Source organism: Pseudomonas sp. SWRI179, assembly GCF_014268705.1.
GTDB classification, from domain to species: Bacteria; Pseudomonadota; Gammaproteobacteria; order Pseudomonadales; family Pseudomonadaceae; genus Aquipseudomonas; species Aquipseudomonas zanjanensis.
The window spans coordinates 1-55,888 of record NZ_JABWRA010000018.1 but is presented as its reverse complement, the minus strand read 5'-3'; the positions used below and the strand labels follow the sequence as shown (position 1 = coordinate 55,888).

Below are 55,888 nucleotides of genomic sequence, written 5' to 3'. Positions count from 1 at the left end.
GAAGATCAATACAACCCCTGTGGCGAGGGAGCTTGCTCCCGCTGGGGCGCGTAGCGGCCCTGTTTTTTTGGGGGCTGCTGCGCAGCCCAACGGGAGCAAGCTCCCTCGCCACAGAATCCGCGTCTCCCCTCTTCCGTCGGTAAGACCATCGAAACTTTCCAGCTCGCGCGGCGGTCATCAAAAGACACAGGCGGTACGAGGTCATTGGCACGGGGAGGGATACATGACGGCGATCCACATTGGTATTTCCGGCTGGCGCTACACGCCTTGGCGGGGGGATTTCTACCCCAAGGGGCTGACCCAGAAACGGGAATTGCAATTCGCCTCGCGAGCGGTCAACAGTATCGAAATCAATGGATCGTTCTACGCCCTGCAACGCCCCGAACGGTATGCCCAGTGGTATGCCGAGACCCCACCCGGCTTCGTGTTCAGCGTCAAGGCCCCGCGTTTCATCACCCACATCAAGCGCCTGCGGGACATTCGCAAGCCGTTGGCCAACTTCTTCGCCTCCGGTGTGCTGGAGCTCAAGGAAAAACTGGGGGCGATCCTCTGGCAGTTCCCGCCCAGCTTCAAATTCGACCCTGGGCTGTTCGAGGACTTTCTCAAGCAACTGCCCCACGACACCGAAGGCGCCGCCGCCCTGGCCCGAGAGCACGAGCCGCGCCTGGACGGCCACGCCAGCACCGAGACGGAAAAGAAACGCCCACTGCGCCACGCCGTGGAGATCCGCCACGAAAGCTTTATCGACCCGCACTTCGTCACGTTGCTCAAGCGCTACAACGTGGCCCTGGTGGTCGCCGACACCGCCGGTAAATGGCCCTATCGCGAAGACGTCACCAGCGATTTCGTCTACCTGCGCCTGCACGGCGCCGAAGAGCTGTACGCCAGCGGCTACACCGACGAGGCGTTGAAGCGCTGGGGCGACCGGATCGAGGCCTGGAGCCACGGCAAGCAGCCGAGCGATGCGCACCTGATCGACCCGGACAAGAAACCCCGGGCACGCAAGAGCCGGGAAGTGTTCTGCTATTTCGACAACGACATCAAAGTCCGCGCGCCCTACGACGCACGTCATCTGCTGGAGCGCTTCCATCTGGACAAGGACCTCGCCACCGCGCCCGGCGAGCGTCCGGCCGAAGGGGTGCTGCCATGAACCGTCCAGAACACAGCGAAGCGACCCATGAGCCGACCCAACAACGGCCCCACGATCTCGACCGAGTCAGCCGTTTCACCGTGCTGACGGTCAATACCCACAAGGGTTTCACGGCCCTGAACCGGCGCTTCATCCTGCCCGAGCTGCGCGAAGCGGTGCGCAGTGTCTCCGCCGACGTGGTGTTCCTGCAGGAAGTCCACGGCACCCACGAGCACCATCCCCAGCGCTACAGCAACTGGCCGAGCATGCCGCAATACGAATTCCTCGCCGACACCCTCTGGCCGCAGTTCGCTTACGGACGCAATGCGGTATACCCGGCGGGCGACCACGGTAATGCGCTGCTGTCGAAATTCCAGATCATTCGCCACGAGAATCTCGACGTGTCCATCAGCGGCCACGAAAGCCGCGGCATGCTCCACAGCGTGCTGCGCCTGCCAGGCGGCGAAGGGCAGGAGGTGCATGCCATTTGCGTGCACCTGGGGTTGCGCGAAGGCCATCGCGTCGAGCAATTGAAACTGCTTTGCCAGCGCCTGAGCGAATTGCCGTCCGACGCGCCGGTGATTGTCGCCGGCGACTTCAACGACTGGCGCGGCAAGGCCAACGACCTGCTCCAACCCTGTGGCCTGCGGGAGGTGTTCGCCGAACAGTGGGGCAAACCGGCCCGCAGTTTCCCGGCACGCCTGCCGATCCTGCGCCTGGACCGCATCTACGTGCGCAACCTCAAGGCCCATCACGCCAAGGTATTGAATGTACGCCCCTGGTCGCACCTTTCCGACCACGCACCGCTGTCGGTGGAGATCGAATTATGAGCGCGACGATGAACAAGGCGACGGTGGAAAAGATCGAGGTGCCGCCGACCGAACGCAACCCGGCGCTGGCCGACATCGAATACGGCTGGCACGGCAACAACCGCGTCATCCTGCTGGAAAATGGTGAGGAATATTTCCCACGGGTGTTCGAGGCAATTCGCCGTGCCCAGGAAGAAATCCTCCTTGAGACCTTCATTCTCTTCGAGGACAAGGTCGGCTGTGAACTGCGGGATCTGCTGGTGGATGCGGCCCGACGCGGCGTGCGGATCACCGTCAACCTCGACGGCTTCGGCTGCGGTGAGCTGACCACCGAGTTCCTGGCGTCGTTGAGCGACGCCGGGGTGCGCTTGCAGATGTTCGACCCGGCGCCCCGGCACTTGGGGATCCGCACCAACTGGTTCCGTCGCCTGCACCGCAAGATCGTGGTGGTGGACGGGGTGATTGCGTTCATCGGCGGGATCAATTTTTCCGCCGACCACCTGGGGGATTTCGGCCCCGAGGCCAAGCAGGATTATTCCGTGGAGGTCAAAGGCCCGGCGGTGGTGGATATCCATCACTTCGCGCTGTTGCAGAGCGGTCGTCCCGCGCGGGCCAAATACTGGTGGCAACGCCGCCGCAGCCGGCGCAACGAGCTGGCGTTCAGCGACCATGACGGCCAGGTGCGCCTGGTCTACCGGGACAACCACGAGCACCAGACCGACATCGAAGAGGTCTACCAACAAGTGCTGCGCAGCGCCAAACGGCGGGTGGTAATCGCCAATGCCTATTTCTTCCCCGGCTACCGGTTGCTGCGCGAGATCCGCAATGCCGCCCGGCGCGGGGTGGAGGTGCGGCTGATCCTGCAAGGGCAGCCGGACATGATGATCGCCAAGCTCGCGGCGCGGATGCTTTATGACTATCTGCTCAAGGCTGGCGTGACAATTTACGAATATTGCGAGCGGCCGCTGCACGGCAAGGTCGCCCTGGTGGATGAGGATTGGAGCACCGTCGGCTCGAGCAACCTCGACCCGTTGAGCCTGTCGCTGAACCTGGAAGCCAACGTGCTGATCCGCGACCGGGCGTTCAACCGCGAGCTGTTCGAGCGCCTCGATCACCTGAGCCGTGAACACTGCACCGCCATGCCCGAAAACCATGCACCCCGGGGCCTGCTGTGGCGCATGACCATCGGTTTCATGGTGTTCCACTTTCTGCGTCATTTCCCGGCCTGGGCCGGCTGGTTGCCGGCTCACAAACCGCGTCTGAAACCTTTTTCACCGCCAACGGCGGTCCGGAGCGAACCCCATGAACCACTCTGAAGCGCACACCGCGCCGAGGGATGCCCATGCGCCGGAGCAGGCCAAGCCCAAATCCCGCTGGAGTCGCTGGAAACGCCCGCTGACCCTGGCGTTCTTCCTGCTGCTGATCGTGCTGTTCACGGCCTTGGCCCGGCGCATCGACTGGTCCGAAGTGTTTGCCACCCTGGCCGATTTCAAGGTGCGCACCTTGATCATCGCCGCCGCGCTGACCATCACCAGTTTCATCACCTATGCCTGCTTCGACCTGATCGGCCGCACGTACATCCGCCAGAAACTCGGTTGGCGGCAGATCCTGCCGGTGGGGGTGATCAGCTACGCCTTCAACCTCAACCTCAGCGCCTGGGTCGGCGGCATCGCCATGCGCTATCGGCTGTATTCGCGGCTGGGGGTCAGCACCGGGAACATCGCCAAGATTCTCGGCCTGAGCCTGGCCACCAATTGGTTCGGCTACATGACCCTGGCCGGGGTGGTGTTCAGCAGCGGCCTGGTGACGATGCCGCCGGGCTGGAAACTCAGCAGCACGGCACTGCAAGGCGTGGGCGTGCTGTTATTGCTGGCAAGTGCCGGGTACCTGGCGGCCTGTCGGTTTTCCAAGCGTCGGGCCTGGACCGTGCGCGGCATGGAAATCAACCTGCCGTCGCCACGCATGGCGGTGCTGCAACTGGCCTTGGGCGCGCTGAACTGGTCGCTGATGGCGGCGGTGATCTTCACGTTGCTGCCCAGCAAACTGGATTACCCGGTGGTACTCGGGGTGTTACTGATCAGCAGCATTGCCGGGGTCATCACTCATATTCCGGCGGGGCTCGGGGTGTTGGAGGCGGTGTTCGTCGCCCTGCTGCAACACGAGGTGTCGCGGGGCAGCCTGCTGGCGGGGTTGATTGCCTACCGGGCGATCTACTTCATCCTGCCGTTGCTGATTACGGTGGTGATGTATTTGGTGATCGAAGCGAAGGCCAAGGCGTTGCGGGTCAAGCCTGGGCTCAAGTGATGGGTCGCCTGAATGATGAGTTGCTTGTGCGGGCCCCTTCGCGAGCAAGCCCGCTCCCACAGGGATTTGTGCTGGGTACAAATTTTTTGTTTCTCGTAGATCCAGTGTGGGAGCGGGCTTGCTCGCGAAGAGGCCCACACAGACGATACACCCCCCCGATCACCGCGCCTGAATAATGCTCAACCGCTCTCCCACCACCATTTCCGTGATCCAGTCCACCAGGATCGAGGTGTAAGCCTGTTGTGACACGGGGTCGCTCAAGGCATGGTCGGCGCCGTCGATGATCCGGTGCGTCAATGAATGGGTCTGCTGGCACGCCGCTCGATAACTCATGATCGTGGCATGGGGCACGTAGGTATCGGTCTCGGATTCCACCAGCAACACATCACCGGTGAACTGCGAACACGCCTGCAAGGCGCGATTGGTGCTGGCGTGCACCAGGGTGCTGCGGTAATCCAGCAGGTCGGTCTTGTCCAGGTCGCGCTTGGGGGTGTGCCACTGCTCGTCGCGGTACAGCGCCGGCACCCGCAGGGCGAGCCAGCGCACAGGGCGCAGCGACGTCAGGATCGAGGCCAGGTAACCGCCATAACTGGTGCCCACCACGGCAATCGCCGAAGTGTCCAAGCCCGGATGGGCGAGCAAGCGGTCGTATGCCGCCAACAGATCCCGCAGGTTGTCCTCGCGGGTGACCCGGGACAAGGGAATCCCCGCCCCGCCGGTGTGCCCGCGCAAGTCGAAGGTCAGGCACACGCAGCCGAGGCCGGCGATGCCTTTGGCCCGTTCCAGGTCCCGTTCCTGGCTGCCGCCCCAACCGTGTACAAACAACACGCCAGGGACCTTCGACTTGGGGCTGAGGAAGGTCCCGTTCATATGCTCGTCATCAATTGCAATCTGGATCGTTTCGCTTCTAGCCGTCATAGGATTGAACCGTTACGTATTTGAGTAGGAAATCACCGTTTTCCGCCGCGCCGCGATACACCTCCCTGGCACCGGTCGGCAGCGGTTGGTCGCGGTAGGTCTCCACCGAGGACACCCGCACCGCGCTGGTTTCAGGCGTTTCGACGAACACCTGCAAGGCCGCCAGCTCGGCGCTGCTGGCCCCGCCCATGCGCCAGGATTGTTCCAGCACACCGCCGCGGGGCTGGCCGGCGGCATCCAGGCCTTGGGCGATGTCGTAGTTGCGCCGCGACGCAAAAAAGCTCGGATAGGCCTGGTTGGCGGCGTCATCGAACACTTGTGCCAGGCGCACCGCCTCGCGCACATCGTCGGGCAGTTCGAGCCTGAGCAACTCTATATAACCGCCCTGCACCACCAGCAGGTCCGACCCGCCATAAACCTCCAGCCCTTGGCTGTCGTGGGTCAGGTGCTGCACGCCGCAATAGCTCATGACCTTGCCGTTGATGAAGCTCTGGCCGACGCTCTGGGTCTTGACCTCGTTGAGGTGCTGTTCCAGCACCACCCCTTCGCGAAACAGCGCCTGGGCGTCAGGATCGGCGACGATTTCATCGAACTGCGCCAGGCTCTTGATCAGCCGTTGGCCACGCCCGGCACAGGCGTGGATCGGCTTGAGGCGGATCGGCCCGGTGTAGAGCAAATGTTCGGCGGCCGGACGCGCATCCTTGAGGGAAAAGACGGTCACACCATCAAGCACCGCGCCGCGGGTGAGCTTGGCAAACAGGGGCGACCAGCCTTTGGGTGCCACGGCGTCCTTATTCAACAGACCGTGGGTAATCGCCTTGGTGCAGATAAAATCGTGCTCGACGTACCCTCCCCACACATCCTCCGGCCCCTTGATCCCCAGGCGCATCAAGGCTTCAGGGCCGATCAGGGTTTGTGTGGGCAACAGATATAGATCATGACCGGTCTGGGAATCATGACGGTCGCCGCATTCCCATCCCAGGATCTGTGCCAGCCACTGGGCCAGTGCACGGTTGGTCTCGACTTCATGACGCGGCGCTTGTGGATTGACCGAATAGGCCACGACCCGTTTGTTGCGATTGACTGATGTCATGCGGTGCCCTTTTTCCTGCGCTCGATGGCTTGAGAAAAGGGAAGGTGCAGAGATCAGGCCAACGGTGACATGAGCGATGAGTGTCAGCCAAGCGGGCGCATTGTGCGCAATTGATAGCACCTGGCCTGTTTCATTCTGCACGACCCATGGCAGGCATCCCGCAAATTGCACGATGCCAGCCTGCAGTCACAGCCTCCAACCTGTGGCGAGGGAGCTTGCTCCCGCTGGGGTGCGAAGCGCCCCCAGAAAAAGAACCTCCACCGCGGTGTGTCAGTCAGGATGGTGGGGCTGCTGCGCAGCCCAGCGGGAGCAAGCTCCCTCGCCACAAAGGGTCACGGCTGTTTTGAAGAACTCGACGGGCTCACTCCGAATCTCGCCCGGTAATCGCTCGGCGCCAATCCGGTGATTTTCCTGAACGTCGCACGAAAGGCGCTGGGGTCCTGGTAGCCGACGGTCCAAGCGATGTGGTCGATGGTGCCGTTGGTGAACTCCAGCATTTCCCGGGCCTTGCCGACCCGCAGGTGCTGGCAGTATTCGGTGGGCTTGAGCCCGGTGGCGGCACGGAAGCGGCGCAGGAAGGTGCGCTCTTCCAGTCCGGCCCGTTCGGCCATCGACCCGAGGGAAACCTCCACCGCGCCGTTGCCTTGCAACCAATGCTGGACCTTGAGAATCGCCCCGTCGCCATGGCCAAGGATGGGCGCGAAGTTACTGCCGCACTGGCTCGCGCTGTCGCTGTGTTCGATCACCAGGAACTGCGCCGTGCGCGTAGCGATGCTGGGCCCGAGCAGGCGGTCCACCAGGCGCAGCCCCAGTTCCGACCAGGCCATCAGCCCGGCGGTGGTGATCAGATCGCCGTCGTCGACGATGGGTTTGTCGGCGTTGAGCTTGATCTTCGGGTAACGGGCAGCGAAATTCTTGGCCGAGGTCCAATGAGTGGTGGCGCTGCGCCCGTCGAGCAAGCCGCTCTCGGCCAACAGGATCGAGCCGACACACACACCGCCGAGCACGGTGCCCCCCGCATGTTGTGCACGCAGCCAATCCATCAGCGCCGGCGTCGCCACGCCTTCATCGAAACCGGCGATGGATGGCGGGATCAGCAACGCAACCAACGGGCCCACCGGACCGGTTTCGCTGTCGAAGACCCGCCGCGGCGCCTCGCCATTATCGGTCTGCCAGTGACTGACCCGCAGCCGTGGCAATGGTGCACTGGACTGCTCGGCCGCGATCCGTTGGGCCACGGCGAACAGATCGGTCAAGCCATGCACCGCCGCCATTTGCGCGCCGGGGTAGATGAGCACCCCAAGCTCGGCAACTGCCCTTTGCTGCGTCATTGTCAGTTTTCCCTCGCTTATTGTCGTTGTGGCCAATCCTCGACCCGGTGGTAAACGCCAATACTGGCGCCCTACCCAACCTGATCGAGGAAGCCCTCATGTCCAAGCAAGCGCTCATCGTAGTCGATATCCAGAACGACTACTTCCCCCAGGGAAAATGGCCACTGGTCGGTGCCGACGCCGCCGCCGATAACGCCGCGCGGCTGATCGAAGCCTTTCGCCAAGCCGGAAACCGCGTGGTGCACATCCGCCACGAATTCACCTCCGACGACGCGCCGTTCTTCACCCCAGGCTCCGAAGGCGCACAGTTGCACCCCAAGGTGCTCAACCATGCCGACGAACCGGTGGTCCTCAAGCACTTCGTCAATTCGTTCCGCGAAACCGAACTGCAAGCCCTCCTCGAACAGCATGGCGTCGAGCAACTGGTGGTGGTCGGCAGCATGAGCCACATGTGCGTCGATGGCGTGGTGCGGGCGGCGGCGGACCTGGGTTACGGCGTCACGGTGATTCATGATGCCTGCGCGACCCTTGATCTGGAATTCAACGGCGTTGTGGTCCCGGCCGCCCACGTGCACGCGGCGTTCATGTCGGCGCTGGGGTTTGCTTATGCGAGTGTGGTGAGTACCGAGCAATTCCTGAGCGACAGCCAGGCGTAGGCGCAGCCATAAACAGCAAGCGAAAATGACTAGGCGTGTGCGAGTCGTTACGACGAGAATGGCCGGGTATTTTCCCAAGAGCCCGCCGCATGAAACGCAGACGCCCGCCGCGCCTGGTCGAATCGCCCTTCCCGATCGCTACCTCAGCGCCACGGCACCCGCCCACGTGGGATTGCTCAAGCGACGTGTCCAGGCCGGGATTCCTGGGGACCATGATTTACGCTGCGGGGATGTTGCTGGCCCTGCCCGTCTATTGGCTGGCAGTGTTTACCCTGATGCTGTTCAAGGTCGAAGGCCTGTCGCCGATTCACAAGCAGGTCATTATGGAACCGCTGGTTATCGCGCTCATGTTCATCAGTGCGTTCGCGGCCGTCTGCGTGATCAAATGGCTGGCATCCGGACCCGAAGTCCTTGGCTTCTGCTTCGACGAACGCCAGCAACGCCTCACCTTCACCCAGCGCCGCCCTGCCCGGCAAAGCACCGAAGAAAGCGTCCCCTACAGCGATATCCATTACATCAAGCCCTACACCTTGACCACTTTTGCCAACGTGAATCACTTTGATGTCGGCTACACCGGAGCCGATGGCAAACCGATTTCGCTTCGGTTTCGGACGGACATCACGGTGGCGGAAATGGCGTTCCATGCCACGTGGCTGACGCAGTCGATTGGCGAGAGGATGCAGGAGCTATTGGATCTGGACTTGTGAGTTCCTGGATTTGCCCTCCTGGACTGGGGAGGGCAAGACTTACCAGCGAATCAATGAAGTGGTCGATGCTCCGGAATATCGGCCAATTTCAAATCGCAGCCGCTACGGCCATTGATTCTCAAGGCTCTCGCATCCGCGCCCTTCAAGGACACCTCAAGCTGCTCCCACGCCGGACGAAAATCCCCCGTCTTGGCGATCGTCAAATCAATGAAGTCCGGGCCATATTCAAGGGTCCATTTGATAACGAGGCAGTTTCCATTTTTCCAGTCATGACTGATGCCGTCGTCTTCAAACAACACACCGCTGGAGGCGCCTGAAGGTGCAGGGAAAACCACCAGCTCGCGACGCCGATCAAGCGAGGGATCGTTAAGCTTGTGGCATTCACCGCTCGGTATCGCAGCGCCCCCTCGCACCAACAAGGGCAACCGTTCCAAAGGCGCATCCAGGACAACGTGTTGGCCGCCTTCGTACCAGTCACCGGTATGCCAGTCGCACCATCCTGTCGCATTCAGGGGTAGCCAAACCTCGCGCTCGCGTGCGCCTTCCGCCACAACGCTGGCGACGAGGATGTCTCGCCCAAGCATGAATTCGTCGTTTTCCTTGAACGTTTGAGGGTCATGCTCGTGGTCAAGAAACGTAGGCCGCAAAATCGGCTCATCGGCGTGACTGGCTTGCCACAGCAAGGTGTAGAAATAAGGCATCAACCGATATCTGAGCCTGATCGCGTCACGGACCGCATCGGTGACCGCTGGATGCATCCAGGGCTCATTGACCGTGCCATCATCGTTCCAGGAGTGAATGGTGAAGCGCGGATGCATCACACCATTCTGGACCCAACGGACAAACAGCTCGGGATCCGGTTTATTGCCGGAAAACCCACCGACGTCGTGCCCCACGTTGTACAACCCCGACAGGCTCATGCCCAGGCCCATGCGGGTGTTGTAGCGCAGTGTTTGCCAGTTGGTTCGGTTATCACCGCTCCACGTCTGAACATAACGCTGCATGCCGGCGCACCCTGAGCGTGAGATGAGGTAGGGCCGTTCCGAGGGCGAAAACCGCTGTTGTGCCTCTAGAGACGCTCTCATCATCAGCAATGCCATGACGGGCCGGATATGTTTGATCGCTATCTCGCGCCCGAAGCCTTGGCAACGTGCCTCACCGTCCCACACCTCGAATTCATTGTTGTCGTTCCAGGTGCATTCGATGCCCAGTTCCAGAAGCTGTGAGGTGACATTTGACTGCCACCAACGGACAGCGTCCGGGTTGGTGAAGTCCAGATGCGAGCCCTCATCGTCCCAGAACACCGACCGCTCCGGCGTGTCGTGTTCAGAGTCGCGGATGAACATCTTTTGCCTGGCCACCTCGGCGTAGCGCGGATGGTCCTGCAGCAGACAAGGCTTGATGTTGGCAATCAGCCTGACACCGGCATCGCGGTAGGCCTGGGCAAGCGCCTTGGGGTCCGGGACTTTTTCATGGTTCCAGTTGAACACATAGCGTTTTTCGCCAATGGAGGTGTACCCGGATGACAGTTGGAAAGAGTCACAGGGAATATCGTGCTGACGGCACAGGTCAAGAAACTCCAGCAACTGTTCCTGGGCGTTTTCAGCATCGGTGTAATGCATGGTCGAGCCGCTGTAGCCCAGGCTCCATTTAGGCAGGAACAAGGTGCGGCCGGTCAGGCGAACGAACGCCTTTGTCACATCCAGTATGCGCGGGCCTGCAAGGACCCAGTAGTCGAGGTCACCGGCATCCGCCTTGTATCGACGATAGGGTCGGTGATAGTTATCCAGCTCGTTACCCAGGTCAAACAGGCTGGTGTTCAGGTTGTCATAAAACATCCCGAAGCTGGCGTGTTCCTGGTGCGTGATAACAAAGGGAATATGCTTGTACAGCGGGTCGGTGCTCGCGGCGTCATATCCCATTGCGTCCAGGTTACGCATTTCAAAACGTTTGCCGGCGCGATTCAAATCGCCGGTTTTTTCGCCGAGCCCGTAGTAGCGATGTTCAGGCGCGCGCAGCTGGTAATGCTCCAGGCCTTCACCATGAGCGTCAAGCGCATAGGCACCGGTGGGCCGATCCGAGACCAATGGCCTCCAGCACTGGCCATCGTGGTATTCCCACTGCAACCACAGCGGACGATTTACCGTGATACGCAGTTCTTTAGTCGTCAGTACCAACCGGTCCTGGAACGCTTCGACCCGATACGCGGGCAAAGAGAAATCCGCTACCGACTCGCGGGGCCGGCCCTCCCAGGCGACGTCCTCCCGGGGCGCAATGCTCCAGGTCCGATCCAATGCCAAGGCGCCTGCGCGCATGAGCAGGACACGCGCCAAACCGTCTTCGAGGATATAGATTCTGAAGAGATGTCGGCCCTCGACCAGGAGCTCGATGTAGCCTTTTTCCTGGGCCTGCAACGTCCAGACTTTAAGTGACTTCATTGGGCACGCACCGCTTTAGGTTTGGACACTCTGTCGGCGATAAACAAAATCATGAAAAATGCACCTATAAAGTCAAAGAGCCCCATCGCAATGAACAATGGGTTGAATCCTATTTTGTCCACGCTGACACCGATGATCAGCGAGAAAATAAAGCTGGCAATCCAGGCGCATGAACCTCGCATTCCGTTCACCGTCGCCAACTCATCCCGATCAAACGTTTCGACAACCAGTGCGCTTAACATGCAGGAAATAATCTGGTGGCCAAAACCGCCGACGGAAATAAGCGCAATCGCAACATAGGGGTCTTTTACCTGAGTCATCACGGCTAACGAAAACATCAGGAACGCGCCGGTGATTGAACTGGCGACGATCGAGTTCACCCGGGTGCACTTGAAAAACCGATGGTAAGCGCGTGAGAGATAACCGCTGGCGATACTGCCCAGATCCGCCGCCAGAAACGGAACCCAGGCAAACAGTACGATTTGCTTGAGGTCCATTCCTCTTTCGTTGGCCAGATACAGCGGCACCCAAAAACTCATGACCGCCCATGCCGGTTCCGCCATGAAGGCGGGAAGCGCGATACCGTAAAATCGCTTGTCCCGGCCAATCTTTTTCAACGCTTTGAAAAATGGCATTTGCTGGCCGATTTTTTCGCCGTCTTGTTGGATGTGCTCCAACTCATTGGGCGACAAGCGCGGGTGGATATTGGGGGCGTGGTAGAGCCATCCCCAGACGGCGGCCCATATCAGGCCGATCCCCCCGGAAATCAGAAATGCGCCCTGCCAGCCCAGGCTTACATGAGCCAGATAGATGATGGGAGGGGCGAGCATCGCCCCCAGGGAAAAACCAACCCCCGCCCAACCCGCGGCGATAGGTCGTTCCTTTTTTGGAAACCAGTCCCCTATCGCCTTGGCATTGGCAGGCGTAGCCGCTGCCTCCGAAGCGCCCATGAAAAAACGCAGAATCGCCAGATGCACCCAACTCGCTGCCCCTGCATGGAGAAGGCACATCACTGACCATACGATGGCGCATATCACGAAGCCGAGCTTGAGCCCGATCGCATCGATCAGCCACCCGCAGATGGGTTGGAAAACGGTATAGGCAAGTTGAAACGAGGCGACCACCCATGAGTACTGTTCGGTCGACATGCTGAAGGTGGTTTTCAGTTCGGGCGCCAGGATGCCTAATGAATTGCGGGTTATGTAGTTGACGGTGACGCCGAGTAAAAACAGCGAGAGCATCCACCAACGCAGATGCGGGATGAACTTTAGCTTGGCCGAAAGTCGAGCATTGCGTTCGATATCGATAGTCATCAATTCTTCGCCTGTCGCCGGATTTTCCGGCGTTTTGTTTTTATTTGAGGCTTGACGCTATGGCAACTGCCCAGGACTCGTACAGAAGCAAGCCTGTATAAATTTACATTCTGCTCTTGCACTGCTTCTCAGAAACCCAAGCATGCTAGGATTGATGGCCCTTTTCTGCTATGAAAGCTTTTACATAAATTGTCTCAATGGATAAGCCGCGGTGGCGAAACTACGCATTGCTGAAATAGCGGCACAGACGGGCCTGTCCATCGCGACGGTGTCGCGGGTGCTTGCTGGCAAATCAAATACCCGCCCGGCCACGAGAGAAAAAGTGCTGGCGGCGGCTCGTCAACAGGGCGTGATGGAGGGCCTCGCCAATGGTCGTTTCCTGCTCAACGGGCTGACCATCTTCGCGCCCTCGCGGGCCTTCAACGTACGCTCGGATATTTTTTACTACAAAGTTATCCAGGGCATTACACAGGCGGTCGCGCAACATGATGTACGAGTCCGCTACTGCGAGCTTGAAGAGGTCGATAGCGACGCATTGTTGTTTTTGGAGAAGATGAATCAGAAGGACACCGGTGCGGCGATCCTGATTGGCATCGATGATCCCCACATACACCAACTGGCGGCCGATCTCAGCAAGCCGACGGTGCTGATCAACTGCATCGATCGCAGCATGCGCCTGCCCTCGATATCGCCCGACCACTTTTTAATCGGTCATTATTCGATCAATTATCTGTTTCAGATGGGGCACCGAAATGTGCTGACTCTCCAATGTCTCAGGCGGTACACGATGGATCTGCGGATACGTGGAATTCGTGAGGCATGGAAGGAGCAAAATCTCGATTTTATCGAAGCCAAACACCTATTGGTTGCCGAGGGTTTCGGCAGTGCTGAATCCGAAGCGCGGGTAGCGGCCTTTATGGAAAACTGCGCACCTGACGACCGACCGACTGCCATCCTGGCCGGGGGTGACTTCATGGCAGCTGGGGCCGTTAAAGCGCTCCAGAATGCTGGCTTGAGGGTTCCCCAGGATGTTTCAGTGATGAGCATGGACGGTTTCAACCTGGCGGACATCAACGATATACCGCTCACCACGCTTCACGTGCCCCGCGATGAATTGGGCGCAGAAGCGATAAGGGTCTTGAGGCAGCAGCTTTTCGAACCGCGATCGCCTTGTGGCAATCTTCTTCTCGGTGGGCAACTCATCACCGGCAGCTCAGTGCGGCGCATCAAGCACAGCGCCAAGCAAATGCCTGTCTATCAGAAAATTATTTATGACTGATTGATTCGCGGCTTTGCACAGGGCGAAAAAAACCCTCCAGGCTTTGCAGCGAAGAGGGTTTTTTTCGAACTTGAAGTATCAGCGAGTGAGGAGTCTCATCGACCAATACCACTGAATCCTAGGCAGATCAGAACGGAATATCGTCATCAAAGCTGTCGAAATCCGGAGCCGGCTGCGGCGCGGCCTGTTGTGGGGCCGGGCGTTCGCGTTGTGGCTGTGGCGCCGACTGCGGACGAGGTGCCTGCTGACGTGGGGCCGGAGCCGACTGCTGGTAGTTGTTGCCACCTTGCTGCTGGTCGCCCTGCGGACGGCCACCGAGCAACTGCATGGTGCCTTGCATGTCGACCACGATTTCGGTGGTGTAGCGCTTGATGCCGTCTTTTTCCCATTCGCGAGTCTGCAGCTTGCCTTCAATGTATACCTGCGAACCCTTGCGCAGGTATTCGCCGGCAATCTCGGCCACCTTGCCGAACATCGACACGCGGTGCCATTCGGTCTTCTCGACCTTCTGGCCAGTCTGCTTGTCGGTCCACTGTTCGCTGGTCGCCAGACTCAGGTTGGTCACGGCGTTGCCGTTCGGCAGGTAGCGAACTTCGGGATCCTGGCCGCAAGTACCGACCAATATGACTTTGTTAACCCCACGGGCCATAACGTTCTCCTAGGCTTCGCACGTAGTCGGGGCCGGGTTGTTCACCAGGCGCTCGAGCGTCGCGCGATCCAATAATTCGGTGTCCAGTTTGATGTATACGGCCGCCTCGTCGGCGACCACCACTGCATCGGTTACTCCAACGACGGCCTTCAGACGCTCGGTCAGGCCAGCCTCACGAATCGCCTCGGGCGATAAGGGCAAGCGCAGGCTCGTCACATAGGGAGGTTCGCGCATGGTAACAGCAAAGGCTAGCCAAAGTGCAGCCAGCGCGGCGCATCCCAGGAACACAACCGACAAACCGCCATGCTGGAACAACCAGCCGCCGAGGATCCCGCCCAACGCCGAGCCCAGGAACTGGCTGGTGGAGTAGACCCCCATCGCCGTGCCCTTGCCGCCCGCCGGTGAAACCTTGCTGATCAGCGACGGCAGCGATGCTTCCAGCAGATTGAACGCGGTGAAGAACACCACCGTGCCGATCACCAAGGCTCGCAAGCTATCGCCGAACTGCCAGAAGAATAGCTCAGTGAGCATCAGCGTCACGACGGCGCCGAGCAAAACTCGTTTCATTTTGCGTCGTTTCTCGCCATAGATGATGAAGGGAATCATGGCGAAGAACGAAATCACCAGCGCCGTCAGGTACACCCACCAGTGCTGCTCCTTGGGCAGGCCGGCCTTCTCGACCAATGCCAACGGCAAGGCGACGAAGCTGGACATCAGCATGGCGTGGAGCACGAAGATGCCCAGGTCCAAGCGCAACAGGTCCGGGTGCTTGAGCGTCGGGATCAATGCCTGGCGCGCCACCCCCGATTCGCGGTGCTGCAGCGGCCCGGTGGCGCGCGGCACCATGAACGCCACGATCAGGATTCCCACCAGGGCCATGGCGCCGGTCGCCAGGAACAGGCCCGACAAGCCAAAGGCACGGGTCAGCAAGGGGCCGACCACCATGGCCACGGCGAACGACAGACCAATGGTCATGCCGATCATGGCCATGGCCTTGGTGCGATGTTGTTCGCGGGTCAAGTCTGACAGCAGCGCCATGACGGCCGCGGAAATAGCCCCGGCGCCTTGTAGGATGCGTCCGGCGATCACGCCCCAGATCGAGTCGGCATTGGCCGCCAGCACGCTGCCGAGGGCGAAGACGATCAGCCCCAGGTAGATGACCGGGCGCCGGCCGATGCGGTCGGAAATGATCCCGAACGGGATCTGGAAGATCGCCTGGGTCAGGCCATAGGCGCCGATCGCCAGGCCGATGAGGGCCGGCGTCGCGCCCGCCAGGTCCATGCCATAGGTCGCCAGCACCGGCAACACCATGAACATGCCCAGCATACGAAAGGCGAACACCAGGGCCAGGCCGCTCGCTGCGCGGGTCTCGCCACGACTCATGCGTTCGCTGTGGGGATCTTGCATGGAAAAACCTCATGTGAACCGGCGGCGATTCTACCAGTCCCATCGATTGAGAGGGTATATGGCGACCGTTTGCCGCGCAGTCTTCATGTATGGCCGCAATCGCGTCCTCAATAGTGTGCATCCATCCAGTATTTGCCCGTATACTCCTACGTTTTCGACGCCCGCCGAGCGAGGCCACTTTGGACAAGATCCTGATTCGTGGGGCCCGTACCCACAACCTGAAGAACATCGACCTGACCCTGCCACGGGACAAGCTGATCGTCATCACCGGCCTGTCCGGATCCGGCAAGTCATCCCTGGCCTTCGACACGCTGTACGCTGAAGGCCAGCGCCGCTATGTCGAATCGCTGTCGGCCTACGCCCGGCAGTTCCTGTCGATGATGGAAAAACCCGACGTCGACACCATCGAAGGCCTGTCGCCGGCCATTTCCATCGAACAGAAGTCGACCTCCCATAACCCACGGTCGACGGTCGGCACCATCACCGAGATCTACGATTACCTGCGCCTGCTGTATGCGCGGGTCGGTATTCCCCGTTGCCCCGATCACGATATTCCCCTGGAAGCCCAGACCGTCAGCCAGATGGTCGACCTGGTGCTGGCCCAGCCGGAAGGCAGCAAGCTGATGTTGCTGGCGCCGGTGATTCGCGAGCGCAAGGGCGAACACCTGATGGTATTCGAAGAGCTGCGCGCCCAGGGCTTCGTGCGGGCCCGGGTCAACGGCAAGCTGTGCGAACTGGACGAGTTGCCGAAGCTGGATAAACAGAAGAAGCACTCGATCGATGTGGTGGTTGACCGCTTCAAGGTCCGCGCCGACTTGCAACAACGCCTGGCCGAGTCCTTCGAGACCGCGCTGAAACTGGCCGACGGCATCGCCCTGGTCGCACCGATGGACGACGAACCCGGCGAAGAGATCATTTTCTCCGCACGCTTCGCCTGCCCGATCTGCGGCCACGCCATCAGCGAGCTGGAACCCAAGCTGTTCTCCTTCAACAACCCGGCCGGCGCCTGCCCGACCTGCGACGGCCTGGGGGTCAAGCAGTTCTTCGACACCAAGCGACTGGTCAATGGCGAACTGACCCTGGCCGAAGGGGCGATTCGCGGCTGGGACAGGCGCAACGTCTATTACTTCCAGATGCTCGGTTCGCTGGCGGCCCATTACAAGTTCAGCCTGGACAAGCCGTTCAACGAATTGCCCGCCGACCAGCAGAAATTCATCCTGCACGGCAGCGGCTCGCAGAATGTCGATTTCAAATACCTCAACGACCGCGGCGATATCGTCAAGCGCTCCCACCCGTTCGAAGGCATCGTGCCGAACCTGGAGCGCCGCTACCGCGAAACCGAATCGGCCAGCGTGCGCGAAGAACTGGCCAAGTTCCTCAGCACCCAGCCCTGCCCCGATTGCCGTGGTACGCGCCTACGCCGCGAAGCGCGGCATGTGTGGGTCGGCGAGAAGACGCTGCCGGCGGTGACCAACCTGCCCATTGGCGACGCCACCGATTATTTCGGTGGACTGAAACTCACCGGCCGTCGCGGCGAAATCGCCGACAAGATCCTCAAGGAAATCCGCGAGCGCCTGCAGTTCCTGGTGAACGTCGGCCTGGACTACCTGACCCTCGACCGCAGTGCCGACACCCTGTCCGGCGGCGAAGCCCAGCGTATCCGCCTCGCCAGCCAGATCGGCGCCGGCCTGGTGGGGGTGATGTACATCCTCGACGAGCCGTCCATCGGCTTGCACCAACGAGATAACGACCGGTTGCTCGGAACCCTGAAGCACCTGCGGGACATCGGCAACACGGTGATCGTGGTCGAGCACGACGAGGACGCCATCCGTTTGGCCGACTACGTGGTGGACATCGGCCCGGGTGCAGGCGTGCATGGCGGGCACATCGTCGCCCAGGGCACCGCCGCCGAAGTCATGGCGCACCCTGACTCGTTGACGGGCAAATACCTGTCGGGCCGGGTCAAGATCAAGGTCCCGGCCAAGCGCACGCCGCGTAACAAGAAGCTGTCGCTGACCCTCAAGGGGGCTCGCGGCAACAACCTGCGCAATGTCGACCTGGAAATCCCCATCGGCTTGCTGACCTGTGTCACTGGCGTGTCTGGCTCCGGCAAGTCGACGCTGATCAACAATACCTTGTTCCCCCTCAGCGCCACGGCCCTGAACGGCGCCACCACCCTGGAAGCGGCCGCCCACGATAGCATCAAGGGCCTGGAACACCTGGACAAGGTGGTCGACATCGACCAAAGCCCGATTGGCCGCACACCGCGCTCCAACCCGGCGACCTATACCGGGCTGTTCACCCCGATCCGCGAACTGTTCGCCGGCGTGCCGGAGTCCCGCTCACGGGGCTACGGCCCGGGGCGTTTCTCGTTCAACGTCAAGGGCGGGCGCTGTGAGGCCTGCCAGGGCGATGGCCTGATCAAGGTGGAAATGCACTTCCTGCCCGACATCTACGTGCCGTGCGACGTGTGCAAGAGCAAGCGCTACAACCGCGAAACCCTGGAGATCAAATACAAGGGCAAGAACATCCACGAAACCCTCGAGATGACCATCGAAGAGGCTCGGGCGTTCTTCGACGCGGTACCGGCCCTGGCGCGCAAGCTCCAGACGTTGATGGATGTAGGGCTTTCGTACATCAAGCTCGGGCAGTCGGCGACGACCTTGTCCGGCGGTGAAGCCCAGCGGGTCAAGTTGTCCCGCGAGCTGTCCAAGCGCGATACCGGCAAGACCCTGTATATCCTCGACGAGCCGACCACCGGCCTGCACTTCGCCGATATCCAGCAATTGCTCGACGTGCTGCACCGCCTTCGCGACCACGGCAACACCGTGGTGGTGATCGAACACAACCTGGACGTTATCAAGACCGCTGACTGGCTGGTGGACCTGGGGCCGGAAGGCGGTTCCAAAGGTGGCCAGATCATCGCCGTGGGGACGCCGGAACAAGTGGCCGAGATGAAGCAGTCCCACACGGGCTACTACCTCAAGCCGCTGCTGGAGCGTGATCGGGACTGATTCCACCCGGGCACGAAAAAGCCCCTGTCATCTCATCGATGGCAGGGGCTTTTTTTTCCTGTGGGAGCGAGCTTGCTTCCACAATGAATCCATCAGAACTGCGATTGCAGGTAGTTCTCCAACCCGATCAGCTTGATCAACCCCAACTGCTTTTCCAGCCAGTAGGTGTGGTCTTCTTCGGTGTCGTTGAGCTGGACACGCAGGATTTCGCGAGTCACATAGTCGTTGTGCTTCTCGCAGAGTTCGATGCCTTTGCACAGCGCAGCGCGGACTTTGTATTCCAGGCGCAGGTCGGCGGCGAGCATGTCCGGTACGGTGGTCCCGACATCCAGGTCATCGGCACGCATGCGCGGTGTACCTTCGAGCATCAGGATGCGGCGCATCAGTGCATCGGCGTGCTGGGTCTCTTCTTCCATCTCGTGGTTGATACGTTCGTAGAGCTCGGTAAAACCCCAATCCTCGTACATCCGCGAATGGATGAAATATTGATCACGGGCTGCCAGCTCGCCGGTCAGCAACGTGTTGAGGTAATCGATTACGTCTGGGTGACCTTGCATCGCCCTACATCTCCACAAGCTTTTAAAGGTTGTAGTTTGAACCAAGCTGACCGCAAGGTCACTGCCTCAACGCAATAAAAGCGAAGAAAATCTGAGAAAACCAAGCTAAATAACGCAAAAACCGCCCTAATGAGGGCGGTTCTGCTTCTCGTTTAGACTTAGTTAAGCGCTACGCCCAACGCCTTCGCGATACCTTCTCCATAAGCAGTATCTGCTTTGTAGAAATGCTGCAGTTGACGGTCCACTACGTCCGCCGAGACACCGCCCATCGCGCCAGCGATATTGTTGATCAGCAGGGCTTTCTGCTCATCGTTCATCAAGCGGAACAGCGCACCGGCATGGCTGTAGTAGTCGGTGTCTTCGCGATGATCATAACGATCCGCCGCGCCACTGAGGGCCAGCGCCGGCTCCGCGTAACGCGGGGCCTGCTTCGGCGCCTCTACATAGCTGTTGGGCTCGTAGTTCGGTGCCGCCCCGCCATTGCTGCCAAACGCCATGGCGCCGTCGCGCTGGTAGGTGTTGACCGGACTACGTGGCGCATTCACCGGCAATTGCTGGTGATTGGTGCCCACACGGTAGCGGTGGGCATCGGCGTAGGCGAAGACACGGCCCTGCAGCATGCGATCCGGCGAGAGGCCAACCCCTGGCACCATGTTGCTCGGGCCAAATGCCGCCTGCTCGACTTCAGCGAAGTAGTTCAGCGGGTTGCGGTTGAGTTCGAGTTCGCCGACTTCGATCAACGGGAATTCTTTCTGCGACCAGGTCTTGGTCACGTCGAACGGGTTCTCGTAATGCGCCGCGGCCTGGCCCTCGCTCATGATCTGGATGCAAACGCGCCATTTCGGGAAGTCACCGCGCTCGATGGCCTCGAACAGGTCACGCTGGGCGTAATCCGGGTCGGTGCCCGCCAGGCGTGCCGCTTCTGCCGGCGCGAGGTTCTTGATGCCTTGCAAGGTCTTGTAGTGCCACTTCACCCAGTGCCGCTCACCTTGTGCATTGATCAGGCTGTAGGTATGGCTGCCGAAGCCGTGCATGTGACGGTAGCCATCCGGAATGCCGCGGTCGGAAAACAGGATGGTGACCTGGTGCAGCGCCTCAGGCGAATGCGACCAGAAATCCCACATCGCCTGGGCACTTTTCAGGTTGCTTTGCGGCAGACGCTTCTGGGTGTGGATGAAATCTGGAAACTTCAATGGATCACGGATGAAGAATACCGGCGTGTTGTTGCCGACGATGTCCCAGTTGCCTTCCTCGGTATAGAACTTCAAGGCGAAACCGCGCGGATCGCGTTCAGTGTCGGCCGAACCACGCTCGCCACCCACGGTGGAAAACCGCAGGAAGGTGGGCGTCTGCTTGCCGATCGACTCGAACAGCTTGGCGCTGGTGTATTGGGTGATGTCCTGGGTGACGGTAAAGGTGCCGTAGGCGCCCGACCCTTTGGCATGCACACGACGCTCGGGGATGTTCTCGCGGTTGAAGTGAGCAAGCTTCTCGATCAAGTGAAAGTCGTCGAGCAGCAGCGGGCCGCGCGGACCGGCGGAGCGAGAGTTCTGGTTATCGGCGACTGGAGCGCCGCTGGCGGTCGTAAGCGTTTTGATCTGGCTCATGCTCAATCTTCCTAGGTCGGTCTTCGAACTGCCGGCTAATCGGCTGGAAAGGAGTATCGAGTATGTTAGTGACAGTATCCAAATTCATTAAATCATGGACATCGATAGTCATTATCTAAGAGTGACCACTTGCCGATAGCCAAGCCAGGCGAAACGGCCCACCGGCTTTTCTTCGGACAACAAAAAACCGGGCACAAGGCCCGGTTTTTTGTATGTTGCCGACTTACTCAGCGGATACAGCTTCACCGCTGGTAGCACGATCAACCAACTCGACGTACGCCATAGGCGCGTTGTCGCCAGCGCGGAAACCGCACTTGAGGATGCGCAGGTAGCCACCCTCACGGGTAGCGTAACGCTTGCCCAGGTCGTTGAAGAGCTTACCAACGATAGCTTTCGAACGAGTACGGTCGAAAGCCAGACGGCGGTTAGCCAGGCTATCTGTCTTGGCCAGAGTGATCAGCGGCTCAGCAACGCGGCGCAGTTCTTTGGCTTTCGGCAGTGTAGTTTTGATCAGCTCGTGCTCGAACAGCGACACCGCCATGTTTTGGAACATGGCCTTGCGGTGCGAGCTGGTGCGGCTCAGGTGACGACCACTTTTACGATGACGCATGGTTCATTCCTTACCAAACACAACGTTCGGTGATTACGACGATCAGGCAGTCGCCTTGTCGTCCTTCTTAAGACTTGCAGGCGGCCAGTTGTCGAGGCGCATGCCGAGGGACAGACCGCGGGAGGCCAGAACGTCCTTGATTTCAGTCAAGGATTTCTTGCCAAGGTTCGGAGTCTTCAACAGCTCTACTTCGGTACGCTGAATCAGGTCACCGATGTAGTAGATGTTTTCCGCCTTAAGGCAGTTAGCCGAACGTACAGTCAGTTCCAGATCGTCAACCGGGCGAAGCAGGATCGGATCGATCTCGTCTTCCTGCTCGACAACCACTGGCTCACTGTCACCCTTGAGGTCGACGAACGCAGCCAACTGCTGTTGCAGGATGGTTGCAGCGCGGCGGATAGCCTCTTCAGGATCCAGGGTACCGTTGGTTTCCAGATCAATAACCAGCTTGTCCAGGTTGGTACGCTGTTCGACACGGGCGTTTTCCACCACGTATGCGATACGGCGAACCGGGCTGAACGAAGAGTCAAGCTGCAAGCGACCGATGCTGCGGCTTTCGTCTTCATCGCTCTGACGCGAGTCTGCCGGTTCATAACCACGACCACGAGCTACGGTGAGCTTCATGTTCAGGGCGCCGTTAGACGCCAGGTTAGCGATTACGTGATCGGGGTTAACGATCTCGACATCATGATCCAGCTGAATATCGGCAGCGGTAACCACCCCCGAACCCTTCTTCGACAAGGTCAGCGTAACTTCGTCACGACCGTGCAGCTTGATAGCCAGACCTTTAAGGTTCAACAGGATTTCAATTACGTCTTCCTGTACACCTTCGATGGCGCTGTACTCGTGGAGCACACCGTCAATCTCGGCCTCGACTACTGCACAGCCGGGCATTGAGGACAACAGGATGCGGCGCAGCGCGTTGCCCAGGGTGTGGCCGAAACCACGCTCGAGAGGCTCGAGCGTGATCTTGGCGCGGGTTGGACTGACAACCTGCACATCAATATGGCGGGGTGTCAGGAACTCATTTACCGAAATCTGCATGGATGCACCTATTTTCTAGCCCTTACTTGGAGTAGAGCTCGACAATCAGGCTTTCGTTGATGTCGGCGGACAGATCACTGCGAGCAGGAACGTTCTTGAAAACGCCCGACTTCTTCTCAGTGTCTACTTCTACCCATTCTACGCGGCCACGTTGGGCACACAGATCGAGAGCTTGGACAATGCGAAGTTGGTTCTTTGCTTTCTCGCGAACAGCAACCACGTCACCAGCACGAACCTGGTAGGACGGAACGTTTACGGTCTGACCGTTAACGCTGATCGACTTGTGCGATACCAGCTGACGGGATTCGGCACGAGTAGAACCGAAACCCATACGGTATACAACGTTGTCCAGACGGCATTCGAGCAGTTGCAACAGGTTTTCGCCGGTTGCGCCTTTCTTGCCAGCTGCTTCTTTGTAGTAGCCGCTGAATTGACGCTCGAGAACGCCGTAGATACGACGGACCTTCTGCTTTTCACGCAGTTGGGTGCCGTAGTCGGACTGGCGACCGCGGCGTTGGCCGTGGATACCAGGTGCTGCTTCAATGTTGCACTTCGATTCGATCGCGCGCACGCCGCTCTTCAGAAAAAGATCGGTGCCTTCGCGACGAGCGAGTTTGCATTTTGGACCAATGTAACGAGCCATTCTTTACAATCTCCTGGATTACACGCGGCGCTTCTTCGGCGGACGGCACCCGTTGTGCGGGATTGGCGTCACGTCGGTGATGCTGGCGATCTTGTAGCCACAGCCGTTCAAAGCGCGGACTGCGGATTCACGACCTGGACCTGGACCCTTGACGTTGACGTCGAGGTTTTTCAGGCCGTATTCCAGCGCAGCTTGACCAGCACGCTCAGCAGCTACTTGAGCAGCGAACGGGGTGGACTTGCGGGAACCGCGGAAACCCGAACCACCGGAGGTAGCCCAGGAAAGAGCGTTACCTTGACGGTCGGTAATGGTCACGATGGTGTTGTTAAAAGAAGCATGGATGTGGGCGATGCCATCAACCACTGTCTTTTTAACTTTTTTACGAGGACGAGCAGCAGGTTTTGCCATGATTAAATTCCTGTCGATTCGCTGGGGCGATTACTTGCGGATCGGCTTACGCGGACCTTTACGGGTACGCGCGTTGGTCTTGGTACGCTGACCGCGTACTGGCAGACCACGACGATGACGCAGACCGCGATAGCAACCGAGGTCCATCAAGCGCTTGATTTTCATGTTGATTTCGCGACGCAGGTCACCTTCAGTGGTGAACTTCGCCACTTCGCCACGCAGCTGTTCGATCTGCTCGTCGCTCAGATCTTTGATCTTTGCCGCTGGGTTGACCCCAGCCACTGCACAAATTTTCTGCGCAGTAGTGCGACCAACACCATAGATGTAGGTCAGCGAGATAACAGTATGCTTGTTATCTGGAATGTTGACGCCTGCAATACGGGCCATTCAGTGGGACTCCAATTGACAGCTACCTACGCCCCGGAAGCCAAGAAATAGGGCGCGAGATAATATCGCTGTAATAACAAATAATCAACCCGGCAGCGCACTAGCTGCCGGGCTTAAAGCACAATCACACTCAGCCTTGGCGCTGTTTGTGACGCGGTTCCGCGCTGCAAATTACCCGAACAACACCTTCGCGGCGAATAATCTTGCAGTTACGGCACAGCTTTTTCACCGATGCACGAACTTTCATCACCAACTCCTCGAACCTTATGGACGCTACTCAGCGCAACATGCCGCTGCCGTAGCCCTTCAGGTTGGCTTTCTTCATCAGGGATTCGTACTGGTGCGAAACGAGGTGCGATTGTACTTGGGACATGAAGTCCATCACAACCACGACCACGATCAGCAACGAGGTCCCGCCAAGGTAGAACGGTACGTTTGCCGCAACCACCAGGAACTGGGGAAGCAAGCAGACGGCCGTCATGTAAAGAGCACCGAACAAGGTCAAACGAGTCAGAACGCCATCAATGTAGCGCGCCGACTGCTCACCTGGACGGATGCCCGGAATAAAGGCACCGGACTTCTTCAGGTTTTCCGCTACGTCTTTCGGATTGAACATCAACGCCGTATAGAAGAAGCAGAAGAAAATAATCCCTGCACTAAACAGCAGAATATTCAACGGCTGACCAGGAGCGATCGACTGCGAGATGTCCTGCAACCAGCCCATACCTTCAGACTGGCCGAACCAGGCACCCAACGAAGCCGGGAACAGCAAGATGCTGCTCGCGAAAATAGCCGGGATAACGCCGGCCATGTTCACCTTCAACGGCAAGTGGCTGGTCTGCGCAGCAAACACCTTGCGGCCCTGCTGACGCTTGGCGTAGTGAACAGCAATACGACGCTGGCCACGCTCAATGAACACCACGAAACCGATAATCGCTACTGCCAGCAAACCGATGGCAACCAGGGCGAAGATGTTGATATCACCCTGACGCGCAGACTCGAAAGACTGCCCGATCGCTCTCGGAAGACCGGCGACGATACCTGCGAAGATCAACATCGAGATACCGTTGCCAACACCACGCTCAGTAATCTGCTCACCCAGCCACATCATGAACATCGCGCCCGCCACAAAAGTGGTTACCGCAACGAAATGGAAGCCAAAGTCACCAGTGAACGCTACGCCCTGCCCCGCCAAGCCGATGGACATGCCAACGGCCTGGACGAGAGCGAGGACGACAGTGAGGTAGCGGGTGTACTGGCTGATCTTGCGACGGCCAGCTTCACCTTCCTTCTTCAACTGCTCCAGCTGCGGGCTGACAGCGGACATCAGCTGCATGATGATCGATGCCGAAATGTACGGCATGATCCCCAGTGCAAAGATGCTCATCCGCTCCAGCGCGCCGCCGGAAAACATGTTGAACAAGCTAAGAATGGTCCCCTCATTCTGTCGAAACAGGTCCGCGAGTCGGTCCGGGTTGATACCTGGAACCGGGATGTGTGCGCCTATTCGGTAGACGATAATCGCCAGGAACAGAAAACGCAGACGAGCCCAGAGTTCAGACATACCGCCTTTGCCGAGCGCAGAGAGAGCACCTTGCTTAGCCATTTATTCCTCGAACTTGCCGCCAGCTGCTTCGATAGCCGCACGCGCACCTTTGGTGGCGCCGATTCCCTTTCCGATGGTGACAGCACGAGCAACTTCGCCCGACAGCATGATTTTCACACGCTGAACGTTCTGGTTGATCACGTTGGCATCCTTCAGGGACTGCACGGTGACGATGTCGCCGTCCACTTTGGCCAGCTCGGACAGACGCACTTCTGCGCGGTCCATGGCTTTCAGGGAAACGAAACCGAACTTCGGCAGACGACGATGCAGCGGCTGTTGACCGCCTTCAAAGCCTGGAGCAATGGTGCCACCGGAGCGGGAGGTCTGACCTTTGTGGCCACGGCCACCGGTCTTGCCCAAACCACTACCGATACCACGGCCCGGACGATGCTTTTCGCGACGGGAACCCGGCGCTGGACTCAGATCATTGAGTTTCATCGATTAACCCTCGACACGCAGCATGTAGTAAGCCTTGTTGATCATCCCGCGATTCTCGGGAGTATCCAGGACTTCTACAGTGTGACCGATGCGACGCAGACCCAAACCCTTAACACACAGTCTGTGGTTAGGGATGCGGCCGGTCATGCTTTTGATCAGCGTAACTTTTACGGTAGCCATGATCAGAAGATCTCCTTGACGCTTTTGCCACGCTTGGCGGCAATGGATTCAGGAGACTGCATTGCTTTCAAACCCTTGAAAGTGGCGTGAACCACGTTTACCGGGTTAGTCGAGCCGTAGCACTTGGCCAGAACGTTCTGAACGCCAGCAACCTCGAGGACAGCACGCATAGCGCCGCCAGCGATGATACCGGTACCTTCAGAAGCAGGCTGCATGTACACCTTCGAAGCGCCATGGGCGGACTTCATTGCGTACTGCAGAGTGGTGCCGTTCAGATCAACCTGGATCATGTTGCGGCGAGCAGCTTCCATTGCCTTCTGGATCGCAGCAGGCACTTCACGCGACTTGCCACGGCCGAAGCCAACACGGCCTTTACCATCACCCACTACGGTCAACGCAGTGAAAGTGAAGATACGGCCGCCTTTAACGGTTTTGGCTACGCGGTTAACTTGAACCAGCTTCTCGATGTAGCCTTCGTCGCGCTTTTGGTCGTTATTTGACATAACTTAGAACTCCAGCCCAGCTTCACGAGCAGCATCAGCCAGCGCCTTGACGCGGCCGTGGTACTTGAAGCCAGAGCGGTCGAAAGCCACCTGCGAGACGCCAGCGGCTTTAGCACGCGTAGCGACCAGCTGGCCAACCTTAGTGGCCGCGTCGATGTTGCCAGTGGCGCCATCACGCAGTTCTTTATCCAAAGTCGAGGCACTTGCCAGGACTTTGTTGCCGTCGGCCGAAATGACCTGGGCGTAGATGTGCTGCGACGAGCGGAACACGCAGAGACGCACGACTTCGAGTTCGTGCATTTTCAGGCGTGCTTTGCGAGCGCGACGCAGTCGAGTAACTTTTTTGTCGGTCATTTGCTATGCCCTACTTCTTCTTGGCTTCTTTACGACGGACGACTTCGTCCGCGTAGCGCACACCTTTGCCTTTGTACGGCTCTGGTGGACGGAAGTCGCGGATCTCGGCGGCCACTTGACCTACCAGCTGCTTGTCGATGCCCTTGATCAGGATATCGGTCTGGCTAGGAGTCTCAGCGGTGATGCCTTCCGGCAGTTCATAATCCACTGGGTGCGAGAAGCCAAGAGCCAGGTTCAGCACTGTGCCTTTTGCTTGCGCTTTGTAACCAACACCGACCAGCTGGAGCTTGCGCTCGAAGCCTTGGCTTACGCCTTGGACCATGTTGTTTACCAACGCACGAGTGGTACCAGCCATTGCGCGAGTCTGTTGATCGCCATTGCGAGCAGCGAAACGCAGCTCACCAGCTTCTTCAACGATCTCGACGGACGAATGGATGTTCAGTTGCAGAGTGCCCTTGGCACCCTTCACCGAAAGCTGTTGGCCTGCGAATTTGACTTCGACACCGGCTGGCAGCTTAACGGGGTTCTTAGCGACGCGTGACATGCTTATCCCCCCTTAGAACACAGTGCAAAGAACTTCGCCGCCGACACCGGCAGCGCGCGCAGCACGATCCGTCATCACACCCTTGTTGGTGGAGACGATAGACACACCGAGACCGCCACGAACTTTTGGCAGATCATCGACGGACTTGTACTGACGCAGGCCTGGACGGCTAACGCGCTTCACTTCCTCGATGACCGGACGGCCTTCGAAGTACTTCAGCTCGATGGACAGCAGAGGCTTGATTTCGCTGCTGATCTGATAACCCGCAATGTAACCTTCGTCCTTCAGGACTTTGGCAACAGCTACCTTCAACGTGGAAGATGGCATGCTTACGACGGACTTTTCAGCCATCTGGGCATTACGGATACGAGTTAGCATGTCCGCTAACGGGTCCTGCATACTCATGGGCTAGACGCTCCTAATACACAAAAAATTAGCCTTTCGGCTAGTACGTGTCGCCGAGCGCATCCGTGCAATAAAAACACGGGCTCAGGCGAGCCGGGTATTCTAGACACACCCCACAAATGAATCAAGCCCCAATAGGGGCTTGATTCAAGTTCAAGGTCACCGGCGGTCAGGATCTTGCGACCTCGAACGCCGTGACTTTGACAGTGCTTACCAGCTGGCTTTAACCAGACCTGGAACGTCACCACGCATTGCAGCTTGACGCAACATGTTACGGCCAAGGCCGAACTTGCGGTACACGCCGTGCGGACGACCAGTCAGGCGGCAGCGGTTACGCATGCGCGAGGCGCTTGCGTCACGTGGCTGCTTCTGCAGGGCTACGGTAGCTTCCCAACGCGCTTCTGGACTTGCGTTCAGATCAACGATGATAGCTTTCAGCGCTGCACGCTTGGTGGCGTACTTGGCAACGGTGAGCTGACGCTTCAGCTCACGGTTCTTCATGCTCTTCTTGGCCATTTTCCTACTCCAATCAGTTGCGGAACGGGAATTTGAAAGCGCGCAGCAGTGCGCGACCTTCATCATCCGTCCGAGCAGTGGTGGTCAGGGTAATGTCCAGACCGCGGAGAGCGTCGATCTTGTCGTAATCGATTTCCGGGAAAATGATCTGCTCTTTAACGCCCATGCTGTAGTTACCACGACCATCGAAGGACTTGGCATTCAGGCCGCGGAAGTCGCGAACCCGAGGCAGGGAGATCGACAGCAGACGATCCAGGAACTCGTACATACGCTCACGGCGCAGGGTCACTTTGACGCCGATCGGCCAACCTTCACGGACTTTAAAGCCAGCGATGGATTTCCGAGCGTAAGTCACGACGACTTTCTGACCGGTGATCTTTTCCAGGTCAGCAACAGCGTGCTCGATGACTTTTTTGTCGCCGATCGCTTCGCCCAGACCCATGTTCAGGGTGATTTTGGTAACGCGCGGAACTTCCATCACGTTCGAAAGCTTAAGTTCTTCCTTAAGTTTCGGTGCGATTTCCTTCCGGTAAATCTCTTTTAGTCGTGCCATGGTCTTCTACCTAGCAGTGTTCAAGCATCAACCGCTTTTTGGGTCGACTTGAAGACACGAATTTTCTTACCGTCTTCTACTTTGAAACCAACGCGGTCAGCCTTGTTGGTTTCGCCGTTGAAGATGGCGACGTTGGAAGCGTGCAGTGGCGCTTCTTTCTCGACGATACCGCCCTGTACGCCCGACATCGGGTTAGGCTTGGTATGACGCTTGACCAGGTTCAGACCACCCACAACCAAACGGTTGTCAGCAAGAACCTTCAGCACCTTACCGCGCTTACCTTTGTCTTTGCCGGCGATCACGATGATCTCGTCGTCACGACGAATCTTTTGCATGTCGGATCTCCTTACAGCACTTCTGGGGCGAGCGAGACGATCTTCATGAACTTCTCAGTACGAAGTTCACGGGTCACTGGCCCAAAGATACGGGTGCCGATCGGCTCTTGCTTGTTGTTCAACAGAACAGCAGCGTTGCCATCAAAGCGGATGATGGAGCCGTCAGCACGACGAACGCCATGGCGAGTGCGGACTACAACAGCAGTCATCACTTGGCCTTTTTTCACCTTACCGCGAGGAATTGCTTCCTTGACGGTAACTTTGATGATGTCACCGATACCAGCGTAACGACGATGGGAGCCACCCAGCACCTTGATGCACATAACACGGCGAGCGCCGCTGTTATCGGCCACATCGAGCATGGATTGAGTCTGAATCATATAATTTCTCCGACCCCTAGTCCTTAGACTTCCACAGCGCGTTCGAGAACATCAACCAGCGCCCAAGACTTGGTCTTGGCCAAAGGACGAGTTTCACGAATAGTGACTTTGTCGCCGATGTGGCACTGATTGGTTTCGTCGTGCGCGTGCAGCTTAGTCGAACGCTTAACGTATTTACCGTAGATCGGGTGCTTAACGCGACGCTCGATCAGAACGGTGATGGTTTTGTCCATCTTGTCGCTGACAACACGGCCAGTCAGCGTACGGACAGTTTTTTCGGCTTCAGCCATGATTACTTACCTGCCTGCTGGTTGAGCACAGTTTTCACGCGAGCGATGTCACGCTTAACTTGCGAGAGCAGATGAGACTGCCCCAACTGGCCAGTTGCTTTCTGCATACGCAGATTGAACTGGTCGCGCAGCAGGCCGAGCAGTTGCTCGTTCAGCTGCTGTGCTGATTTTTCACGAAGTTCATTCGCTTTCATCACATCACCGTCCGTTTAACAAAGGAGGTGGCGAGCGGCAGCTTTGCAGCAGCCAGGGCGAAAGCCTCACGCGCCAGCTCTTCAGAAACACCCTCGATTTCATACAGGACTTTGCCTGGCTGAATCTGGGCAACCCAGTACTCCACGTTACCCTTACCTTTACCCATCCGAACTTCGAGTGGCTTCTTGGTGACAGGCTTGTCCGGGAATACACGGATCCAGATCTTGCCGCCACGTTTTACGTGACGGGTCAGAGCACGACGCGCTGACTCGATCTGACGAGCGGTGAGACGACCACGAGCAACAGACTTCAGCGCGAACTCGCCGAAGCTGACTTTGCTACCGCGCAATGCCAGGCCACGGTTGTGACCGGTCATCTGCTTGCGGAACTTCGTACGCTTTGGTTGCAACATTTGGCGTACCCCTTACTTAGCAGCTTTTTTACGAGGCGCTGGTGCTTGTGGTTTCAGTTCTTCTTGGCGACCACCAATTACTTCGCCTTTGAAGATCCAAACCTTTACACCGATCACACCGTAAGTGGTGTGAGCTTCGTAGTTGGCATAGTCGATGTCGGCACGCAGGGTGTGCAGTGGCACACGACCTTCGCGATACCATTCAGTACGTGCGATTTCAGCACCGCCGAGACGACCGCTCACTTGGATTTTGATGCCTTTGGCACCAATGCGCATTGCGTTCTGTACAGCGCGCTTCATAGCGCGACGGAACATGACGCGACGCTCCAGCTGCTGAGCTACGCTCTGCGCAACCAGCATACCGTCGAGCTCCGGCTTGCGGATCTCTTCGATATTGATGTGCACAGGCACACCCATTTGCTTGGTCAGGTCCTGACGCAGTTTCTCAACATCTTCACCTTTCTTCCCGATAACGATACCTGGACGAGCGGTGTGGATGGTGATACGTGCAGTCTGCGCCGGACGATGGATATCGATACGGCTTACGGACGCGCTTTTTAGTTTGTCTTGGAGATACTCACGCACCTTCAGATCAGCGAACAAGTAGTCCGCATAAGTCCGACCGTCTGCGTACCAGACGGAGGTGTGCTCCTTGACGATTCCCAGGCGAATGCCAATGGGATGTACTTTCTGACCCATCTCTTCGACTCCGTTACTTGTCAGCAACCTTGACAGTGATATGGCAAGACCGCTTGACGATGCGATCAGCACGGCCTTTGGCACGTGGCATGATGCGCTTCAGCGAACGCCCTTCGTTGACGAAAACGGTGCTGACCTTCAGGTCATCAACGTCTGCGCCTTCGTTATGCTCGGCGTTGGCTACGGCCGACTCCAGCACTTTCTTCATGATCTCGGCGGCTTTCTTACTGCTGAAAGCCAACAGGTTGAGCGCTTCGCCCACCTTCTTCCCGCGGATCTGGTCGGCGACCAAGCGGGCTTTCTGGGCGGAGATTCGAGCGCCCGACAACTTAGCGGCTACTTCCATTTCCTAACCCCTTAACGCTTGGCTTTCTTGTCTGCCACGTGCCCACGATAAGTGCGGGTACCGGCGAACTCGCCCAGTTTGTGGCCGACCATGTCTTCGTTAACGAGAACTGGGACGTGTTGACGACCGTTGTGTACTGCGATGGTCAGACCGACCATTTGTGGCAGGATCATCGAACGACGCGACCAGGTCTTAACTGGTTTGCGATCGTTCTTTTCCGCCGCCACTTCGATCTTCTTCAGTAGGTGAAGATCAATAAAAGGACCTTTTTTCAGAGAACGTGGCACTGTCGTATCCCTCTATTTACTTGCGACGACGGACGATCATTTTGTCGGTACGCTTATTACCACGAGTCTTCGCGCCCTTAGTCGGGAAGCCCCATGGCGATACCGGATGACGACCACCAGAGGTACGACCTTCACCACCACCATGTGGGTGGTCAACCGGGTTCATGGCAACACCACGAACGGTTGGGCGAACGCCACGCCAGCGCTTGGCACCAGCTTTACCCAACGAACGCAGGCTGTGCTCGGAGTTCGAGACTTCGCCCAGGGTCGCACGGCATTCAGCCAGTACTTTACGCATCTCACCAGAACGCAGACGCAGGGTCACGTAGACACCTTCACGAGCGATCAGCTGAGCCGAAGCACCAGCGGAACGAGCGATCTGTGCGCCTTTACCTGGCTTCAATTCGATGCCGTGTACGGTGCTACCAACTGGAATGTTACGCAGTTGCAGAGCGTTGCCCGGCTTGATCGGTGCCAGGGCACCTGCGATCAGCTGGTCGCCAGCGCTCACGCCTTTAGGGGCGATGATGTAGCGACGCTCGCCATCTGCGTACAGCAGCAGAGCGATGTGAGCAGTACGGTTTGGATCGTATTCGATACGCTCGACGGTGGCAGCGATGCCATCCTTGTCGTTGCGACGGAAGTCGACCAGACGATAATGCTGCTTATGACCACCACCGATGTGACGCGTGGTAATACGGCCATTGTTGTTACGACCACCAGACTTCGATTTTTTCTCGAGCAGCGGTGCGTGAGGAGCGCCTTTATGCAGCTCCTGGTTGACCACCTTGACCACAAAACGGCGGCCAGGGGAAGTCGGTTTGCATTTAACGATTGCCATGATGCACCCCTTCCTTACTCAGCACTGCTGCTGAAATCGAGATCTTGGCCTGGCTGAAGGGAGATAACTGCCTTCTTCCAGTCATTACGCTTGCCCAGACCGCGAGCAGTGCGCTTGCTTTTACCCAGTACGTTCAGGGTAGTCACGCGCTCTACTTTCACGCTGAACAGGCTTTCGACGGCCTTCTTGATTTCCAGCTTGGTTGCGTCAGTCGCAACCTTGAAAACGAACTGGCCTTTCTTGTCTGCCAGAACCGTAGCCTTCTCGGAAACGTGCGGGCCAAGCAGAACTTTAAATACGCGTTCCTGGTTCATCCCAGCAGCTCCTCGAATTTCTTCACGGCCGACACGGTGATCAACACCTTGTCGTATGCGATCAGACTGACCGGATCGGAACCTTGAACGTCACGAACATCGACGTGCGGCAGGTTGCGAGCAGCCAGGTACAGGTTCTGATCAACAGCGTCAGACACGATCAGGACGTCAGTCAGGCCCATGCCGTTCAGCTTGTTCAGCAGATCTTTGGTTTTCGGTGCTTCAACAGCGAAGTCCTGAACCACGACCAGACGATCAGTACGCACCAGCTCAGCAAGGATGGAACGCATTGCTGCGCGATACATCTTCTTGTTCAGCTTTTGGGAGTGATCCTGAGGACGAGCTGCGAAAGTGGTACCGCCGCCACGCCAGATTGGGCTACGGATAGTACCGGCACGAGCACGGCCAGTACCTTTCTGACGCCATGGGCGCTTACCGCCACCAGAAACGTCGGAACGGGTCTTTTGCTGCTTGCTACCTTGACGGCCGCCAGCCATGTAGGCCACGACTGCTTGGTGAACCAGCGTCTCGTTGAATTCGCCGCCAAATGTCAGTTCGGAAACTTCGATCGCTTGAGCGTCATTTACATTTAATTGCATGTCAGCTTCCCCTTAACCGCGAGCCTTGGCTGCTGGACGTACAACCAAGTTGCCGCCAGTAGCGCCAGGAACAGCGCCCTTGACCAACAACAGATTGCGTTCAGCGTCCACGCGCACTACTTCGAGGGACTGCACGGTCACGCGCTCAGCGCCCATATGACCGGACATTTTTTTGCCCTTGAATACACGACCAGGAGTCTGGCACTGGCCGATAGAGCCTGGAACGCGGTGGGATACGGAGTTACCGTGGGTGTTATCTTGCCCGCGGAAGTTCCAACGCTTGATCGTACCCTGGAAGCCTTTACCCTTGGACTGACCGGTTACATCAACCAGTTGACCAGCGGCGAAGATTTCAGCGTTGATCAGATCGCCGGCCTGGTACTCGCCTTCTTCAAGGCGGAATTCCATTACGGTACGACCAGCGGCAACGTTCGCCTTGGCGAAGTGGCCAGCCTGAGCTGCTGTTACACGCGAAGCGCGACGCTCGCCGACAGTGACTTGCACTGCACGATAGCCATCGGTCTCTTCAGTTTTGAACTGGGTGACGCGATTCGGCTCGATCTCAATGACCGTGACCGGAATGGAGACACCTTCTTCGGTGAAAATACGGGTCATACCGCATTTACGACCGACTACACCAATAGTCATGTTGTAAACCTCATGAGTGTACGGGGCTTTCACCCGCTATGGCCGCCCATTTCAGAGCGTTACACGACTAAGACCGAGTCTTAGCCGAGGCTGATCTGCACTTCCACACCGGCCGCAAGATCAAGCTTCATAAGTGCATCAACGGTTTTATCCGTTGGCTGGACGATGTCCAGAACGCGCTTATGAGTACGGATCTCGTACTGGTCACGCGCGTCTTTGTTGACGTGCGGGGAGACCAGAACGGTGAACCGCTCTTTACGGGTAGGCAGTGGAATTGGACCACGCACTTGAGCACCAGTACGTTTCGCGGTTTCCACGATTTCCTGGGTGGATTGGTCGATCAGGCGATGGTCGAAAGCCTTCAACCTGATACGGATTTGCTGATTTTGCATTGGATTTCAGACTCCGGCTGCTATTCCCACCGAGCGCAATACGCCCGTTAAAAGGAGGCGCAATTCTATAGACGCCCCATATAGGTGTCAACCCAATAAAAAAGCCCCCGCTGGGCGGGGGCTTTCTCAACTCATCGAAGCTGACTCAAAAAGAGCTTACTCGATGATTTTGGCTACGACGCCAGCGCCGACGGTACGACCGCCTTCACGGATAGCGAAACGCAGACCGTCTTCCATTGCGATGGTCTTGATCAGGGTGACAACCATTTTGATGTTGTCGCCTGGCATTACCATTTCAACGCCTTCCGGCAGTTCGCAGTTACCGGTCACGTCAGTGGTCCGGAAGTAGAACTGTGGACGGTAGCCTTTGAAGAACGGAGTGTGACGACCGCCTTCTTCTTTGCTCAGCACGTACACTTCAGCTTCGAACTTGGTGTGCGGCTTGACCGAACCCGGCTTAACCAGAACCTGGCCACGCTCAACGTCGTCACGCTTGGTACCACGCAGCAGAACGCCGCAGTTCTCGCCAGCACGACCTTCGTCGAGCAGCTTACGGAACATTTCAACACCGGTGCAGGTGGTGACGGTGGTGTCACGCAGACCTACGATTTCCAGTGGATCCTGAACCTTGACGATACCGCGCTCGATACGACCAGTCACAACAGTACCGCGACCGGAGATCGAGAATACGTCTTCGATTGGCATCAGGAACGGCTTGTCGATAACACGAACTGGCTCTGGGATGTAGCTGTCCAGAGTTTCTACCAGACGCTTGACAGCGGTGGTACCCATTTCGTTGTCGTCTTGGCCGTTCAGAGCCATCAGAGCCGAACCGATGATGATTGGAGTGTCATCACCTGGGAAGTCGTAAGTGCTCAGCAGGTCGCGCACTTCCATCTCAACCAGTTCCAGCAGCTCAGCGTCGTCAACCATGTCAGCCTTGTTCAGGAAGACAACGATGTACGGAACGCCTACCTGACGGGACAGCAGGATGTGCTCACGAGTTTGCGGCATCGGACCATCAGCGGCCGAGCAAACCAGGATCGCGCCGTCCATCTGGGCAGCACCGGTGATCATGTTCTTCACGTAGTCAGCGTGACCTGGGCAGTCAACGTGAGCGTAGTGACGAATCGAAGAGTTGTACTCAACGTGCGCGGTGTTGATGGTGATACCACGAGCCTTCTCTTCCGGAGCGCTGTCGATTTTGTCGAAAGCAACAACGGCCGAACCGAAAACTTCGGAGCAGACGCGAGTCAGAGCAGCAGTCAGAGTGGTTTTACCGTGGTCAACGTGACCAATGGTGCCAACGTTGACGTGCGGTAGGGAACGATCAAATTTTTCTTTAGCCACGACAATTAACTCCTTGCCTAAAGGGCTGAATCAGCCTTGCTTTTTAGTAACAGTCTCGACGATGTGCGACGGAGCTGTATTGTATTTTTTGAATTCCATAGAGTAGCTTGCGCGACCCTGAGACATGGAACGAACGTCGGTCGCATAACCGAACATTTCACCCAACGGAACCTCGGCACGAATGACCTTGCCGGAAACCGTATCTTCCATACCCAGAATCATGCCACGACGACGGTTAAGGTCGCCCATGACATCACCCATGTAGTCTTCAGGCGTAACGACTTCTACTGCCATGATCGGCTCGAGCAACTCACCACCGCCCTTCTGGGCCAGTTGCTTGGTTGCCATGGAAGCAGCCACCTTGAACGCCATCTCGTTGGAGTCGACGTCGTGGTAAGAACCATCAAACACAGTTGCCTTCAGGCCGATCAGCGGATAACCGGCAACAACGCCGTTCTTCATCTGCTCTTCGATACCCTTCTGGATCGCCGGGATGTATTCCTTAGGAACCACACCACCTACGACTTCGTTCACGAATTGCAGACCTTCCTGACCTTCGTCAGCCGGTGCAAAACGAATCCAGCAGTGACCGAACTGGCCACGACCGCCGGACTGGCGAACGAACTTGCCTTCGATTTCACAGTTCTTCGTGATGCGCTCACGATAGGAAACCTGAGGCTTACCGATGTTGGCTTCGACGTTGAACTCACGGCGCATCCGGTCAACCAGGATGTCCAGGTGCAACTCGCCCATGCCGGAGATGATCGTTTGACCAGTCTCTTCATCAGTCTTGACGCGGAAAGACGGGTCTTCCTGAGCGAGCTTGCCCAGAGCGATACCCATTTTTTCCTGGTCGTCCTTGGTCTTAGGCTCAACGGCAACCGAAATAACCGGCTCCGGGAAGTCCATGCGAACCAGGATGATTGGCTTGTCAGCGTTGCACAAGGTTTCACCGGTGGTGACGTCCTTCATGCCGATCAAGGCCGCGATGTCGCCAGCGCGTACTTCCTTGATTTCTTCACGGGCGTTTGCGTGCATTTGCACCATACGACCCACGCGCTCTTTCTTGCCTTTTACCGAGTTGATCACGCCGTCGCCGGAGGCCAACACGCCCGAGTAAACTCGAACAAAGGTCAGGGTACCCACGAATGGGTCGGTAGCGATCTTGAACGCCAACGCCGCGAAAGGCTCGTCATCACTTGCGTGACGCTCCATTTCCTCTTCCTCGTTATCCGGGTTGGAACCCTTGATAGCAGGAATGTCGGTTGGAGCCGGCAGGAAGTCGATAACGGCGTCGAGAACCAGGGGAACACCCTTGTTCTTGAAGGAAGAACCGCAAACAGCCAGAACGATCTCACCAGCGATGGTACGCTGACGCAGAGCGGCCTTGATTTCCTCGTTGGTGAGCTCTTCACCCTCAAGGTACTTGTTCATCAGCTCTTCATTGGCTTCGGCCGCAGCCTCAACCATGTTGCCGCGCCACTTCTCGGCTTCTTCCAGCAATTCAGCAGGAATGTCCTTGCGAACAGGAACCATGCCTTTGTCGGAATCGTTCCAGTAGACAGCTTGCATGTTGATCAGATCGATCTGACCCTGGAAGTTGTCTTCGGAACCGATAGCCAACTGGATCGGCACCGGAGTGTGACCCAGACGCTGCTTGATCTGAGCGATCACGCGCAGGAAGTTGGCACCAGCACGGTCCATCTTGTTTACGTAAACAAGACGTGGAACGCCGTATTTGTTGGCCTGACGCCATACGGTTTCCGACTGAGGCTCAACACCCGAAGTACCACAGAACACAACGACAGCGCCGTCGAGTACGCGCAGGGAACGCTCAACTTCAATGGTGAAGTCTACGTGGCCTGGGGTATCGATAACGTTGAAGCGGTGCTCGTGCGGGTACTGCTTCTCGGAACCTTTCCAGAAGGCGGTGATAGCAGCAGAAGTAATGGTAATACCACGCTCCTGCTCCTGCACCATCCAGTCTGTGGTCGCGGCGCCATCATGCACCTCGCCCATTTTGTGACTTTTGCCGGTGTAAAAAAGGACGCGCTCGGTGGTGGTGGTTTTACCAGCATCCACGTGAGCAACGATACCGATGTTACGGTAGCGGTTAATCGGTGTAGTACGAGCCATAAAGCCCTCGCAAATTGAGTGACGCTAAAATTAGAAGCGGTAGTGCGAGAAAGCCTTGTTGGCTTCAGCCATACGGTGCACGTCTTCACGCTTCTTAACTGCAGCACCTTTACCTTCAGCAGCGTCCAACAGTTCACCAGCCAAACGCAGGGCCATGGACTTCTCACCGCGCTTGCGAGCGAAGTCTACCAGCCAGCGCATTGCCAGGGCGTTACGACGGGACGGACGAACTTCGACCGGAACCTGGTAAGTAGCACCGCCTACACGGCGCGACTTCACTTCGACCAGCGGAGCGATGGCGTCGAGAGCTTTCTCGAAGATTTCCAGGGGATCGCTGTTCTTGCGTTCCTTAACTTTGTCCAGTGCGCCATAAACGATACGCTCGGCCACGGCTTTCTTGCCGCTTTCCATTACGTGGTTCATGAACTTGGCGAGAATCTGGCTTCCGTATTTCGGATCGTCCAGAATCTCACGTTTGGCTGCTACGCGACGTCTTGGCATTGATAAGCCCTCAAACGGTCTTCAGGTTAGCCCGGGACAGCAGATGCGTGCCCGACCTTACTCTTATCGACTCAATAAAATTAAAAACTGCAAAACGGCCGATTATTTCGGACGCTTGGTACCGTACTTCGAACGACCTTGGTTACGACCTTTAACGCCGGAAGTATCCAAAGAGCCGCGAACGGTGTGGTAACGAACACCTGGCAAGTCTTTTACACGACCGCCGCGGATCAGGACCACGCTGTGCTCTTGCAGGTTGTGGCCTTCACCGCCGATGTACGAGGAAACCTCGAAACCGTTGGTCAGACGCACACGGCATACTTTACGCAGTGCCGAGTTAGGTTTTTTCGGCGTGGTGGTATACACACGGGTGCATACGCCACGACGTTGCGGGCAGTTCTGCAGCGCAGGCACGTCGGATTTCTCGACGATACGCTTACGCGGCTGACGTACCAGCTGGTTGATAGTTGCCATCTACTAGCTCCACTGTTGTCTTGCGACGCTATTGTCTTACAAGAAAAGCAAAATGGCAGGAACGAATTCCCGCCAAATTTAGGGGATCAAGAGTCTAAAGAGGATCTTGTCCCCAGTCAAGGCAAGGCCCCGACCTCCCCGCCCGCCGGATCTCGACAATTTGTCTCGATCCGCCGAACTGGGCGACCAGGGCCAGGCACTCAATTACCGCAGAACTCAGTTACCACTCGAGTTCAGCGCTTCGGTCAGTGCAGCTTCCACTTCACTGGCGCTTACGCGCAACGGTTTGTCAGCATCACGGCGACGCTTGCGCTCGCTGTGATAGGCCAAGCCGGTACCGGCCGGGATCAGACGACCCACGACCACGTTTTCTTTCAGGCCGCGCAGGTAATCGCGCTTGCCGGTTACCGCCGCTTCGGTCAGTACGCGGGTGGTTTCCTGGAAGGAAGCCGCCGAGATGAACGATTCGGTGGACAACGACGCCTTGGTGATACCCAGCAGCACGCGAGTGAACTTGGAGACGAACTTGTCTTCGGTCGCCAGGCGCTCGTTTTCCACCAGTACGTGAGTCAGTTCCATCTGGTCGCCCTTGATGAAACTCGAGTCGCCGGATTCAGCGATCTCGACCTTACGCAGCATCTGACGCAGGATGGTCTCGATGTGCTTGTCGTTGATCTTCACGCCTTGCAGACGGTAAACGTCCTGGATCTCGTTCACGATGTACTTGGCCAGCGCACTCACACCCAGCAGACGCAGGATGTCGTGTGGATCGCTCGGGCCGTCCGAGATAACTTCGCCGCGGTTTACCTGTTCGCCTTCGAAGACGTTCAGGTGACGCCACTTCGGAATCAGCTCTTCGTACGGATCGCTACCGTCGTTCGGAGTAATGACCAGACGGCGCTTGCCCTTGGTCTCTTTACCGAACGCGATGGTGCCGCTGACTTCAGCCAGAATCGAGGCTTCTTTCGGACGACGAGCTTCGAACAAGTCGGCAACACGCGGCAGACCACCGGTGATGTCGCGGGTTTTCGAAGTTTCCTGCGGGATACGAGCGATTACGTCACCGATCGCGATCCGCGCACCGTCCGCAACACCGACCAGGGCGTTGGCTGGCAGGAAGTACTGAGCGATTACGTCAGTGCCTGGCAGCAACAGATCCTTGCCGTTGTCGTCGACCATCTTCACAGCAGGACGGATGTCCTTGCCGGCAGCTGGACGATCTTTTGCGTCGAGTACTTCAATGTTGGTCATACCGGTCAATTCGTCGGTCTGACGCTTGATCGTGATGCCTTCTTCCATGCCCACGTAGGTCACGGTACCTTTCATCTCGGTGACGATCGGGTGAGTGTGCGGATCCCACTTGGCCACGATGGCACCAGCGTCGACCTTGTCGCCTTCCTTCACCGAAATCACAGCACCGTACGGCAGCTTGTAACGCTCACGCTCACGACCGAAGTCATCAGCGATGGCCAGCTCACCGGAACGGGACACAGCCACCAGGTGACCGTCGACACGCTCTACGTGCTTGAGGTTGTGCAGACGGACGGTACCGCCATTCTTAACCTGGACGCTGTCGGCCGCGGAGGTCCGGCTTGCCGCACCACCGATGTGGAACGTACGCATCGTCAGCTGGGTACCCGGCTCACCGATGGACTGGGCAGCGATAACGCCGACCGCTTCACCGATGTTCACCTGGTGACCACGAGCCAGGTCGCGACCGTAGCACTTGGCGCAGATGCCGTAGCGGGTTTCGCAGCTGATCGGCGAACGTACGATCACTTCGTCGATGCTGTTGAGTTCGATGAACTCGACCCACTTCTCGTCAACCAGGGTGCCAGCAGGAACGATGACGTCCTCGGTACCCGGCTTGAATACGTCACGGGCGATGACACGACCCAATACGCGCTCACCCAATGGCTCTACTACGTCACCGCCTTCAATGTGCGGCGTCATGACCAGGCCATGTTCGGTGCCGCAATCGATCTCGGTCACGACCAGATCCTGGGCAACGTCCACCAGACGACGAGTCAGGTAACCGGAGTTCGCCGTTTTCAACGCGGTATCCGCAAGACCCTTACGAGCACCGTGAGTGGAGATGAAGTACTGGAGTACGCTCAAGCCTTCACGGAAGTTCGCGGTAATCGGGGTCTCGATGATGGAACCGTCCGGCTTGGCCATCAGGCCACGCATACCGGCGAGCTGACGGATCTGCGCAGCAGAACCCCGTGCGCCCGAGTCGGCCATCATGTACATCGAGTTGAAAGATTCCTGGTCGACTTCGTTGCCGTGACGGTCGATGACTTTCTCTTTCGAGAGGTTGGCCATCATCGCCTTGGAAACTTCGTCGTTCGCCTTGGACCAGAGGTCGATCACCTTGTTGTACTTCTCGCCCTGGGTTACCAGGCCGGAGGCGTACTGACTTTCGATCTCTTTCACTTCTTCGGTGGCAGCACCGATGATGCGGGCCTTCTCATCCGGGATAACGAAGTCGTTAACGCCGATGGAAACGCCGGAAATGGTCGAATAGGCAAAACCGGTGTACATCAACTGGTCAGCGAAGATCACGGTCTCTTTCAGACCCACCACGCGGTAGCACTGGTTGATCAGCTTGGAGATCGCCTTTTTCTTCATCGGCAGGTTGACGACGTCGAAGGACAAGCCTTTTGGCACAACCTGGAACAACAGCGCACGGCCGACGGTAGTGTCGACAATACGAGTGTTGGTCACGCTGCCGCCGTCACGATCGTTCACGGTTTCGTTGATCCGCACCTTGACCTTGGCGTGCAGTGCGGCTTCGCCGGCACGGAACACACGGTCAACTTCTTGCAGATCCGCGAACACACGACCTTCGCCCTTGGCGTTGATCGCTTCACGCGTCATGTAGTACAGACCCAATACAACGTCCTGCGACGGAACGATGATTGGCTCACCGTTGGCTGGCGACAGGATGTTGTTGGTCGACATCATCAACGCGCGCGCTTCCAGCTGGGCTTCCAGCGTCAGCGGTACGTGCACGGCCATTTGGTCGCCGTCGAAGTCGGCGTTGTACGCAGCACAGACCAGCGGGTGCAGCTGGATAGCCTTACCTTCGATCAGTACCGGTTCAAACGCCTGGATACCCAGACGGTGAAGGGTCGGTGCACGGTTGAGCAGCACTGGGTGTTCGCGAATCACTTCAGCGAGAACGTCCCAGACCTCTGGCAGCTCGCGCTCGACCATTTTCTTGGCCGCTTTGATGGTGGTCGCGAGACCACGCATTTCCAGCTTGCCGAAAATGAACGGCTTGAACAGCTCCAGAGCCATTTTCTTAGGCAGACCGCACTGGTGCAGACGCAGGGTCGGGCCTACGGTAATTACCGAACGACCGGAGTAGTCAACACGCTTACCGAGCAAGTTCTGACGGAAACGACCCTGTTTACCCTTGATCATGTCAGCCAGGGATTTCAGAGGACGCTTGTTGGAACCGGTAATCGCGCGGCCACGACGACCGTTATCGAGCAGTGCGTCGACCGCTTCCTGCAACATACGCTTTTCGTTGCGCACGATGATGTCCGGAGCGGACAGATCGAGCAGGCGCTTCAAGCGGTTGTTACGGTTGATCACTCGACGATACAGATCGTTGAGGTCGGAAGTCGCGAAACGACCGCCATCGAGCGGAACCAGCGGACGCAGGTCTGGCGGCAGAACCGGCAGAACGGTCAGCACCATCCACTCTGGCAGGTTGCCGGAACCCTGGAAGGCTTCCATCAACTTCAGACGCTTGGACAGCTTCTTGATCTTGGTTTCGGAGTTGGTTTGCGGAATTTCTTCGCGCAGACGGCCAATCTCGTGCTCCAGGTCGATAGCGTGCAGCAGTTCGCGGACAGCTTCGGCACCCATGCGGGCATCGAAATCGTCGCCGAACTCTTCCAGCGCTTCGAAGTACTGCTCGTCGTTGAGCAGCTGACCTTTTTCAAGAGTGGTCATGCCTGGATCGATAACGACATAGCTCTCGAAGTAGAGAACACGTTCGATATCACGCAGGGTCATGTCCATCAGCAAGCCGATACGGGATGGCAGCGATTTCAGGAACCAGATGTGGGCAACCGGCGAGGCTAGTTCGATGTGCGCCATGCGCTCACGACGGACTTTTGCCAGCGCGACTTCAACGCCGCACTTCTCGCAGATCACACCGCGGTGCTTCAAGCGCTTGTACTTACCGCACAGGCACTCGTAATCCTTGACCGGGCCAAAGATCTTGGCGCAGAACAGGCCGTCACGCTCAGGTTTGAACGTACGGTAGTTGATGGTTTCCGGCTTTTTAACTTCACCGAACGACCACGAACGGATCATCTCAGGCGAGGCCAATCCAATACGGATGGCGTCGAACTCTTCGACTTGACCCTGGTTTTTCAGCAAATTCAGTAGGTCTTTCAAGGCCTTTCCTCCTGGCGGAGCAGAGAGCGGGCAAAACAGCCCCGCTCTCGATTCGCGTCACGTGTTATTCGGTTTCCAGATCGATATCGATGCCGAGGGAACGAATTTCCTTGATCAACACGTTGAAAGACTCGGGCATGCCCGGCTCCATACGGTGATCTCCGTCCACGATGTTTTTGTACATCTTGGTCCGGCCGTTCACATCGTCCGACTTCACTGTGAGCATTTCTTGCAGAGTGTATGCAGCACCGTACGCTTCCAGTGCCCAGACCTCCATCTCCCCGAAACGCTGACCACCGAACTGCGCCTTACCACCCAGCGGCTGCTGGGTAACCAGGCTGTAAGAACCGGTAGAACGAGCGTGCATCTTGTCGTCTACCAAGTGGTTCAGCTTCAGCATGTACATGTAGCCAACGGTAACCGGGCGCTCGAACTTGTTGCCGGTACGGCCGTCGAACAGCTGCATCTGGCCGCTTTCTGGCAGGTCTGCCAGCTTCAGCATGGCCTTGATTTCGCTTTCCTTGGCACCGTCGAACACCGGAGTAGCCATTGGAACGCCGCCGCGCAGGTTCTTCGCCAGATCCAGGATTTCCTGGTCGGAGAAGGTATCCAGCTCTTCGTTGCGGCCGCCGATTTCGTTGTAGATCTCGTGCAGGAACTTACGCAGGTCCGCGACCTTGCGCTGCTCTTCGATCATACGGTTGATCTTCTCGCCCAAGCCCTTGGCCGCAAGGCCCAGGTGGGTTTCAAGGATCTGACCAACGTTCATACGCGAAGGTACGCCCAACGGGTTGAGGACCACATCGACCGGGGTGCCATTGGCATCGTGCGGCATGTCTTCAACCGGCATGATCACGGAGACCACACCCTTGTTACCGTGACGACCGGCCATCTTGTCGCCCGGCTGGATGCGGCGACGGATTGCCAGGTAAACCTTGACGATTTTCAGCACGCCTGGAGCCAGGTCATCGCCCTGCTGCAGTTTGCGCTTCTTGTCTTCGAACTTGTCGTCCAGCAGACGGCGGCGATCAACGATATAGGCCTGAGCCTTCTCGAGCTGCTCGTTCAGAGCGTCTTCAGCCATGCGCAGTTTGAACCACTGGCCGTGCTCAAGACCGTCGAGGACTTCATCGGTGATTTCCTGACCTTTCTTCAGGCCGGCGCCGCCTTCAGCCTTGTGGCCTACCAGGGCGGAGCGCAGACGTTCGAAAGTCGCGCCTTCGACGATACGGAACTCTTCGTTCAGGTCCTTGCGGATCTCGTCGAGTTGAGTCTTCTCGATGGACAGTGCACGAGCATCACGCTCAACGCCGTCGCGGGTGAAGACCTGTACGTCGATGACGGTACCCTTGGTGCCGGTAGGCACGCGCAGGGAGGTGTCTTTAACGTCGCTGGCTTTTTCACCGAAGATGGCACGCAGCAGTTTTTCTTCCGGAGTCAGCTGGGTCTCCCCTTTCGGAGTGACCTTGCCCACCAGGATGTCGCCTGCGCCTACTTCGGCACCTACATAAACGATACCGGCTTCGTCCAGCTTGTTCAGTGCGGCCTCACCCACGTTCGGGATGTCCGCAGTGATTTCTTCCGGGCCAAGCTTGGTGTCACGGGCCACACAGGTCAGTTCCTGGATGTGGATCGTGGTGAAGCGGTCTTCCTGAACCACACGCTCGGACAGGCAGATGGAGTCTTCGAAGTTGAAGCCGTTCCATGCCATGAACGCGATGCGCATGTTCTGGCCCAACGCCAGTTCACCCATATCGGTGGACGGACCGTCGGCCATGATGTCGCTGCGCTGAACCCGATCACCCTTGCTCACCAGCGGACGCTGGTTGATGCAGGTGTTCTGGTTGGAGCGGGTGTATTTGGTCAGGTTGTAGATGTCGACACCGGCTTCGCCAGTTTCAACTTCATCATCGGCAACACGAACCACGATACGGCTGGCGTCGACGGAGTCGATCACGCCGCCACGACGAGCCACGACGCAAACGCCGGAGTCACGGGCTACGTTACGCTCCATGCCAGTACCGACCAGCGGCTTATCGGCACGCAGGGTGGGTACAGCTTGACGCTGCATGTTCGAACCCATCAACGCACGGTTGGCGTCGTCGTGCTCGAGGAACGGGATCAGCGACGCTGCAACCGACACTACCTGCTTCGGCGATACGTCCATCAAGGTGACGTCTTCCGGCGCCTTGACGGTGAACTCGTTCAAGTGACGAACCGCTACCAGCTCGTCGATCAGGACTTTCTTGTCGTTCATCGTGGCCGAAGCCTGGGCGATCACGTGATCAGCTTCTTCGATGGCGGACAGGAACACGATCTCGTCGGTGACCAGGGCATCTTTCACCACGCGGTACGGGCTTTCGAGGAAGCCGTACTGGTTGGTGCGCGCATAGGCAGCCAGGGAGTTGATCAGACCGATGTTCGGACCTTCCGGCGTTTCGATCGGGCATACACGACCGTAGTGCGTCGGGTGTACGTCACGAACTTCGAAGCCTGCACGCTCACGAGTCAGACCGCCTGGGCCGAGTGCGGAGACACGACGCTTGTGGGTGATCTCGGACAGCGGGTTGTTCTGGTCCATGAACTGGGACAGCTGGCTCGAACCGAAGAACTCCTTCACTGCCGCAGCAACAGGCTTGGCGTTGATCAGGTCTTGCGGCATCAGGCCTTCGCTTTCAGCCATCGACAGGCGTTCCTTGACCGCACGCTCTACGCGCACCAGGCCAACACGGAACTGGTTCTCGGCCATTTCGCCTACGCAGCGAACACGACGGTTACCCAGGTGGTCGATGTCATCGACGATGCCTTTGCCGTTACGGATGTCGACCAGGGTCTTGAGGACCGCAACGATGTCGTCCTTGTTCAGTACACCCGAACCTTCGATCTCGGTACGACCGATACGACGGTTGAACTTCATCCGGCCGACCGCAGACAGGTCATAGCGCTCAGGGCTGAAGAACAGGTTGTTGAACAGGGTCTCGGCGGCATCCTTGGTTGGCGGCTCGCCAGGACGCATCATGCGATAGATCTCGACCAGGGCTTCCAGTTGGTTGCCGGTGGAGTCGATCTTCAGCGTGTCGGAGATGAACGGACCGCAGTCGATGTCGTTGGTGTACAGCGTCTCGATGCGAACGACCTGGGCCTTGGCGATTTTTGCCAGGATCTCGGTGTTCAGCTCGGTGTTGCACTCTGCCAGGATTTCGCCAGTGGCCGGATGCACGATGACCTTGGCCGTGGTGCGACCCAGGACGTAGTCCAGAGGCACTTGCAGCTCTTTGATCCCGGCTTTTTCCAGCTGGTTGATGTGGCGAGCGGTGATACGACGACCCTGCTCGACAATAACCTTGCCTTTGTCATCCTGGATATCGAGGACAGCGATTTCACCGCGCAGGCGCTGAGGCACCAGTTCCAGGCTGAGGTTTTCACCTTGCACGTGGAAAACGTTGGTGGTGTAGAACGCGTCCAGCACTTCTTCAGTGGTATAGCCGAGCGCACGCAGCAGTACCGATGCAGGCAGCTTGCGACGACGGTCGATACGCACGAACACGCAGTCTTTCGGGTCGAACTCGAAGTCCAACCACGAACCGCGGTAAGGAATGATGCGCGCGGAGTAAAGCAGTTTGCCGGAGCTGTGCGTCTTGCCACGGTCGTGGTCGAAGAACACGCCCGGAGAACGGTGCAGCTGGGAAACGATTACACGCTCGGTACCGTTGATTACGAAGGTACCGTTTTCAGTCATCAGGGGGATTTCACCCATGTAGACTTCTTGCTCTTTGATGTCCTTGATCGCTTTGTTCGACGATTCTTTGTCGAAAATGATCAGGCGCACTTTTACCCGCAAAGGTACGGCGTAAGTCACACCGCGCAATACGCATTCTTTGACATCAAATGCCGGTTCGCCCAGGCGATAACCGACGTACTCCAGCGCAGCATTGCCGGAGTAGCTGATGATCGGGAAAACGGATTTGAAGGCCGCATGCAGGCCCACGTCGCGGAACTGATCTTTAGTCGCTCCCGCTTGCAAGAATTCACGATACGAATCCAGCTGGATGGCCAGGAGGTACGGCACATCCATGACGTCCGGCAACTTGCTAAAGTCCTTGCGGATACGTTTTTTCTCAGTATATGAGTAAGCCATCAGCGTTCCCCAGCTTGGTCACCTGCTTGTTTGGCCCCTCCCGACGGGAGCAGCCAGAAAATCGTGCAAACCCCATGGTTTGCGCCACCACATCGGGTGGTTACAGCTCGCGATCAGCACCGACCCAGTCGGCTGCCAATAACGGAAAAAGGCCGGTGGCAAGAGCCACCAGCCATCAGCCTGTCGCTTAACGCTCGGGCTGGAGACGCAAAGTCGATGCTTACTTCAGCTCGACTTTAGCGCCTGCTTCTTCCAGAACTGCTTTGGCCTTGTCAGCTGCGTCTTTGGCAACAGCTTCCAGAACCATGGCAGGAGCGCCGTCAACTACAGCCTTGGCTTCTTTCAGGCCCAGACCGGTCAGTTCACGTACTGCCTTGATCACGTTTACTTTCTTCTCGCCAGCTTCGGTCAGCATGACGTTGAATTCGGTTTGCTCTTCAGCAACGGCAGCAGCAACAGCTGGACCAGCGGAAGCAGCAGCAGCGGTAACACCGAATTTTTCTTCGAAAGCTTTGATCAGCTCAACAACTTCCATTACGGACATGTTGCCAACGGCTTCGAGGATATCGTTTTGAGAGATAGACATGACTCTAAATTCCTGGATTGGGGGACGGCCTACGCGACCATCGAAATAAACAAAAAACGCGAAAAGGAGTGTCGAGCCTTAGGCTGCGGCAGCTTCTTTCTGGTCGCGCAGTGCCGCCAGAGTACGAGCCAATTTGCTGGTTGCGCCTTGAATCACGCTCATCAGCTGAGAAATTGCTTCGTCACGGGTCGGCAGAGTTGCCAGTACGTCGATCTGGTTAGCTGCGAGGAACTTGCCCTCGAACGCAGCTGCCTTAATCTCGAACTTGTCCTGACCTTTGGCGAATTCCTTGAACAAACGGGCAGCAGCGCCAGGATGTTGGGTGGAGAACGCGATCAAGGTCGGGCCGGTGAACACGTCGTTGAGGACACTGTATTCAGTGTCAGCAACAGCGCGCTTGAGCAGGGTGTTACGTACAACACGTACGTAAACGCCAGCTTCACGAGCCTCTTTACGGAGTCCGGTCATAGCGCCTACTGTTACGCCACGGGCATCAGCCACGACAGCGGACAGAGCAGCTTTGGCAGCCTCGTTGACTTCAGCGACGATGGCCTTCTTGTCTTCGAGTTTAATTGCCACGGGTTTAACTCCTGCTTGTTACCGTTTCATTCGATCGAAACCGAATGTCGTTTTGGTGTCTGATTCGGTAAGGAACCGGGAGCACCATCTGCGTAGGCTTGTGGTTTAAGACTTGCGTCGCCTACGGTCTTGGACAGCCCCCGCCAGGCAGGGACCCCAATTTTGTGGTTGGCGCGATTGCTCGTGCCAACCTGAGTCTTACGCGTCGAGCGAGCTCTGATCGATGACCAGACCTGGGCCCATAGTGGTGCTCAGGGTAACGCGCTTGACGTAGATACCTTTCGAAGAAGCTGGCTTGATACGCTTCAGATCAGCGATCAGGGCTTCAACGTTTTCCTTCAGCTTGACGGCGTCGAAGCCGATCTTGCCAACGGAAGTGTGGATGATGCCGTTTTTGTCGGTGCGATAACGAACCTGACCAGCCTTGGCGTTTTTAACCGCGGTGGCTACGTCTGGCGTTACGGTGCCGACTTTAGGGTTAGGCATCAGACCACGTGGACCGAGGATCTGACCCAACTGACCTACAACACGCATGGCATCCGGGGATGCGATCACTACGTCATAGTTCAGGTCGCCGCCCTTCATTTCAGCAGCCAGGTCGTCCATGCCTACGCGATCAGCGCCAGCGGCCAGAGCAGCTTCAGCTGCTGGGCCCTGGGTGAACACGGCAACACGAACGGTCTTGCCAGTGCCGTGTGGCAGCACGGTAGCGCTACGAACGACCTGGTCGGATTTACGTGGGTCAACGCCCAGGTTTACAGCAACGTCGAACGACTCGCTGAACTTGACAGTCGACAGCTCAGCCAGCAGAGCGGCGGCGTCTACAAAGTTGTAGGCCTTGCCTGCTTCGATTTTGCCGGCGATAGCCTTTTGACGCTTGGTCAGCTTAGCCATTACACACCCTCCACGTTAAGGCCCATGCTACGAGCAGAACCGGCGATAGTACGCACGGCTGCATCCATATCAGCTGCAGTCAGATCCGCGTTTTTGGTTTTCGCGATTTCTTCCAGCTGAGCACGGGTAACGGTGCCAACCTTAACGGTGTTTGGACGAGCGGAACCGCTGGTCAAACCTGCAGCCTTCTTCAGCAGAACCGAAGCCGGGGTGCTTTTTGTTTCGAAAGTGAAGCTACGGTCGCTGTAGACAGTGATGATCACTGGAGTCGGCAGACCTGGCTCAATACCCTGAGTACGGGCGTTGAAGGCCTTGCAGAATTCCATGATGTTCACGCCGTGCTGACCCAGGGCAGGACCAACAGGTGGGCTTGGGTTAGCCTGAGCGGCCTTCACTTGCAGCTTGATGTAAGCGGTAATTTTCTTGGCCATGAGGCACTCCAATTACGGGTTCGAACGCCTCGAAAGGCTCCCCGGTTACTTGCGCGTTTATCCCAGTGACGACAAAACCCCACAGCCTTGGGCTGCGGGGTTGGGATGCCTGTTCAATCAGACCTTTTCGACCTGGCTGAACTCTAGCTCTACCGGAGTAGAGCGACCGAAAATGAGCACTGCCACTTGGATCCGGCTCTTTTCGTAGTTAACTTCTTCAACCGTGCCATTGAAATCAGCGAATGGACCGTCGGTGACACGTACAACCTCACCCGGCTCAAACAGCGTTTTCGGCTTCGGCTTGTCGCTACCATCAGCGACACGACGCAGAATCGCTTCTGCCTCTTTATCCGTAATCGGCGCAGGCTTGTCGGCGGTACCGCCAATGAAGCCCATCACCCGAGGGGTATCCTTGACCAAGTGCCAAGTCCCTTCGTTCATGTCCATCTGTACCAGCACGTAGCCCGGAAAGAACTTACGTTCACTTTTGCGCTTCTGGCCATTGCGCATCTCAACCACTTCTTCAGTGGGGACCAGAATCTCGCCGAAGCCATCTTCCATGCCAGCCAGCTTTACGCGCTCTACCAGCGAGCGCATGACATGCTTCTCGTAACCCGAGTAAGCATGCACAACGTACCAACGCTTAGCCACGGGACACCCTTAGCCAACAATCAAGGAAACAAGCCAGCCGAGCAGGGAATCAAGCCCCCACAACAGCAACGCCATTACCAGAACAACAGCCACAACAATCAACGTGGTCTGCGTGGTTTCTTGGCGAGTCGGCCATACGACTTTACGAATCTCGGTGCGAGCTTCCTTAGCGAGTACAAAGAAAGACTTGCCCTTGGCTGTCTGCAGGCCTACAAAGGCAGCTACAGCAGCAATGGCGAGCAATGCAAGTACGCGGTACAGGATCGGCGAAGCAGAATAATACTGATTGCCAACAACGCCAATAACCACCAAAGCGACTACCACTAGCCACTTGAGCAGATCGAAGCGAGAGCCTTGAGCTTCAGCTTTAGGAGTCATCTATGAAGATCCTGTGAAAAGAAAGCCAGACACACCGAGTGAATCTGGCAGGTCAGGAGGGAATCGAACCCCCAACCTACGGTTTTGGAGACCGTCGCTCTGCCAATTGAGCTACTGACCTAAAACAAAATCAGGCCGACCATTATGCCGGCCCGAAAAAGACATTACAACTGTTTACTCGATGACTTTGGCTACGACGCCAGCGCCGACGGTACGACCGCCTTCACGGATAGCGAAACGCAGACCGTCTTCCATCGCAATGGTCTTGATCAAGGTAACAGTCATCTGAATGTTGTCACCTGGCATTACCATTTCAACGCCTTCTGGCAGCTCGCAGTTACCAGTCACGTCAGTTGTACGGAAGTAGAACTGTGGACGGTAGCCTTTGAAGAACGGAGTATGACGACCGCCTTCTTCCTTGCTCAGAACGTAAACTTCTGCAGTGAACTTGGTGTGCGGCTTGACGGTGCCTGGCTTGACCAGAACCTGGCCACGCTCTACGTCGTCACGCTTGGTGCCGCGCAGCAGTACGCCGCAGTTCTCACCAGCACGACCTTCGTCGAGCAGCTTGCGGAACATTTCAACGCCAGTGCAGGTCGTTTTCTGAGTGTCGCGCAGACCGACAATCTCAACTTCTTCCTGGATACGAACGATGCCACGCTCAACACGACCAGTCACAACAGTACCGCGACCGGAAATCGAGAATACGTCCTCGATCGGCATCAGGAACGGCTTGTCGATAGCACGCTCCGGCTCTGGGATGTAGCTGTCCAGAGTTTCCACCAACTTCTTGACAGCAGTGGTGCCCATTTCGTTGTCGTCTTGGCCGTTCAGAGCCATCAGAGCCGAACCGATGATGATTGGAGTATCATCACCTGGGAAGTCGTAAGTGCTCAGCAGGTCGCGCACTTCCATCTCAACCAGTTCCAGCAGCTCAGCGTCGTCAACCATGTCAGCCTTGTTCAGGAAGACAACGATGTACGGAACGCCTACCTGACGGGACAGCAGGATGTGCTCACGAGTTTGCGGCATCGGACCATCAGCGGCCGAGCAAACCAGGATCGCGCCGTCCATCTGGGCAGCACCGGTGATCATGTTTTTTACGTAGTCGGCGTGACCTGGGCAGTCAACGTGTGCGTAGTGACGCACGGCCGAATCGTATTCAACGTGAGCGGTGTTGATGGTGATACCGCGAGCTTTCTCTTCCGGGGCGCTGTCGATCTTGTCGAAGTCAACCTTGGCCGAACCGAAAACTTCGGAGCAGACGCGGGTCAGAGCAGCGGTCAGCGTGGTTTTACCGTGGTCAACGTGACCAATGGTACCGACGTTGACGTGCGGCTTATTACGTTCGAACTTTTCCTTAGCCATCGAAATCACCCCTAGGAGAAGAATTTAGCGAGTCACACAAGCCATTAAAACAAAGGCAGATATTTGCATATCTGCCTTGTTATATGGAGCTCTTGAGCGGATTTGAACCGCTGACCTCACCCTTACCAAGGGTGTGCTCTACCAACTGAGCTACAAGAGCGAAACACTTTGCACAACCTGCAAACTTGGAGCGGGTAGCGGGAATCGAACCCGCATCATCAGCTTGGAAGGCTGAGGTTCTACCACTAAACTATACCCGCGGAGCTTGCAGCTCACGCTAAAAATGGTGGAGGGGGAAGGATTCGAACCTTCGAAGTCGTAGACGTCAGATTTACAGTCTGATCCCTTTGGCCGCTCGGGAACCCCTCCTAAGCGAGCCGGCATTCTATATCATGCCAGCCTTCTGTCAAGCATTTTCTCATTAAAAACCTGAGGTTAGCTGCGTTGACGTCGCTTCGTACCGCTTACCTTTAAAGGTCTTCGCTGCGAAGCGGGCGCCATTCTATGCAAACTACCCTGCGGGTGCAACCCCCTCGCACGGCATTATTTTATGTTTTAACTCATTGAATTCTTTAGAAAGGTTTTGAAGCAGCGTTTCATTCACCTTTCCCGCACTTTCCTGGGAAACCTGAACCCAGAACCCTCCACCCTCAGGAGCGCCCTGTGAGCCCGACGCCACGAAACGACCCAGGACACTCGCAGCCGCCAAACGCTGCTCCAACTGCCTGGCCAGCTCCGGACGGGGAAAACCACCCAGGTAGACACAGATTTGGGCTACCTCACCGGACCTGGCTGAATCGCGCCTGACAAGGGCATCCGCCGTTTCACTCAAAAGATGGATATCCTGTTGCGAACCGCGATACAAACTCAGCGGCGTGACATCCTTGGCGCGAAGCGGAGCCTCCTGCTGATGCCAGATGTAATAAAAGACATTCAAAACCAGCAATAACAGAAACAGCCACCGCATAGAGACCTCAAGACAAAGGGCAGGCCATCGCCAAGCCAACAAAAACCAGGTCAGGCACCACCCTGGCATCTGGAACAACCCCGGAAACCAGATTGGCATCTCCTCCTGTAAGAAACACCACGAATTCCTTTCCCCAATATTGCCGCGCCAATTCAAGCTGAGTCAGGACGAATCCCCTGAGCATCAGCATGCAACCACGCTCAACCGCCTCGACAGTCGCGCGACCTGGAGCGAGACTTTCATGGGCTCGCTCGGCCGCTATATCGTCATAGCGAATTTTTCGTGTGTGGGTACGCAATTGATTACGCATTAGCGGCATGCCAGGACAAATGAATCCGCCGAGATGCTCGCCATCCGCCGCCACGAAATCAGCAGTAACAGCAGTACCAAAATCAAGGACCAGGCACGCCCCCGAAGCAAGATGAAAACCGCCGAGCAAGGCCAGCCACCTATCGAGGCCTAGCCGCTCGTAATCCTCGTAGCCGTTTTTCACACCTGCCATTTCCCGGGCGGGCACAGCACGAACCACCGACACCCCGAATAAGTCGACCAGCGAAGCGACCAATGAGTCCGTCTCCGCCAAGGTCCTGACGCTAACAAGACGACATTTTTTGAGCTGGAACTTCCCTCCGTCATTCAGGCTCGTCAGCAGATCGTCGTCAGAGCTGACCACGCCCCCCTCGACCGCCGTTATCCCGTCAGCACGAAGAACACGCCATTTGATAAAGCTGTTGCCGCAGTCAAGCTCAAGAATCATCACGCAACCTCAAACTGAGCTCACCACCGCTAAAGTTCTTTTCCACACCATCTACCTTCAAACGCAGTGCACCCTGGTGATCAATGCCCAGCACAATGCCGTCAATTTTGTTAACACCTGCAATCAGAGATACAGCTCGGCCCTGCCAAAGGTGGTACTGCTCCCATTCCGACTGGATCGCAGTAAATCCCGATGCATGATGACGCTCCAGATACTGCTGTAGCTTCGCACCCAATCGCGCCACCAGCTCATTCCGATCGAAATCCCTGCCCGCCTCAAGGCACATGGACGTCCACTGCTGATCGACCTCATCAGTTGCTTGCATGTTCACATTAACCCCTACGCCCAGGACGACATGGCAAACATCTGCAGGATCTCCAACCAATTCAAGCAGAATGCCGGCAATCTTTTTCTCACCCACCAGGACATCATTGGGCCATTTCAGTCCTGCCCCCGCGATGCCCATGTCGCGCAAGACATGCATGACAGCGAGCCCGACAACCAGACTCAGACCTTCAATTTGTCGCATGCCACCGTCAATGCGTAACACTAGGCTGTGATAGAGATTTTCAGCAAAGGGACTGACCCACTTACGACCACGACGACCGCGCCCCGCTATCTGTCGCTCGGCCAAAACCAAGAGCGGTGCTGCTCCACCACGCTCAATGCAACGCAGCGCCTCGGCGTTAGTGGAGTCGATAGAGTCAAATATATGGACAGGCCACTCAGAAAGGCCTTTTGCGCGGATTTCTGCCGCATCCAAAAGCAACAGGGGCTTCGCCAATTGATACCCCCTACCTCGAACTTTATGCACAGACAATCCTAAATCCGCCTCCAAGTGCTGCAGCTGCTTCCATACAGCACTGCGACTGATACCCAGTGCAACACCCAGCGCCTGCCCCGAATGAAAGCGGCCATCCTTCAGAAGTTTTAGCAACGTGAGCATGCGGACTGCGCCCTGATAATGAGGCCCGCATGATAGCCATGCGCAAGACAGTTGCATAGAAACAGAAAAGGACTTTCCCGCAGGCAAAACAAAACCCCTACCTGCATCAGCAGATAGGGGTTTCGGAATTTAATCTTGACGATGACCTACTCTCACATGGGGAAACCCCACACTAC

61 protein-coding genes and 4 tRNA genes are annotated in these 55,888 nt (G+C 57.4%); 8 read left to right on the top strand and 57 right to left on the bottom strand.

What is annotated here, in order from left to right; all coding sequences use genetic code 11:
• The first annotated feature begins 223 nt into the window (after positions 1 to 223).
• Genes HU767_RS12550 through HU767_RS12535 form a run of 4 tightly spaced genes read left to right on the top strand, consistent with a single transcriptional unit; the run spans position 224 to position 4,242 of the window.
• Positions 224 to 1,150: a DUF72 domain-containing protein gene (locus HU767_RS12550; RefSeq protein ID WP_186707703.1), complete on the top strand. Its 927-nt coding sequence runs from the start codon at positions 224 to 226 to the stop codon at positions 1,148 to 1,150.
• Positions 1,147 to 1,959 (top strand): endonuclease/exonuclease/phosphatase family protein, encoded by an 813-nt coding sequence (locus HU767_RS12545; RefSeq protein ID WP_186707705.1) that lies wholly within the window; start codon positions 1,147 to 1,149, stop codon positions 1,957 to 1,959. The genes HU767_RS12550 and HU767_RS12545 overlap by 4 nt, the downstream gene beginning before the upstream one ends.
• Positions 1,956 to 3,254, top strand: coding sequence for a cardiolipin synthase ClsB (gene clsB, locus HU767_RS12540; protein ID WP_186707707.1), 1,299 nt, complete (start codon positions 1,956 to 1,958; stop codon positions 3,252 to 3,254). Before HU767_RS12545 ends, clsB begins: the two co-directional genes overlap by 4 nt.
• Positions 3,241 to 4,242: a lysylphosphatidylglycerol synthase domain-containing protein gene (locus HU767_RS12535; protein ID WP_186707709.1), complete on the top strand. Its 1,002-nt coding sequence runs from the start codon at positions 3,241 to 3,243 to the stop codon at positions 4,240 to 4,242. The genes clsB and HU767_RS12535 overlap by 14 nt, the downstream gene beginning before the upstream one ends.
• Before the next feature lie 159 nt (positions 4,243 to 4,401).
• On the opposite strand, the gene HU767_RS12530 is transcribed toward HU767_RS12535, so the two are convergent.
• From HU767_RS12530 to HU767_RS12520, 3 genes are all read right to left on the bottom strand, one after another.
• Positions 4,402 to 5,160 (bottom strand): alpha/beta fold hydrolase, encoded by a 759-nt coding sequence (locus tag HU767_RS12530; RefSeq protein ID WP_186707711.1) that lies wholly within the window; start codon positions 5,158 to 5,160, stop codon positions 4,402 to 4,404.
• Positions 5,150 to 6,253: a DUF3182 family protein gene (locus HU767_RS12525; RefSeq protein ID WP_186729634.1), complete on the bottom strand. Its 1,104-nt coding sequence runs from the start codon at positions 6,251 to 6,253 to the stop codon at positions 5,150 to 5,152. The genes HU767_RS12530 and HU767_RS12525 overlap by 11 nt, the downstream gene beginning before the upstream one ends.
• A 332-nt stretch (positions 6,254 to 6,585) precedes the next feature.
• Positions 6,586 to 7,584, bottom strand: a complete 999-nt coding sequence (locus HU767_RS12520; protein ID WP_186729633.1) for a GlxA family transcriptional regulator — start codon at positions 7,582 to 7,584, stop codon at positions 6,586 to 6,588.
• Positions 7,585 to 7,682: 98 nt separating this feature from the next.
• Between HU767_RS12520 and HU767_RS12515 the strand changes: the two genes are divergently transcribed.
• Together HU767_RS12515 and HU767_RS12510 are read left to right on the top strand one after the other, a co-directional pair.
• Positions 7,683 to 8,240 (top strand): cysteine hydrolase family protein, encoded by a 558-nt coding sequence (locus tag HU767_RS12515; protein WP_186729632.1) that lies wholly within the window; start codon positions 7,683 to 7,685, stop codon positions 8,238 to 8,240.
• A gap of 230 nt (positions 8,241 to 8,470) precedes the next feature.
• Entirely contained in the window at positions 8,471 to 8,947 is a 477-nt protein-coding gene (locus tag HU767_RS12510) for a hypothetical protein (protein ID WP_186729631.1), read from the top strand.
• Between the two features lie 50 nt (positions 8,948 to 8,997).
• Here HU767_RS12510 and HU767_RS12505 read toward each other — a convergent pair whose 3' ends face one another.
• Entirely contained in the window at positions 8,998 to 11,385 is a 2,388-nt protein-coding gene (locus tag HU767_RS12505) for a glycoside hydrolase family 31 protein (RefSeq protein WP_186729630.1), read from the bottom strand.
• Positions 11,382 to 12,698: an MFS transporter gene (locus HU767_RS12500; RefSeq protein WP_186707724.1), complete on the bottom strand. Its 1,317-nt coding sequence runs from the start codon at positions 12,696 to 12,698 to the stop codon at positions 11,382 to 11,384. Before HU767_RS12500 ends, HU767_RS12505 begins: the two co-directional genes overlap by 4 nt.
• Before the next feature lie 211 nt (positions 12,699 to 12,909).
• On the opposite strand from HU767_RS12500, the gene HU767_RS12495 reads away from it, so the two are divergent.
• Entirely contained in the window at positions 12,910 to 13,977 is a 1,068-nt protein-coding gene (locus tag HU767_RS12495; protein ID WP_186707726.1) for a LacI family DNA-binding transcriptional regulator, read from the top strand.
• 127 nt (positions 13,978 to 14,104) lie between these two features.
• On the opposite strand, the gene HU767_RS12490 is transcribed toward HU767_RS12495, so the two are convergent.
• Both HU767_RS12490 and HU767_RS12485 read right to left on the bottom strand, forming a co-directional pair.
• Entirely contained in the window at positions 14,105 to 14,626 is a 522-nt protein-coding gene (locus HU767_RS12490) for a single-stranded DNA-binding protein (RefSeq protein ID WP_003206078.1), read from the bottom strand.
• A gap of 9 nt (positions 14,627 to 14,635) precedes the next feature.
• Entirely contained in the window at positions 14,636 to 16,033 is a 1,398-nt protein-coding gene (locus HU767_RS12485; RefSeq protein ID WP_186707728.1) for an MFS transporter, read from the bottom strand.
• A gap of 179 nt (positions 16,034 to 16,212) precedes the next feature.
• Between HU767_RS12485 and uvrA the strand changes: the two genes are divergently transcribed.
• On the top strand, positions 16,213 to 19,047 hold the full coding sequence (uvrA, locus tag HU767_RS12480; protein ID WP_186729629.1) for an excinuclease ABC subunit UvrA: 2,835 nt from the start codon (positions 16,213 to 16,215) through the stop codon (positions 19,045 to 19,047).
• 92 nt (positions 19,048 to 19,139) lie between these two features.
• On the opposite strand, the gene bfr is transcribed toward uvrA, so the two are convergent.
• The 50 genes from bfr to birA all read right to left on the bottom strand — a co-directional run bounded on the left by bfr (position 19,140) and on the right by birA (position 55,712).
• Positions 19,140 to 19,604 carry a bacterioferritin gene (bfr, locus tag HU767_RS12475; RefSeq protein ID WP_186729628.1) on the bottom strand — a complete coding sequence of 155 codons (465 nt, stop codon included), beginning with the start codon at positions 19,602 to 19,604 and terminating at the stop codon, positions 19,140 to 19,142.
• A gap of 158 nt (positions 19,605 to 19,762) precedes the next feature.
• The gene (locus HU767_RS12470; RefSeq protein ID WP_186707734.1) at positions 19,763 to 21,211 is read right to left on the bottom strand and encodes a catalase; all 1,449 of its coding nucleotides are present in this window, start codon (positions 21,209 to 21,211) and stop codon (positions 19,763 to 19,765) included.
• A gap of 223 nt (positions 21,212 to 21,434) precedes the next feature.
• Positions 21,435 to 21,821: a 50S ribosomal protein L17 gene (rplQ, locus tag HU767_RS12465; RefSeq protein ID WP_003186009.1), complete on the bottom strand. Its 387-nt coding sequence runs from the start codon at positions 21,819 to 21,821 to the stop codon at positions 21,435 to 21,437.
• 42 nt (positions 21,822 to 21,863) lie between these two features.
• The gene (gene rpoA, locus HU767_RS12460; RefSeq protein ID WP_003186012.1) at positions 21,864 to 22,865 is read right to left on the bottom strand and encodes a DNA-directed RNA polymerase subunit alpha; all 1,002 of its coding nucleotides are present in this window, start codon (positions 22,863 to 22,865) and stop codon (positions 21,864 to 21,866) included.
• A gap of 22 nt (positions 22,866 to 22,887) precedes the next feature.
• Complete coding sequence (gene rpsD / locus HU767_RS12455; protein ID WP_003176404.1) at positions 22,888 to 23,508, bottom strand: 30S ribosomal protein S4; 621 nt, start codon at positions 23,506 to 23,508, stop codon at positions 22,888 to 22,890.
• 18 nt (positions 23,509 to 23,526) lie between these two features.
• Positions 23,527 to 23,916 (bottom strand): 30S ribosomal protein S11, encoded by a 390-nt coding sequence (rpsK, locus tag HU767_RS12450; RefSeq protein WP_002555466.1) that lies wholly within the window; start codon positions 23,914 to 23,916, stop codon positions 23,527 to 23,529.
• 30 nt (positions 23,917 to 23,946) lie between these two features.
• Complete coding sequence (rpsM, locus tag HU767_RS12445) at positions 23,947 to 24,303, bottom strand: 30S ribosomal protein S13 (RefSeq protein WP_003194635.1); 357 nt, start codon at positions 24,301 to 24,303, stop codon at positions 23,947 to 23,949.
• Positions 24,304 to 24,433: 130 nt separating this feature from the next.
• Complete coding sequence (rpmJ, locus tag HU767_RS12440) at positions 24,434 to 24,550, bottom strand: 50S ribosomal protein L36 (protein ID WP_002555468.1); 117 nt, start codon at positions 24,548 to 24,550, stop codon at positions 24,434 to 24,436.
• Between the two features lie 30 nt (positions 24,551 to 24,580).
• Positions 24,581 to 25,909 carry a preprotein translocase subunit SecY gene (secY, locus tag HU767_RS12435; protein ID WP_018612224.1) on the bottom strand — a complete coding sequence of 443 codons (1,329 nt, stop codon included), beginning with the start codon at positions 25,907 to 25,909 and terminating at the stop codon, positions 24,581 to 24,583.
• Positions 25,910 to 26,347 (bottom strand): 50S ribosomal protein L15, encoded by a 438-nt coding sequence (rplO, locus tag HU767_RS12430; protein ID WP_003186032.1) that lies wholly within the window; start codon positions 26,345 to 26,347, stop codon positions 25,910 to 25,912.
• Between the two features lie 3 nt (positions 26,348 to 26,350).
• Positions 26,351 to 26,527 (bottom strand): 50S ribosomal protein L30, encoded by a 177-nt coding sequence (gene rpmD, locus HU767_RS12425; protein WP_010438202.1) that lies wholly within the window; start codon positions 26,525 to 26,527, stop codon positions 26,351 to 26,353.
• 2 nt (positions 26,528 to 26,529) lie between these two features.
• On the bottom strand, positions 26,530 to 27,030 hold the full coding sequence (rpsE, locus tag HU767_RS12420; RefSeq protein WP_003186035.1) for a 30S ribosomal protein S5: 501 nt from the start codon (positions 27,028 to 27,030) through the stop codon (positions 26,530 to 26,532).
• Between the two features lie 3 nt (positions 27,031 to 27,033).
• Positions 27,034 to 27,384 carry a 50S ribosomal protein L18 gene (gene rplR, locus HU767_RS12415; RefSeq protein ID WP_003186037.1) on the bottom strand — a complete coding sequence of 117 codons (351 nt, stop codon included), beginning with the start codon at positions 27,382 to 27,384 and terminating at the stop codon, positions 27,034 to 27,036.
• Between the two features lie 10 nt (positions 27,385 to 27,394).
• The gene (gene rplF / locus HU767_RS12410; protein WP_003186039.1) at positions 27,395 to 27,928 is read right to left on the bottom strand and encodes a 50S ribosomal protein L6; all 534 of its coding nucleotides are present in this window, start codon (positions 27,926 to 27,928) and stop codon (positions 27,395 to 27,397) included.
• Between the two features lie 12 nt (positions 27,929 to 27,940).
• Positions 27,941 to 28,333, bottom strand: coding sequence for a 30S ribosomal protein S8 (rpsH, locus tag HU767_RS12405; protein WP_003186040.1), 393 nt, complete (start codon positions 28,331 to 28,333; stop codon positions 27,941 to 27,943).
• Between the two features lie 210 nt (positions 28,334 to 28,543).
• Entirely contained in the window at positions 28,544 to 28,849 is a 306-nt protein-coding gene (gene rpsN / locus HU767_RS12400; protein ID WP_003186042.1) for a 30S ribosomal protein S14, read from the bottom strand.
• Positions 28,850 to 28,862: 13 nt separating this feature from the next.
• On the bottom strand, positions 28,863 to 29,402 hold the full coding sequence (gene rplE / locus HU767_RS12395) for a 50S ribosomal protein L5 (protein ID WP_003186044.1): 540 nt from the start codon (positions 29,400 to 29,402) through the stop codon (positions 28,863 to 28,865).
• A gap of 20 nt (positions 29,403 to 29,422) precedes the next feature.
• On the bottom strand, positions 29,423 to 29,737 hold the full coding sequence (rplX, locus tag HU767_RS12390; RefSeq protein ID WP_003186046.1) for a 50S ribosomal protein L24: 315 nt from the start codon (positions 29,735 to 29,737) through the stop codon (positions 29,423 to 29,425).
• Positions 29,738 to 29,748: 11 nt separating this feature from the next.
• Entirely contained in the window at positions 29,749 to 30,117 is a 369-nt protein-coding gene (gene rplN / locus HU767_RS12385) for a 50S ribosomal protein L14 (RefSeq protein WP_002555479.1), read from the bottom strand.
• A 23-nt stretch (positions 30,118 to 30,140) separates the two neighbouring features.
• A complete protein-coding gene (rpsQ, locus tag HU767_RS12380) occupies positions 30,141 to 30,407 on the bottom strand; it encodes a 30S ribosomal protein S17 (protein WP_003176419.1) in 267 nt (88 codons plus the stop codon).
• A 2-nt stretch (positions 30,408 to 30,409) separates the two neighbouring features.
• Positions 30,410 to 30,601, bottom strand: a complete 192-nt coding sequence (gene rpmC / locus HU767_RS12375) for a 50S ribosomal protein L29 (RefSeq protein ID WP_002555481.1) — start codon at positions 30,599 to 30,601, stop codon at positions 30,410 to 30,412.
• The gene (rplP, locus tag HU767_RS12370; protein ID WP_003186052.1) at positions 30,601 to 31,014 is read right to left on the bottom strand and encodes a 50S ribosomal protein L16; all 414 of its coding nucleotides are present in this window, start codon (positions 31,012 to 31,014) and stop codon (positions 30,601 to 30,603) included. Before rplP ends, rpmC begins: the two co-directional genes overlap by 1 nt.
• A 12-nt stretch (positions 31,015 to 31,026) precedes the next feature.
• Positions 31,027 to 31,713 carry a 30S ribosomal protein S3 gene (gene rpsC, locus HU767_RS12365; RefSeq protein WP_003176422.1) on the bottom strand — a complete coding sequence of 229 codons (687 nt, stop codon included), beginning with the start codon at positions 31,711 to 31,713 and terminating at the stop codon, positions 31,027 to 31,029.
• 13 nt (positions 31,714 to 31,726) lie between these two features.
• The gene (gene rplV / locus HU767_RS12360) at positions 31,727 to 32,059 is read right to left on the bottom strand and encodes a 50S ribosomal protein L22 (RefSeq protein WP_003103908.1); all 333 of its coding nucleotides are present in this window, start codon (positions 32,057 to 32,059) and stop codon (positions 31,727 to 31,729) included.
• Between the two features lie 11 nt (positions 32,060 to 32,070).
• Positions 32,071 to 32,346, bottom strand: a complete 276-nt coding sequence (gene rpsS, locus HU767_RS12355; RefSeq protein ID WP_002555486.1) for a 30S ribosomal protein S19 — start codon at positions 32,344 to 32,346, stop codon at positions 32,071 to 32,073.
• Between the two features lie 16 nt (positions 32,347 to 32,362).
• Positions 32,363 to 33,187, bottom strand: a complete 825-nt coding sequence (gene rplB / locus HU767_RS12350) for a 50S ribosomal protein L2 (RefSeq protein WP_003186055.1) — start codon at positions 33,185 to 33,187, stop codon at positions 32,363 to 32,365.
• Positions 33,188 to 33,201: 14 nt separating this feature from the next.
• Positions 33,202 to 33,501, bottom strand: a complete 300-nt coding sequence (gene rplW, locus HU767_RS12345) for a 50S ribosomal protein L23 (RefSeq protein WP_002555488.1) — start codon at positions 33,499 to 33,501, stop codon at positions 33,202 to 33,204.
• Positions 33,498 to 34,100: a 50S ribosomal protein L4 gene (gene rplD, locus HU767_RS12340; protein WP_003186057.1), complete on the bottom strand. Its 603-nt coding sequence runs from the start codon at positions 34,098 to 34,100 to the stop codon at positions 33,498 to 33,500. Before rplD ends, rplW begins: the two co-directional genes overlap by 4 nt.
• 12 nt (positions 34,101 to 34,112) lie before the next feature.
• Positions 34,113 to 34,748 (bottom strand): 50S ribosomal protein L3, encoded by a 636-nt coding sequence (gene rplC / locus HU767_RS12335; RefSeq protein WP_003186059.1) that lies wholly within the window; start codon positions 34,746 to 34,748, stop codon positions 34,113 to 34,115.
• Positions 34,749 to 34,828: 80 nt separating this feature from the next.
• Positions 34,829 to 35,140 (bottom strand): 30S ribosomal protein S10, encoded by a 312-nt coding sequence (gene rpsJ, locus HU767_RS12330; RefSeq protein ID WP_003186070.1) that lies wholly within the window; start codon positions 35,138 to 35,140, stop codon positions 34,829 to 34,831.
• Positions 35,141 to 35,296: 156 nt separating this feature from the next.
• Positions 35,297 to 36,490, bottom strand: coding sequence for an elongation factor Tu (gene tuf, locus HU767_RS12325; RefSeq protein ID WP_003186071.1), 1,194 nt, complete (start codon positions 36,488 to 36,490; stop codon positions 35,297 to 35,299).
• Between the two features lie 30 nt (positions 36,491 to 36,520).
• Entirely contained in the window at positions 36,521 to 38,626 is a 2,106-nt protein-coding gene (gene fusA, locus HU767_RS12320) for an elongation factor G (protein WP_053125865.1), read from the bottom strand.
• A 30-nt stretch (positions 38,627 to 38,656) separates the two neighbouring features.
• Entirely contained in the window at positions 38,657 to 39,127 is a 471-nt protein-coding gene (gene rpsG, locus HU767_RS12315) for a 30S ribosomal protein S7 (protein ID WP_003186074.1), read from the bottom strand.
• A gap of 102 nt (positions 39,128 to 39,229) precedes the next feature.
• Positions 39,230 to 39,601: a 30S ribosomal protein S12 gene (gene rpsL / locus HU767_RS12310; RefSeq protein ID WP_003186084.1), complete on the bottom strand. Its 372-nt coding sequence runs from the start codon at positions 39,599 to 39,601 to the stop codon at positions 39,230 to 39,232.
• Positions 39,602 to 39,817: 216 nt separating this feature from the next.
• On the bottom strand, positions 39,818 to 44,017 hold the full coding sequence (gene rpoC, locus HU767_RS12305) for a DNA-directed RNA polymerase subunit beta' (protein ID WP_047230482.1): 4,200 nt from the start codon (positions 44,015 to 44,017) through the stop codon (positions 39,818 to 39,820).
• A gap of 64 nt (positions 44,018 to 44,081) precedes the next feature.
• Positions 44,082 to 48,155 carry a DNA-directed RNA polymerase subunit beta gene (rpoB, locus tag HU767_RS12300; protein WP_053125867.1) on the bottom strand — a complete coding sequence of 1,358 codons (4,074 nt, stop codon included), beginning with the start codon at positions 48,153 to 48,155 and terminating at the stop codon, positions 44,082 to 44,084.
• A 220-nt stretch (positions 48,156 to 48,375) separates the two neighbouring features.
• A complete protein-coding gene (gene rplL, locus HU767_RS12295; protein WP_003206098.1) occupies positions 48,376 to 48,741 on the bottom strand; it encodes a 50S ribosomal protein L7/L12 in 366 nt (121 codons plus the stop codon).
• Positions 48,742 to 48,819: 78 nt separating this feature from the next.
• Positions 48,820 to 49,320, bottom strand: coding sequence for a 50S ribosomal protein L10 (gene rplJ, locus HU767_RS12290; protein ID WP_003206099.1), 501 nt, complete (start codon positions 49,318 to 49,320; stop codon positions 48,820 to 48,822).
• A 198-nt stretch (positions 49,321 to 49,518) separates the two neighbouring features.
• Positions 49,519 to 50,214, bottom strand: a complete 696-nt coding sequence (gene rplA, locus HU767_RS12285) for a 50S ribosomal protein L1 (RefSeq protein WP_003186095.1) — start codon at positions 50,212 to 50,214, stop codon at positions 49,519 to 49,521.
• A complete protein-coding gene (gene rplK, locus HU767_RS12280) occupies positions 50,214 to 50,645 on the bottom strand; it encodes a 50S ribosomal protein L11 (RefSeq protein ID WP_003210097.1) in 432 nt (143 codons plus the stop codon). The genes rplA and rplK overlap by 1 nt, the downstream gene beginning before the upstream one ends.
• A 117-nt stretch (positions 50,646 to 50,762) precedes the next feature.
• A complete protein-coding gene (gene nusG, locus HU767_RS12275) occupies positions 50,763 to 51,296 on the bottom strand; it encodes a transcription termination/antitermination protein NusG (RefSeq protein ID WP_003186097.1) in 534 nt (177 codons plus the stop codon).
• A 9-nt stretch (positions 51,297 to 51,305) separates the two neighbouring features.
• On the bottom strand, positions 51,306 to 51,674 hold the full coding sequence (gene secE / locus HU767_RS12270) for a preprotein translocase subunit SecE (RefSeq protein ID WP_003206102.1): 369 nt from the start codon (positions 51,672 to 51,674) through the stop codon (positions 51,306 to 51,308).
• Between the two features lie 45 nt (positions 51,675 to 51,719).
• Positions 51,720 to 51,795 (bottom strand) — tRNA-Trp (locus tag HU767_RS12265).
• A 53-nt stretch (positions 51,796 to 51,848) separates the two neighbouring features.
• Positions 51,849 to 53,042: an elongation factor Tu gene (gene tuf / locus HU767_RS12260; RefSeq protein ID WP_003186103.1), complete on the bottom strand. Its 1,194-nt coding sequence runs from the start codon at positions 53,040 to 53,042 to the stop codon at positions 51,849 to 51,851.
• 84 nt (positions 53,043 to 53,126) lie between these two features.
• Positions 53,127 to 53,202, bottom strand: a tRNA-Thr gene (locus tag HU767_RS12255).
• 26 nt (positions 53,203 to 53,228) lie between these two features.
• Positions 53,229 to 53,302, bottom strand: a tRNA-Gly gene (locus tag HU767_RS12250).
• A 24-nt stretch (positions 53,303 to 53,326) separates the two neighbouring features.
• A tRNA-Tyr gene (locus tag HU767_RS12245) sits at positions 53,327 to 53,411 on the bottom strand.
• 142 nt (positions 53,412 to 53,553) lie between these two features.
• Complete coding sequence (locus HU767_RS12240) at positions 53,554 to 54,009, bottom strand: hypothetical protein (protein WP_186729627.1); 456 nt, start codon at positions 54,007 to 54,009, stop codon at positions 53,554 to 53,556.
• Between the two features lie 7 nt (positions 54,010 to 54,016).
• Positions 54,017 to 54,766, bottom strand: a complete 750-nt coding sequence (locus HU767_RS12235; protein ID WP_186707740.1) for a pantothenate kinase — start codon at positions 54,764 to 54,766, stop codon at positions 54,017 to 54,019.
• Positions 54,756 to 55,712, bottom strand: a complete 957-nt coding sequence (gene birA / locus HU767_RS12230) for a bifunctional biotin--[acetyl-CoA-carboxylase] ligase/biotin operon repressor BirA (RefSeq protein ID WP_186707742.1) — start codon at positions 55,710 to 55,712, stop codon at positions 54,756 to 54,758. The genes HU767_RS12235 and birA overlap by 11 nt, the downstream gene beginning before the upstream one ends.
• Between the last annotated feature and the right edge of the window lie 176 nt (positions 55,713 to 55,888).

Excerpts from the sequence above, each read along its gene's own strand:
- HU767_RS12550 (WP_186707703.1), top strand. The coding sequence starts at position 224 with ATGACGGCGATCCACATTGGTATTTCCGGCTGGCGCTACACGCCTTGG.
- HU767_RS12545 (WP_186707705.1), top strand. The coding sequence starts at position 1,147 with ATGAACCGTCCAGAACACAGCGAAGCGACCCATGAGCCGACCCAACAA.
- clsB (WP_186707707.1), top strand. The coding sequence starts at position 1,956 with ATGAGCGCGACGATGAACAAGGCGACGGTGGAAAAGATCGAGGTGCCG.
- HU767_RS12535 (WP_186707709.1), top strand. The coding sequence starts at position 3,241 with ATGAACCACTCTGAAGCGCACACCGCGCCGAGGGATGCCCATGCGCCG.
- HU767_RS12530 (WP_186707711.1), bottom strand. The coding sequence starts at position 5,160 with ATGACGGCTAGAAGCGAAACGATCCAGATTGCAATTGATGACGAGCAT.
- HU767_RS12525 (WP_186729634.1), bottom strand. The coding sequence starts at position 6,253 with ATGACATCAGTCAATCGCAACAAACGGGTCGTGGCCTATTCGGTCAAT.
- HU767_RS12520 (WP_186729633.1), bottom strand. The coding sequence starts at position 7,584 with ATGACGCAGCAAAGGGCAGTTGCCGAGCTTGGGGTGCTCATCTACCCC.
- HU767_RS12515 (WP_186729632.1), top strand. The coding sequence starts at position 7,683 with ATGTCCAAGCAAGCGCTCATCGTAGTCGATATCCAGAACGACTACTTC.
- HU767_RS12510 (WP_186729631.1), top strand. The coding sequence starts at position 8,471 with ATGTTGCTGGCCCTGCCCGTCTATTGGCTGGCAGTGTTTACCCTGATG.
- HU767_RS12505 (WP_186729630.1), bottom strand. The coding sequence starts at position 11,385 with ATGAAGTCACTTAAAGTCTGGACGTTGCAGGCCCAGGAAAAAGGCTAC.
- HU767_RS12500 (WP_186707724.1), bottom strand. The coding sequence starts at position 12,698 with ATGACTATCGATATCGAACGCAATGCTCGACTTTCGGCCAAGCTAAAG.
- HU767_RS12490 (WP_003206078.1), bottom strand. The coding sequence starts at position 14,626 with ATGGCCCGTGGGGTTAACAAAGTCATATTGGTCGGTACTTGCGGCCAG.
- HU767_RS12485 (WP_186707728.1), bottom strand. The coding sequence starts at position 16,033 with ATGCAAGATCCCCACAGCGAACGCATGAGTCGTGGCGAGACCCGCGCA.
- bfr (WP_186729628.1), bottom strand. The coding sequence starts at position 19,604 with ATGCAAGGTCACCCAGACGTAATCGATTACCTCAACACGTTGCTGACC.
- HU767_RS12470 (WP_186707734.1), bottom strand. The coding sequence starts at position 21,211 with ATGAGCCAGATCAAAACGCTTACGACCGCCAGCGGCGCTCCAGTCGCC.
- rplQ (WP_003186009.1), bottom strand. The coding sequence starts at position 21,821 with ATGCGTCATCGTAAAAGTGGTCGTCACCTGAGCCGCACCAGCTCGCAC.
- rpoA (WP_003186012.1), bottom strand. The coding sequence starts at position 22,865 with ATGCAGATTTCGGTAAATGAGTTCCTGACACCCCGCCATATTGATGTG.
- rpsD (WP_003176404.1), bottom strand. The coding sequence starts at position 23,508 with ATGGCTCGTTACATTGGTCCAAAATGCAAACTCGCTCGTCGCGAAGGC.
- rpsK (WP_002555466.1), bottom strand. The coding sequence starts at position 23,916 with ATGGCAAAACCTGCTGCTCGTCCTCGTAAAAAAGTTAAAAAGACAGTG.
- rpsM (WP_003194635.1), bottom strand. The coding sequence starts at position 24,303 with ATGGCCCGTATTGCAGGCGTCAACATTCCAGATAACAAGCATACTGTT.
- rpmJ (WP_002555468.1), bottom strand. The coding sequence starts at position 24,550 with ATGAAAGTTCGTGCATCGGTGAAAAAGCTGTGCCGTAACTGCAAGATT.
- secY (WP_018612224.1), bottom strand. The coding sequence starts at position 25,909 with ATGGCTAAGCAAGGTGCTCTCTCTGCGCTCGGCAAAGGCGGTATGTCT.
- rplO (WP_003186032.1), bottom strand. The coding sequence starts at position 26,347 with ATGAAACTCAATGATCTGAGTCCAGCGCCGGGTTCCCGTCGCGAAAAG.
- rpmD (WP_010438202.1), bottom strand. The coding sequence starts at position 26,527 with ATGGCTACCGTAAAAGTTACGCTGATCAAAAGCATGACCGGCCGCATC.
- rpsE (WP_003186035.1), bottom strand. The coding sequence starts at position 27,030 with ATGTCAAATAACGACCAAAAGCGCGACGAAGGCTACATCGAGAAGCTG.
- rplR (WP_003186037.1), bottom strand. The coding sequence starts at position 27,384 with ATGACCGACAAAAAAGTTACTCGACTGCGTCGCGCTCGCAAAGCACGC.
- rplF (WP_003186039.1), bottom strand. The coding sequence starts at position 27,928 with ATGTCACGCGTCGCTAAGAACCCCGTTAAGCTGCCAGCCGGTGTCGAA.
- rpsH (WP_003186040.1), bottom strand. The coding sequence starts at position 28,333 with ATGAGTATGCAGGACCCGTTAGCGGACATGCTAACTCGTATCCGTAAT.
- rpsN (WP_003186042.1), bottom strand. The coding sequence starts at position 28,849 with ATGGCCAAGAAGAGCATGAAGAACCGTGAGCTGAAGCGTCAGCTCACC.
- rplE (WP_003186044.1), bottom strand. The coding sequence starts at position 29,402 with ATGGCACGACTAAAAGAGATTTACCGGAAGGAAATCGCACCGAAACTT.
- rplX (WP_003186046.1), bottom strand. The coding sequence starts at position 29,737 with ATGCAAAAGATTCGTCGTGACGACGAGATCATCGTGATCGCCGGCAAA.
- rplN (WP_002555479.1), bottom strand. The coding sequence starts at position 30,117 with ATGATTCAGACTCAATCCATGCTCGATGTGGCCGATAACAGCGGCGCT.
- rpsQ (WP_003176419.1), bottom strand. The coding sequence starts at position 30,407 with ATGGCTGAAGCCGAAAAAACTGTCCGTACGCTGACTGGCCGTGTTGTC.
- rpmC (WP_002555481.1), bottom strand. The coding sequence starts at position 30,601 with ATGAAAGCGAATGAACTTCGTGAAAAATCAGCACAGCAGCTGAACGAG.
- rplP (WP_003186052.1), bottom strand. The coding sequence starts at position 31,014 with ATGTTGCAACCAAAGCGTACGAAGTTCCGCAAGCAGATGACCGGTCAC.
- rpsC (WP_003176422.1), bottom strand. The coding sequence starts at position 31,713 with ATGGGTCAGAAAGTACATCCCATTGGCATTCGCCTGGGAATCGTCAAG.
- rplV (WP_003103908.1), bottom strand. The coding sequence starts at position 32,059 with ATGGAAGTAGCCGCTAAGTTGTCGGGCGCTCGAATCTCCGCCCAGAAA.
- rplB (WP_003186055.1), bottom strand. The coding sequence starts at position 33,187 with ATGGCAATCGTTAAATGCAAACCGACTTCCCCTGGCCGCCGTTTTGTG.
- rplW (WP_002555488.1), bottom strand. The coding sequence starts at position 33,501 with ATGAACCAGGAACGCGTATTTAAAGTTCTGCTTGGCCCGCACGTTTCC.
- rplD (WP_003186057.1), bottom strand. The coding sequence starts at position 34,100 with ATGCAATTAAATGTAAATGACGCTCAAGCGATCGAAGTTTCCGAACTG.
- rplC (WP_003186059.1), bottom strand. The coding sequence starts at position 34,748 with ATGACTATTGGTGTAGTCGGTCGTAAATGCGGTATGACCCGTATTTTC.
- rpsJ (WP_003186070.1), bottom strand. The coding sequence starts at position 35,140 with ATGCAAAATCAGCAAATCCGTATCAGGTTGAAGGCTTTCGACCATCGC.
- fusA (WP_053125865.1), bottom strand. The coding sequence starts at position 38,626 with ATGGCTCGTACTACACCGATTAACCGCTACCGTAACATCGGTATCGTT.
- rpsG (WP_003186074.1), bottom strand. The coding sequence starts at position 39,127 with ATGCCAAGACGTCGCGTAGCAGCCAAACGTGAGATTCTGGACGATCCG.
- rpsL (WP_003186084.1), bottom strand. The coding sequence starts at position 39,601 with ATGGCAACTATCAACCAGCTGGTACGTCAGCCGCGTAAGCGTATCGTC.
- rpoB (WP_053125867.1), bottom strand. The coding sequence starts at position 48,155 with ATGGCTTACTCATATACTGAGAAAAAACGTATCCGCAAGGACTTTAGC.
- rplL (WP_003206098.1), bottom strand. The coding sequence starts at position 48,741 with ATGTCTATCTCTCAAAACGATATCCTCGAAGCCGTTGGCAACATGTCC.
- rplA (WP_003186095.1), bottom strand. The coding sequence starts at position 50,214 with ATGGCTAAGCTGACCAAGCGTCAAAAGGCTATCGCCGGCAAAATCGAA.
- rplK (WP_003210097.1), bottom strand. The coding sequence starts at position 50,645 with ATGGCCAAGAAAATTACCGCTTACATCAAGCTGCAAGTGAAGGCCGCT.
- secE (WP_003206102.1), bottom strand. The coding sequence starts at position 51,674 with ATGACTCCTAAAGCTGAAGCTCAAGGCTCTCGCTTCGATCTGCTCAAG.
- tuf (WP_003186103.1), bottom strand. The coding sequence starts at position 53,042 with ATGGCTAAGGAAAAGTTCGAACGTAATAAGCCGCACGTCAACGTCGGT.
- HU767_RS12240 (WP_186729627.1), bottom strand. The coding sequence starts at position 54,009 with ATGCGGTGGCTGTTTCTGTTATTGCTGGTTTTGAATGTCTTTTATTAC.
- HU767_RS12235 (WP_186707740.1), bottom strand. The coding sequence starts at position 54,766 with ATGATTCTTGAGCTTGACTGCGGCAACAGCTTTATCAAATGGCGTGTT.
- birA (WP_186707742.1), bottom strand. The coding sequence starts at position 55,712 with ATGCTCACGTTGCTAAAACTTCTGAAGGATGGCCGCTTTCATTCGGGG.